The sequence below is a fragment of the Microbacterium sufflavum genome (genome assembly GCF_023101165.1).
Lineage (GTDB): Bacteria > Actinomycetota > Actinomycetes > Actinomycetales > Microbacteriaceae > Microbacterium > Microbacterium sufflavum.
The window spans coordinates 54694-110858 of record NZ_CP078076.1 but is presented as its reverse complement, the minus strand read 5'-3'; the positions used below and the strand labels follow the sequence as shown (position 1 = coordinate 110858).

57 protein-coding genes and 3 tRNA genes (2 of these 60 only partly in view) are annotated in these 56165 nt (G+C 70.6%); 35 read left to right on the top strand and 25 right to left on the bottom strand.

Annotation, left to right across the window (positions count from 1 at the left end; genetic code table 11):
• The 7 genes from KV394_RS00590 to KV394_RS00560 all read left to right on the top strand — a co-directional run.
• Positions 1-638 carry the 3' end of an aspartate kinase gene (locus KV394_RS00590; RefSeq protein WP_136032141.1) on the top strand. It extends 649 nt beyond the left edge of the window, so the window shows 638 of its 1287 coding nt (coding positions 650-1287); its start codon lies off the left edge, out of view; the stop codon is at positions 636-638.
• Between the two features lie 179 nt (positions 639-817).
• Entirely contained in the window at positions 818-1888 is a 1071-nt protein-coding gene (locus tag KV394_RS00585; RefSeq protein ID WP_136036897.1) for an aspartate-semialdehyde dehydrogenase, read from the top strand.
• 319 nt (positions 1889-2207) lie between these two features.
• On the top strand, positions 2208-5135 hold the full coding sequence (locus KV394_RS00580; protein WP_247982043.1) for a fibrinogen-like YCDxxxxGGGW domain-containing protein: 2928 nt from the start codon (positions 2208-2210) through the stop codon (positions 5133-5135).
• 153 nt (positions 5136-5288) lie between these two features.
• Positions 5289-6719, top strand: a complete 1431-nt coding sequence (gene mqo, locus KV394_RS00575; RefSeq protein WP_240745413.1) for a malate dehydrogenase (quinone) — start codon at positions 5289-5291, stop codon at positions 6717-6719.
• Positions 6720-6728: 9 nt separating this feature from the next.
• Positions 6729-7382: a thymidine kinase gene (locus KV394_RS00570; protein ID WP_136032149.1), complete on the top strand. Its 654-nt coding sequence runs from the start codon at positions 6729-6731 to the stop codon at positions 7380-7382.
• Positions 7383-7480: 98 nt separating this feature from the next.
• Complete coding sequence (locus KV394_RS00565; RefSeq protein WP_136032151.1) at positions 7481-8203, top strand: FadR/GntR family transcriptional regulator; 723 nt, start codon at positions 7481-7483, stop codon at positions 8201-8203.
• A gap of 10 nt (positions 8204-8213) precedes the next feature.
• On the top strand, positions 8214-9473 hold the full coding sequence (locus KV394_RS00560; RefSeq protein WP_247982042.1) for an alpha-hydroxy acid oxidase: 1260 nt from the start codon (positions 8214-8216) through the stop codon (positions 9471-9473).
• A 20-nt stretch (positions 9474-9493) separates the two neighbouring features.
• On the opposite strand, the gene KV394_RS00555 is transcribed toward KV394_RS00560, so the two are convergent.
• The 6 genes from KV394_RS00555 to KV394_RS00530 all read right to left on the bottom strand — a co-directional run bounded on the left by KV394_RS00555 (position 9494) and on the right by KV394_RS00530 (position 15334).
• Positions 9494-10336, bottom strand: coding sequence for a DUF1295 domain-containing protein (locus KV394_RS00555; protein ID WP_136045429.1), 843 nt, complete (start codon positions 10334-10336; stop codon positions 9494-9496).
• A 51-nt stretch (positions 10337-10387) separates the two neighbouring features.
• Positions 10388-11155, bottom strand: a complete 768-nt coding sequence (locus KV394_RS00550; RefSeq protein WP_136032156.1) for an HAD-IIB family hydrolase — start codon at positions 11153-11155, stop codon at positions 10388-10390.
• Positions 11152-11628 (bottom strand): VanZ family protein, encoded by a 477-nt coding sequence (locus tag KV394_RS00545; protein ID WP_136045428.1) that lies wholly within the window; start codon positions 11626-11628, stop codon positions 11152-11154. The genes KV394_RS00550 and KV394_RS00545 overlap by 4 nt, the downstream gene beginning before the upstream one ends.
• 67 nt (positions 11629-11695) lie before the next feature.
• A tRNA-Pro gene (locus KV394_RS00540) sits at positions 11696-11772 on the bottom strand.
• Between the two features lie 56 nt (positions 11773-11828).
• The gene (locus KV394_RS00535; RefSeq protein ID WP_136045427.1) at positions 11829-12770 is read right to left on the bottom strand and encodes a metallophosphoesterase; all 942 of its coding nucleotides are present in this window, start codon (positions 12768-12770) and stop codon (positions 11829-11831) included.
• Positions 12761-15334 carry a transglycosylase domain-containing protein gene (locus KV394_RS00530; protein ID WP_240753190.1) on the bottom strand — a complete coding sequence of 858 codons (2574 nt, stop codon included), beginning with the start codon at positions 15332-15334 and terminating at the stop codon, positions 12761-12763. Before KV394_RS00530 ends, KV394_RS00535 begins: the two co-directional genes overlap by 10 nt.
• Positions 15335-15421: 87 nt before the next feature.
• Here KV394_RS00530 and KV394_RS00525 point away from each other — a divergent pair, with 87 nt between their 5' ends.
• Both KV394_RS00525 and KV394_RS00520 read left to right on the top strand, forming a co-directional pair.
• The gene (locus KV394_RS00525; RefSeq protein WP_136032162.1) at positions 15422-15646 is read left to right on the top strand and encodes a hypothetical protein; all 225 of its coding nucleotides are present in this window, start codon (positions 15422-15424) and stop codon (positions 15644-15646) included.
• On the top strand, positions 15643-16101 hold the full coding sequence (locus tag KV394_RS00520) for a RidA family protein (protein ID WP_136036890.1): 459 nt from the start codon (positions 15643-15645) through the stop codon (positions 16099-16101). The genes KV394_RS00525 and KV394_RS00520 overlap by 4 nt, the downstream gene beginning before the upstream one ends.
• A 53-nt stretch (positions 16102-16154) precedes the next feature.
• Here KV394_RS00520 and acs read toward each other — a convergent pair whose 3' ends face one another.
• A complete protein-coding gene (gene acs, locus KV394_RS00515) occupies positions 16155-18122 on the bottom strand; it encodes an acetate--CoA ligase (protein WP_136032166.1) in 1968 nt (655 codons plus the stop codon).
• A gap of 530 nt (positions 18123-18652) precedes the next feature.
• Between acs and KV394_RS00510 the strand changes: the two genes are divergently transcribed.
• The 10 genes from KV394_RS00510 to KV394_RS00465 all read left to right on the top strand — a co-directional run bounded on the left by KV394_RS00510 (position 18653) and on the right by KV394_RS00465 (position 27856).
• Positions 18653-19546, top strand: coding sequence for a TadA family conjugal transfer-associated ATPase (locus KV394_RS00510; RefSeq protein WP_323131761.1), 894 nt, complete (start codon positions 18653-18655; stop codon positions 19544-19546).
• A complete protein-coding gene (locus KV394_RS00505) occupies positions 19540-20439 on the top strand; it encodes a type II secretion system F family protein (RefSeq protein ID WP_136045425.1) in 900 nt (299 codons plus the stop codon). The genes KV394_RS00510 and KV394_RS00505 overlap by 7 nt, the downstream gene beginning before the upstream one ends.
• A 39-nt stretch (positions 20440-20478) precedes the next feature.
• Entirely contained in the window at positions 20479-20676 is a 198-nt protein-coding gene (locus KV394_RS00500) for a DUF4244 domain-containing protein (protein WP_136032173.1), read from the top strand.
• Entirely contained in the window at positions 20673-21014 is a 342-nt protein-coding gene (locus KV394_RS00495) for a TadE family type IV pilus minor pilin (protein WP_247982041.1), read from the top strand. The genes KV394_RS00500 and KV394_RS00495 overlap by 4 nt, the downstream gene beginning before the upstream one ends.
• The gene (locus KV394_RS00490; RefSeq protein ID WP_136032176.1) at positions 21014-21343 is read left to right on the top strand and encodes an Rv3654c family TadE-like protein; all 330 of its coding nucleotides are present in this window, start codon (positions 21014-21016) and stop codon (positions 21341-21343) included. The genes KV394_RS00495 and KV394_RS00490 overlap by 1 nt, the downstream gene beginning before the upstream one ends.
• Positions 21344-21421: 78 nt before the next feature.
• A complete protein-coding gene (gene topA, locus KV394_RS00485) occupies positions 21422-24292 on the top strand; it encodes a type I DNA topoisomerase (protein WP_247982040.1) in 2871 nt (956 codons plus the stop codon).
• A complete protein-coding gene (gene tmk, locus KV394_RS00480; protein ID WP_247982039.1) occupies positions 24289-24918 on the top strand; it encodes a dTMP kinase in 630 nt (209 codons plus the stop codon). The genes topA and tmk overlap by 4 nt, the downstream gene beginning before the upstream one ends.
• Positions 24919-25005: 87 nt before the next feature.
• Entirely contained in the window at positions 25006-26163 is a 1158-nt protein-coding gene (locus KV394_RS00475) for a DNA polymerase III subunit delta' (RefSeq protein ID WP_247982038.1), read from the top strand.
• Positions 26160-27713, top strand: coding sequence for an alpha/beta hydrolase (locus KV394_RS00470; RefSeq protein WP_247982037.1), 1554 nt, complete (start codon positions 26160-26162; stop codon positions 27711-27713). The genes KV394_RS00475 and KV394_RS00470 overlap by 4 nt, the downstream gene beginning before the upstream one ends.
• Before the next feature lie 70 nt (positions 27714-27783).
• Positions 27784-27856 (top strand) — tRNA-Thr (locus KV394_RS00465).
• 84 nt (positions 27857-27940) lie between these two features.
• Here KV394_RS00465 and KV394_RS00460 read toward each other — a convergent pair.
• Positions 27941-28930: a MerR family DNA-binding transcriptional regulator gene (locus tag KV394_RS00460; protein ID WP_247982036.1), complete on the bottom strand. Its 990-nt coding sequence runs from the start codon at positions 28928-28930 to the stop codon at positions 27941-27943.
• Positions 28931-28933: 3 nt separating this feature from the next.
• Positions 28934-29608, bottom strand: a complete 675-nt coding sequence (locus KV394_RS00455; RefSeq protein ID WP_247982035.1) for a HEAT repeat domain-containing protein — start codon at positions 29606-29608, stop codon at positions 28934-28936.
• Positions 29609-29699: 91 nt separating this feature from the next.
• Between KV394_RS00455 and KV394_RS00450 the strand changes: the two genes are divergently transcribed.
• Together KV394_RS00450 and KV394_RS00445 are read left to right on the top strand one after the other, a co-directional pair.
• The gene (locus KV394_RS00450; RefSeq protein ID WP_247982034.1) at positions 29700-30281 is read left to right on the top strand and encodes an isochorismatase family protein; all 582 of its coding nucleotides are present in this window, start codon (positions 29700-29702) and stop codon (positions 30279-30281) included.
• Complete coding sequence (locus tag KV394_RS00445; protein ID WP_136031447.1) at positions 30278-30811, top strand: DUF1697 domain-containing protein; 534 nt, start codon at positions 30278-30280, stop codon at positions 30809-30811. Before KV394_RS00450 ends, KV394_RS00445 begins: the two co-directional genes overlap by 4 nt.
• Positions 30812-30832: 21 nt before the next feature.
• Here KV394_RS00445 and KV394_RS00440 read toward each other — a convergent pair whose 3' ends face one another.
• Positions 30833-31075 (bottom strand): hypothetical protein, encoded by a 243-nt coding sequence (locus tag KV394_RS00440; RefSeq protein ID WP_136031449.1) that lies wholly within the window; start codon positions 31073-31075, stop codon positions 30833-30835.
• A 25-nt stretch (positions 31076-31100) separates the two neighbouring features.
• On the opposite strand from KV394_RS00440, the gene KV394_RS00435 reads away from it, so the two are divergent.
• Positions 31101-31619 carry a CGNR zinc finger domain-containing protein gene (locus tag KV394_RS00435; protein WP_247982033.1) on the top strand — a complete coding sequence of 173 codons (519 nt, stop codon included), beginning with the start codon at positions 31101-31103 and terminating at the stop codon, positions 31617-31619.
• Positions 31620-31622: 3 nt separating this feature from the next.
• Here KV394_RS00435 and KV394_RS00430 read toward each other — a convergent pair whose 3' ends face one another.
• From KV394_RS00430 to KV394_RS00420, 3 genes are all read right to left on the bottom strand, one after another.
• The gene (locus KV394_RS00430; protein ID WP_136031454.1) at positions 31623-32168 is read right to left on the bottom strand and encodes a type 1 glutamine amidotransferase domain-containing protein; all 546 of its coding nucleotides are present in this window, start codon (positions 32166-32168) and stop codon (positions 31623-31625) included.
• A gap of 118 nt (positions 32169-32286) precedes the next feature.
• Positions 32287-33081, bottom strand: coding sequence for an ABC transporter permease (locus KV394_RS00425; protein WP_247982032.1), 795 nt, complete (start codon positions 33079-33081; stop codon positions 32287-32289).
• Complete coding sequence (locus KV394_RS00420; protein ID WP_247982031.1) at positions 33078-33812, bottom strand: ABC transporter ATP-binding protein; 735 nt, start codon at positions 33810-33812, stop codon at positions 33078-33080. Before KV394_RS00420 ends, KV394_RS00425 begins: the two co-directional genes overlap by 4 nt.
• A gap of 70 nt (positions 33813-33882) precedes the next feature.
• Here KV394_RS00420 and KV394_RS00415 point away from each other — a divergent pair, with 70 nt between their 5' ends.
• Positions 33883-34434: a helix-turn-helix domain-containing protein gene (locus KV394_RS00415; protein ID WP_247982030.1), complete on the top strand. Its 552-nt coding sequence runs from the start codon at positions 33883-33885 to the stop codon at positions 34432-34434.
• Positions 34435-34437: 3 nt separating this feature from the next.
• Here KV394_RS00415 and KV394_RS00410 read toward each other — a convergent pair.
• Both KV394_RS00410 and KV394_RS00405 read right to left on the bottom strand, forming a co-directional pair.
• Positions 34438-34510: transfer RNA gene (locus tag KV394_RS00410), tRNA-Lys, on the bottom strand.
• A 131-nt stretch (positions 34511-34641) separates the two neighbouring features.
• Positions 34642-35301, bottom strand: coding sequence for a fasciclin domain-containing protein (locus KV394_RS00405; protein WP_136031456.1), 660 nt, complete (start codon positions 35299-35301; stop codon positions 34642-34644).
• Between the two features lie 177 nt (positions 35302-35478).
• Between KV394_RS00405 and KV394_RS00400 the strand changes: the two genes are divergently transcribed.
• The 5 genes from KV394_RS00400 (at position 35479) to KV394_RS00380 (ending at position 40319) form a co-directional block, all read left to right on the top strand.
• Positions 35479-37191 carry a cytochrome c biogenesis protein DipZ gene (locus tag KV394_RS00400; protein ID WP_247982029.1) on the top strand — a complete coding sequence of 571 codons (1713 nt, stop codon included), beginning with the start codon at positions 35479-35481 and terminating at the stop codon, positions 37189-37191.
• 31 nt (positions 37192-37222) lie between these two features.
• Complete coding sequence (gene sigK / locus KV394_RS00395) at positions 37223-37825, top strand: ECF RNA polymerase sigma factor SigK (protein ID WP_247982028.1); 603 nt, start codon at positions 37223-37225, stop codon at positions 37823-37825.
• Positions 37822-38610, top strand: a complete 789-nt coding sequence (locus tag KV394_RS00390) for an anti-sigma factor (RefSeq protein WP_247982027.1) — start codon at positions 37822-37824, stop codon at positions 38608-38610. Before sigK ends, KV394_RS00390 begins: the two co-directional genes overlap by 4 nt.
• A 28-nt stretch (positions 38611-38638) precedes the next feature.
• Entirely contained in the window at positions 38639-39268 is a 630-nt protein-coding gene (locus tag KV394_RS00385) for a DNA-directed RNA polymerase subunit beta (RefSeq protein ID WP_247982026.1), read from the top strand.
• A 166-nt stretch (positions 39269-39434) separates the two neighbouring features.
• Complete coding sequence (locus KV394_RS00380) at positions 39435-40319, top strand: aminodeoxychorismate lyase (protein ID WP_136035811.1); 885 nt, start codon at positions 39435-39437, stop codon at positions 40317-40319.
• Between the two features lie 60 nt (positions 40320-40379).
• Here KV394_RS00380 and pstB read toward each other — a convergent pair whose 3' ends face one another.
• The 7 genes from pstB to KV394_RS00345 form a co-directional block, all read right to left on the bottom strand.
• Positions 40380-41159: a phosphate ABC transporter ATP-binding protein PstB gene (pstB, locus tag KV394_RS00375; protein WP_136031466.1), complete on the bottom strand. Its 780-nt coding sequence runs from the start codon at positions 41157-41159 to the stop codon at positions 40380-40382.
• Between the two features lie 26 nt (positions 41160-41185).
• Positions 41186-42280, bottom strand: a complete 1095-nt coding sequence (pstA, locus tag KV394_RS00370) for a phosphate ABC transporter permease PstA (protein WP_247982025.1) — start codon at positions 42278-42280, stop codon at positions 41186-41188.
• 1 nt (position 42281) lies between these two features.
• Entirely contained in the window at positions 42282-43265 is a 984-nt protein-coding gene (pstC, locus tag KV394_RS00365; RefSeq protein WP_136031470.1) for a phosphate ABC transporter permease subunit PstC, read from the bottom strand.
• Between the two features lie 105 nt (positions 43266-43370).
• Positions 43371-44474, bottom strand: a complete 1104-nt coding sequence (locus KV394_RS00360) for a phosphate ABC transporter substrate-binding protein PstS (protein WP_247982024.1) — start codon at positions 44472-44474, stop codon at positions 43371-43373.
• Positions 44475-44655: 181 nt separating this feature from the next.
• On the bottom strand, positions 44656-45642 hold the full coding sequence (locus tag KV394_RS00355; protein WP_136035809.1) for an NUDIX hydrolase: 987 nt from the start codon (positions 45640-45642) through the stop codon (positions 44656-44658).
• Positions 45639-47804 carry an RNA degradosome polyphosphate kinase gene (locus tag KV394_RS00350; RefSeq protein WP_136031477.1) on the bottom strand — a complete coding sequence of 722 codons (2166 nt, stop codon included), beginning with the start codon at positions 47802-47804 and terminating at the stop codon, positions 45639-45641. Before KV394_RS00350 ends, KV394_RS00355 begins: the two co-directional genes overlap by 4 nt.
• Before the next feature lie 45 nt (positions 47805-47849).
• Entirely contained in the window at positions 47850-48533 is a 684-nt protein-coding gene (locus KV394_RS00345) for a winged helix-turn-helix transcriptional regulator (protein ID WP_136031479.1), read from the bottom strand.
• Between the two features lie 74 nt (positions 48534-48607).
• On the opposite strand from KV394_RS00345, the gene KV394_RS00340 reads away from it, so the two are divergent.
• The 3 genes from KV394_RS00340 (at position 48608) to ygfZ (ending at position 50786) form a co-directional block, all read left to right on the top strand.
• On the top strand, positions 48608-48898 hold the full coding sequence (locus KV394_RS00340; RefSeq protein ID WP_168387152.1) for a hypothetical protein: 291 nt from the start codon (positions 48608-48610) through the stop codon (positions 48896-48898).
• Positions 48899-49047: 149 nt separating this feature from the next.
• Positions 49048-49650 (top strand): nitrobindin family protein, encoded by a 603-nt coding sequence (locus tag KV394_RS00335; RefSeq protein WP_136031483.1) that lies wholly within the window; start codon positions 49048-49050, stop codon positions 49648-49650.
• Positions 49651-49670: 20 nt separating this feature from the next.
• Entirely contained in the window at positions 49671-50786 is a 1116-nt protein-coding gene (gene ygfZ / locus KV394_RS00330) for a CAF17-like 4Fe-4S cluster assembly/insertion protein YgfZ (RefSeq protein WP_247982023.1), read from the top strand.
• Positions 50787-50801: 15 nt separating this feature from the next.
• On the opposite strand, the gene KV394_RS00325 is transcribed toward ygfZ, so the two are convergent.
• On the bottom strand, positions 50802-51629 hold the full coding sequence (locus tag KV394_RS00325; RefSeq protein WP_247982022.1) for a methyltransferase domain-containing protein: 828 nt from the start codon (positions 51627-51629) through the stop codon (positions 50802-50804).
• Positions 51630-51689: 60 nt separating this feature from the next.
• Here KV394_RS00325 and KV394_RS00320 point away from each other — a divergent pair, with 60 nt between their 5' ends.
• Positions 51690-52439 carry a phosphoglyceromutase gene (locus KV394_RS00320; RefSeq protein WP_136045551.1) on the top strand — a complete coding sequence of 250 codons (750 nt, stop codon included), beginning with the start codon at positions 51690-51692 and terminating at the stop codon, positions 52437-52439.
• A 75-nt stretch (positions 52440-52514) separates the two neighbouring features.
• On the opposite strand, the gene phoU is transcribed toward KV394_RS00320, so the two are convergent.
• Positions 52515-53210, bottom strand: coding sequence for a phosphate signaling complex protein PhoU (gene phoU, locus KV394_RS00315; RefSeq protein ID WP_136031489.1), 696 nt, complete (start codon positions 53208-53210; stop codon positions 52515-52517).
• A gap of 211 nt (positions 53211-53421) precedes the next feature.
• Here phoU and KV394_RS00310 point away from each other — a divergent pair, with 211 nt between their 5' ends.
• Positions 53422-54639 carry a sensor histidine kinase gene (locus KV394_RS00310; protein WP_247982021.1) on the top strand — a complete coding sequence of 406 codons (1218 nt, stop codon included), beginning with the start codon at positions 53422-53424 and terminating at the stop codon, positions 54637-54639.
• The gene (locus KV394_RS00305; protein WP_136031492.1) at positions 54636-55319 is read left to right on the top strand and encodes a response regulator transcription factor; all 684 of its coding nucleotides are present in this window, start codon (positions 54636-54638) and stop codon (positions 55317-55319) included. Before KV394_RS00310 ends, KV394_RS00305 begins: the two co-directional genes overlap by 4 nt.
• Positions 55320-55379: 60 nt before the next feature.
• Here KV394_RS00305 and KV394_RS00300 read toward each other — a convergent pair whose 3' ends face one another.
• Entirely contained in the window at positions 55380-55853 is a 474-nt protein-coding gene (locus KV394_RS00300; protein WP_136031494.1) for a DNA modification methylase, read from the bottom strand.
• 134 nt (positions 55854-55987) lie between these two features.
• Between KV394_RS00300 and KV394_RS00295 the strand changes: the two genes are divergently transcribed.
• Positions 55988-56165: the 5' portion of a CarD family transcriptional regulator gene (locus KV394_RS00295; protein WP_136031496.1), read on the top strand. Its footprint extends 305 nt past the window's final position; only the first 178 of its 483 coding nucleotides appear in the window; it begins with the start codon at positions 55988-55990; the stop codon falls past the right edge of the window.

The window sequence follows — 56165 nt, the reverse complement described above, 5'->3', positions numbered from 1 at the left end:
TCGAGTACGCACGCCGTCACGGCGTCCTGATCCACGCCCGGTCGACCTTCTCGTCGGCCGAGGGCACGTACGTTCTGGGCGAGGGCATGAAGAACCCTCGCGAAGCCGAGGGAGCAGCCATGGAAGAGCCCATCGTCGCCGGAGTCGCCACGGACTTCAGCCAGGCCAAGATCACGGTCGCGGGCGTGCCCGACGTTCCTGGCAAGGCCGCCGACATCTTCAAGATCGTCGCGAAGTCGGGCGCGAACGTCGACATGATCGTGCAGAACGTGTCGGCCGCGTCCACCGGACGCACCGACATCTCGTTCACGGTGCCGAAGGCGGATGCCACCGCAGCCCTGAAGGCCCTCGCGGGTGAGCAGGCCGAGGTCGGCTTCCTGAACCTGGTGCACGACGACCAGATCGGCAAGCTCTCGGTCGTCGGTGCGGGCATGCGCACGCACTCGGGTGTGTCGGCGACGCTGTTCGAGGCGCTGTCGGAGGGCGGCATCAACATCGAGATGATCTCCACGTCGGAGATCCGCATCTCGGTGGTCCTGCGCGCCGACGACCTGGCCGAGGCGGCCCGCACCGTGCACACCGCCTACGGGCTGGACGGCGAGGCCGAGGCGACGGTCCACGCCGGCACCGGTCGCTGATCCTGCCATCGGCCGTCCGGATCCTGCCGACGTCGTCACGGCGCCGTCACGCGGGCGGTCGGCCGCTGTCGGCACGGTAGACTCACCGAAACCCTGACACCGGCGCCAGGCGTGGCCTCCGCATCCCGTCGCCGCGCCCGAAGCCTCGTACGCCGTACCGCACGAAGCCAAGGAACCTCATGACCCGCATCTCCGATTCAGGACTCTCCGTCGCCATCGTCGGCGCCACCGGCCAGGTGGGCACCGTGATGCGCGAGATTCTCGCGGAGCGGTCGTTCCCGATCCGCGAGCTGCGCCTGTTCTCGTCGTCGCGATCCGCGGGCACCGCGATCGAGTTCGGCGGCGCGACCGTGATCGTGGAAGACGTGGAGACGGCAGACCCCGCGGGCATCGACATCGCCCTGTTCTCCGCCGGCGCGACCGCGAGCCGTGCCTACGCGCCGCGGTTCGCCGAGGCGGGCGCGGTCGTGGTCGACAACTCGAGCGCGTGGCGGATGGACCCCGAGGTCCCGCTCGTGGTGAGCGAGGTCAACCCGCACGCGATCGACGCCCGTCCGAAGGGCATCATCGCCAACCCGAACTGCACCACGATGGCGGCCATGCCGGTGCTCAAGGCGCTCGACGCCGAGGCCGGGCTCGAACGGCTCATCGTCTCGACGTATCAGGCGGTCTCCGGCTCCGGTCTCGCCGGCGCCCAGGAGCTGCTGGGCCAGGTCGAGGGCGTGCTGGCTCAGGGCAACACCCTGGAGCTGGTGCACGACGGTTCTGCCGTCGACTTCCCGGAGCCCGAGAAGTACGTGGCACCGATCGCGTTCGACGTCATCCCGTTCGCGGGCAACCTCGTCGACGACGGTGACAACGAGACCGACGAGGAGAAGAAGCTCCGCAACGAGAGCCGCAAGATCCTCGAGCTCCCGGGTCTGCGCGTGGCGGGGACGTGCGTGCGGGTGCCGGTGTTCACGGGTCACTCCCTCTCGATCAACGTCGAGTTCGCGCGGGACATCACGCCCGAGCGCGCGCGCGAGGTCCTGAGTGCGGCCCCCGGGGTCGTGCTCGATGAGGTGCCGACGCCCCTGCAGGCCGCGGGCAAGGACCCGAGTTTCGTCGGTCGCATCCGCGCCGACCAGTCCGCGCCGGAGGGCAAGGGGCTCGTGCTGTTCCTCAGCAACGACAACCTCCGCAAGGGAGCCGCGCTGAACGCGGTGCAGATCGCCGAGGTGCTCGCGGAGCGCCTCGCCCCCGTGCGCTGACCCGGGGCGCGGGACCGTCCCGCCCACGGGGACAGCGGGACCTGACGTCATCGCATATCGGCATGCTCAAGGATCGAACCGCTCGGCAGGTAACGTGTTAGCCGGCCGGGGTCGCCGCTCCGCGCATCCGCGGGTCCCGACGGAGACCTCCTAGCCGGGCCGTCCCGATCGGGGCGGCTCCTGGTCGTCCCTCCGCGGGGGCGCAGGCGCCGCGGCGCGTGCGCGCGGAGGGGCGTGGATTCTGGGGGTAGGACGAATGGGTCTCGATCGGAGATCACGGGGGGCACGATTCCGTCGTGCCCTGGCGACGGCGGCCGCGGTGACGGCGACCATCGCGGGCTCGCTGGTGGTCGGGGGTGCGCCGGCGTCTGCGGCGGCGGCTCCCGATGGCCTGACGCGGGAGACGGCCGCAGCGTCGTGCTGGGAGGTGAAGCAGAACGATCCGACCGCGCCGGACGGCGTGTACTGGCTGGTGACTCCGCGGCTCGTGGCGCCACAGCAGTTCTATTGCGATCAGACCACCGGCGGAGGCGGATGGGTGCTCATCGGCCGCGGCCGCGAGGGGTGGAAGGAGGGCTACAACGGTGTGGGAACACCCGAGCAGGTCCGCGACACCCCGGCGGGCACTGCGGCGTTCGCGCCCGCGCAGCTGTCGTCGAAGACGATCGACGGGTTGCTCGACGGCGGTCGCGTCGACGCGCTGCAGGAGGGCGTGCGTGTCCGTCGCGCGCTCGACACGGCGGGTTCGGCGTGGCAGGAGGTGCGCTTCTCCTTCGCCAACCGCGACCGCTGGGTGTGGACGATGGGCGGCGGGCACGTCCTCACGTCGTTCTCCTTCAAGAACCCGGGGGAGCGGTCGAAGGCCACCGGCAGCGGCGGGACGTCGGCCGTGTTCGGCGTCGACACCGGCACCAAGCGCGTCCGCTTCGAGGAGGGCGATCTGCCGTACCGCTTCCGCAACGGCTGGTCGTTCGGGGCGCAGGTGTCGGGGAACGAAGACCCGTCGTCGTACCTGTGGGCTCCGGCGGGCACGAGGGGCAAGGCGCGCCCCTTCGCCCAGGTGTTCCTTCAGCCGAAGCTCATGACCAGAGACCTCGACTACGGCACGATCGGGTCCCAGGGTGCTCCGGCCGTCACGCAGTCCGCGATTCCCAACAGCAACGCCATGACCACCACGTGGGGTGTCGCCGGGCTCGCCAACGGGCTGTCCGGGGAGGCGAACACCGAGGTGGCGTCCTTCGGCGAGGCGGGCGGCAACGTGTTCGTCGGCGGGAACTTCGCCACGGTCCAGCAGTCGGAGGCGGGCGCCGGTCAGGTGGCGCAGCCCTACCTCGCCGCGTTCGCCCTCGGCACGGGCGCGTGGGTCTCGTCGTTCCGGCCCGTCCTGAACGGGCAGGTGAAGGCGATCGCCGGTCTTCCCGACGGGCGGGTCGCCATCGGCGGCCAGTTCTCGACGGTGAACGGCGTTCCGCAGGCCGCGATCGCCTTCCTCGACCCGGCGACCGGGCAGCTGTCCGGTCCGCAGGTCGTCGCCGAGCATCGGGCGGCGGGGGCGGTGCCGTACGTGCGGGACTTCGACGTGCAGGGGGACTACCTGTATGTCGCCGGTTCGTTCACCCACCTTCGAGCGGCCTCGTCGACCGTCAGCGCGAGCGCGTGGGACGGGGGCCGGATCGACCTCACGACCGGACGGCCGGACACGGCCTGGAATGCCAACCTCAACGGCACGAGCATGTCCGTGGACGCGTCGGCGGCCGGCGATCGTGCGTACTTCGCCGGCTACTTCACCATGCAGGGGGCGATCACGACCACCAGCGCTGCGGCCCTGCAGACCACGGCGGGTGCCGCCGGTGTCACGCCGCACTGGACGCCGACGTTCAGCAGGCCGATGTACGACGCCGCGGGGAACCCCACGGGGTGGGTCTATCAGAACGCGGTGACCGAGACGGGCGGTCGACTGTGGCTCGGCGGATCCCAGCACTCCCTGTTCTCCTACGACCGCACCGACTTCCGCCTGATCAGTGGAAACGTCACGCTGAAGGGTGGCGACTTCCAGACGATCGCCCAGAACGCGGACTCGACCCTCATCGCCGCCGGGTGTCACTGCGGTGATTGGGTGTATGAAGACGCCTACACGAACCCGGAGACGCCGACGACTGCCTCGGAGATCGACGACATGTCGTTGATCGGCGTCTGGGACGCGGTGACGGGTCGACACGTGTACGAGTTCGCGCCCGATCTTCAGGCGCGCGAGGGGCACGGTGCCTGGGCCTCGTTCTTCGACAGCACGGGTGTGCTGTGGGCGGGTGGCGACATCACCCGCTCGGTCCGTGCGGGTGGTTCCCGGCAATGGTCCGGTGGTTTCGTGCGGTTCGCTCCGAGGGACTCCGTCGCCCCCGCCGTGCCGACGGGCCTCACGGTCACCCCGGCCGGCGGGGCGACGACGTTGACGTGGAACCGCATCTCGGATTCGAGCTCGGTCACCTACGAGGTGCTGCGCGGCAACCGCGTGATCGCGTCGACGACGGCGGCGAGCTACACGGCGCCGGCGTCGTCGGAGGCTGCGACGTACTACGTCCGGGCGCGGGATGCGGCGGGCAACCGCTCCGCGACCACGGCGGGTGTCGCCGCGGCTGCCGACGCCGCTGCTCCGGCCCCCGCTCCCGCTCCGGTCGCGCCCGACGAGGCCGTCACCCCGGACGCAGCCGTGCAGCCCGGGCAGCCGTCGACGGACACGTTCATCGCCAACGGTGCGACGTGGTCGTGGCGGTACTCCGCCGATCCGCTCCCCGCGGACTGGAACACGGTGGAGTTCGACGCGTCCGCCTGGCACACGGGCCCCGCGGTGCTGGCGCGTGGGGTCGCCGGTGCGGCGACGGACATCGACCCGGACGACCTCGCGGTCAAACCGCAGAGCGCGCATTTCCGGACCGCCTTCACGGTCGACGACCTGACGGGTCTGCACGACGGAACCGTGTCGGTGATCGCGGATGACGGGGTGGCCGTCTACCTCAACGGCGTGGAGATCGGGCGGTCGAATCTTCCGGCCGATGCGACCCTCCGCCAGACGACGTTCGCGTCGTCCTCGGTGGCACCCGGCAAGGCGGCGGCCAGTCGCGTGTCCTTCACGGTGCCGGTGTCGCTGCTCCGGCCGGGCGTCAACGTCATGTCGGCGGAGGTGCACGAGAACAATCCGGGCAGCGCCAACATGAGCTTCGACCTGACGTACACCGCTCCGCGCAACTGAGAACGGACGACGCCGAGCCCGCTCCCGCCGCACGGGGGAGCGGGCTCCGGCGTGCCCGAGCGGGGTCGCCCGGCGGACGATCGGCCCCGAGCCACGCCCTAGACTGGTCGGGTGACTGAAAACGTCGATGTCGTGCTGATCGGTGGTGGCATCATGAGCGCCACCCTGGGTACTCTGCTGCACGAGCTGCAGCCGGAGTGGAAGATCGTCGCCTTCGAGCGGCTGTCCGACGTGGCGCAGGAGAGCTCCAATCCCTGGAACAACGCGGGCACCGGGCACGCCGCGCTCTGCGAGCTCAACTACATGCCGCAGCAGGGCGATGCTCCGCTCGACCCCGCGAAGGCCGTGTCGATCAACGAGCAGTTCCAGCAGAGCCGGCAGTTCTGGTCGTCGCTCGTCGAGAAGGGTGTGCTGGACGCGCCGTCGACGTTCATCAACGCGACCCCGCACATGACGTTCGTGCGCGGGGAGAAAGACGTGGCGTACCTCAGGAACCGCTACGAGGTGCTCAAGGAGCAGCCGCTGTTCGCGGGCATCGAGTACAGCGAGGACTCCCGCGTCATCAACACCTGGGCGCCGCTGCTGATGCAGAAGCGACGCAAGGGCGAGCCCTTCGCCGCCACCCGGGTGCCCGCGGGCACCGACGTCGACTTCGGTGCCCTGACGCACCAGCTGTTCGATCACCTCCGCGAGTCCGGCGTCTCGGTGCGCACGAACCACGAGGTGAAGTCTCTCAAGCGCCAGAAGGACGGCACCTGGCTCCTCAACTACCGCACCACGGTGGGGCGCACGCCCAACCAGATCAAGGCGAAGTTCGTGTTCGTCGGGGCGGGCGGCTGGGCGCTCAAGCTGCTCCAGCGGTCGGGCATCCCGGAGATCAAGGGCTACGGTGTCTTCCCGATCGGTGGGCAGTTCCTCAAGACCACGAACCCGAAGATCGTCGCTCAGCACAAGGCGAAGGTGTACTCGCAGGCGTCCGTCGGTGCGCCGCCGATGTCGGTGCCGCACCTCGACACCCGCGTGGTCGACGGCGAGGCGTCGCTGATGTTCGGCCCGTTCGCGACCTTCAGCCCGAAGTTCCTCAAGAACGGCTCCATGCTCGACATCGTGACGCAGGTGCGCGCGCACAACCTGTGGCCGATGCTGCGGGTGGCGTTCGCGAACCCCGATCTGATCACCTACCTGATCAGCGAGCTGATGAAGAACCACCGCAAGAAGGTCGACAGCCTGCGCACGTTCATGCCCACCGCGAAGGACGAGGACTGGACGCTCATCAACGCCGGTCAGCGCGCGCAGGTCATGAAGAAGGATGCGAAGAAGGGCGGCGTGCTGCAGTTCGGCACCGAGGTGGTCGCCGCCGGCGACGGCTCGATCGCGGGGCTGCTCGGCGCCTCTCCGGGGGCTTCCACGGCCGTGCCGATCATGCTCGATCTGCTCAAGAAGTGCTTCCCGGGCGAGTTCCCCGCGTGGGAGCCGCGGCTGCGCGAGCTGATCCCGACCTTCGGCCAGAAGCTCAACGCCGATCCGGCGCTCGCGGAGGAGTCCACGGCGGCGACCGCCGCCGCCCTCGGCATCAACGCCTGAGACCCGACCGTGGCGAAGCTCTACTTCCGCTACGGCGCGATGAACTCGGGCAAGTCGACCGCCCTGCTGCAGGCTGCCTACAACTATGAGGAGCGGGGCCAGCACGTGCTGCTCGCCAAGCCCGCGATCGACACCAAGGGCGCGGCGGAGATCGAGAGCCGCCTCGGTGTCACGCGGCAGGTGGACTTCCTGATCGGGCCGGAGGACGACGCGCGGGCGCTGTTCGCGGAGCATCGTACGCGCATGCGGCGCTCGACCGAGGAGGAGCTGCTGCCGACGGCCCCGATCGACGTGGCGTGCCTGCTGGTGGACGAGGCGCAGTTCCTCACGGCCTCCCAGATCGACGACCTGTTCCGGGTCGCGGTGGAAGACGGCATCCCCGTGATGGCCTACGGCATCCGCAACGACTTCCTCACCCACGCGTTCCCCGGCTCCGCGCGGCTGCTGGCGATCGCGCACTCGCTGGAGGAGCTCAAGACCATCTGCCGCTGCGGGCGCAAGGCGGTGTTCAACGGCCGCGTCGTCGGCGGACGCTTCGTGTTCGACGGAGATCAGGTCGCGATCGACGAGGGCGCGGACGGCTCCGCGTCGCCCGAGCTCACCACCTACGAGTCGCTGTGCGGCACCTGCTACCTGGAGGAGTCGGGCGGGCGCCTGGGGTGACCTGATCGCTCTCGCTGCCGCCCGTCTCCTCGCGAGGCGGGCGGCTTTGCGTGGTCTGACCACACGGGGTACGCTGTGGTCAGACCACAGGAGGCGGGATGGCGGAGCAGCCGGCGCGAGCATGGCGACTCGTGCTCGAGCACATCGAGCGCGACCTCCTCGACGGACGCCTCGGCCCCGGCGACCGGCTGCCGTCGGAGCGCGACCTGGCGAGCGACCTGGGTGTCGGACGCTCCAGCGTGCGCGAAGCCTTCCGCGTGCTCGAGGTGCTCGGCCTCATCCGCACCGCGACCGGATCGGGCCCGCAGGCGGGAGCGATCGTGATCGCGACGCCGACCGGGGGCATGTCCGCGCTGCTGCGGCTGCAGGTCGCGGCGCAGGGCTTCCCGCTCGACGATGTGGTGCGCACCCGCCTGGTGCTGGAGGACGCGGTCGTCGCGGCCCTGGCGTCCGGAGGCGGCGGCGACACCGCGAAGGCCCACGAGCTGCTGCACGCGATGGACGCCGCGGGCTTGACCCCGTCCGAGTTCCTCGCCCTGGACGCCCAGCTGCACCTGTCGCTCGCCGAGGGCAGTGGCAACACCGTCATCGCCGCGATGATGGCGGGGCTGCGGTCGTCGATCGAGTCGTATGTGCGCGCCGGAGCTGCCGCGATCCCCGACTGGGACACGATGGCGACACGGCTGCGCGCCGAGCACCACGCCCTCGTCGCCGCGATCGACGCGGGCGATGCCGAGGCCGCCCGCGCGCTGGTCCGCGCCCACATCACCGGCTACTACACGTCCGCGGGGCTCACCCGCGACATCCACCCCCACGACTGAGAGGCACGCCATGGTCCAGCGCCAGCTCCCCAACCCCGCCGAGCTGTTGGAGCTCATGAAGTTCAAGAAGCCCGAGCTCGACGGCCGCAAGCGCCGGCTCGACGCGGCTCTCACGATCGACGACCTCCGTACGATCGCGAAGCGCCGCACGCCCAAGGCGGCGTTCGACTACACCGATGGCGCGGCGGAGGGCGAGCTGTCGCTGAGCCGCGCCCGCCAGGCGTTCCAGGACGTGGAGTTCCACCCCGGCATCCTCAAGCCCGCGCCGGATGTCGACACGACGGTCGAGATCCTCGGCGGGCCGTCCGCGCTGCCGTTCGGCATCGCCCCGACCGGGTTCACGCGGCTCATGCAGACCGAGGGGGAGGTCGCCGGTGCCGGCGCTGCGGCCGCGGCGGGCATCCCGTTCACGCTGTCCACGCTCGGTACGACCTCGATCGAGGGGGTCAAGGCCGCGAACCCGCACGGGCGCAACTGGTTCCAGCTCTACGTCATGCGCGACCGCGAGATCTCGTACGAGCTGGCACGCCGTGCCGCCGCCGCGGGCTTCGACACGCTGCAGTTCACGGTGGACACGCCGGTCGCCGGTGCCCGGCTGCGCGACAAGCGCAACGGCTTCAGCATCCCGCCGCAGCTCACGCTCGGCACGATCGTCAACGCGATCCCGCGGCCCTGGTGGTGGTTCGACTTCCTGACCACGCCCAAGCTGGAGTTCGCGTCGCTGAGCTCCACCGGCGGCACGGTCGGCGAGCTGCTCGACGCCGCGATGGACCCCACGATCAGCTATGACGATCTCGCGGTGATCCGTGACATCTGGCCCGGTCGCATCGTGATCAAGGGCGTGCAGAACGTCGAGGACTCCGTGCGACTGCGCGACGCCGGTGTCGACGGCATCCTGCTGTCGAACCACGGCGGTCGTCAGCTCGACCGCGCGCCGATCCCGTTCCACCTGCTGCCCCAGGTGCGCCGGGCCGTGGGCGACGACTTCACCGTCATGATCGACACCGGCATCATGAACGGCGCCGACATCGTGGCCTCGGTCGCGCTCGGGGCGGACTTCACGCTGATCGGTCGCGCGTACCTCTACGGCCTGATGGCGGGCGGTCGCCAGGGCGTCGACCGGACGATCGCGATCCTGCGCAGTGAGATCGAGCGGACCATGCGTCTCCTCGGCGTCGCGTCGCTGGCGGAGCTCGAGCCGGCCCACGTCACGCAGCTGACGCGTCTGGTGCCTGTCGCGCGCGACGCCGCGGGGGCCGTCGTCCGCTGACGTCGCCGTGCCGGGTTCCGCTACGACTGCGGGGCCACGGCGCGGCGCCGCGGTGGCCACGGCACGAGCATCGACGTGGTCTGCCGGTAGTCGGCGTATGCGGGGTACTTCGACGCGGTGATCGACTCCGTGAAAATCGTCGAGCCGAGGAACAGCACCGTCAGGAGCGCGGCGCCGACGATCGTGGGGTTCAGCACGCCCCCGAGCACCCCGGCCCCCGCGGTGGCGGCCGCGGTCGCGCCCAGCGCGTAGAACGCCCACCACTGCGCCTGTTCGAAGAAGAAGTTGGGGTGTCGGCTGTAGCGGAACAGCCCGGTCGTCGCGAAGCCGGGCGCGAGGTCACCGCCAGCCTGCTTCTTGCGCTGGTGGAAGTTCCACTGCTGCTGGTCGGCGACCGTCTCGCCGACCAGGAACCCGAGGAACGCGATCGTGAACAACGCGTCCCACCCGGTCAACGCGGTGGGGTGCTGGGCGGCCAGCCATGCCGGAAGGGTGATCAACACGAGCAGGGTCATCTGGTACCCGATGATGAACAGCAGGTTGAACACCTGGAACTGCCACGGGCGCATCCGCTTCCGCAGGATCGCCCAGCGGTAGTCCTCCATGCCGGTGTAGCCGCCCTTGCGGGCGAAGTTGAACGTGAGCCGCGCGCCCCAGGCCGTCGCCAGGATCCCCATCAGCACGATGCGCGCTGATCCGGCGTCGGCGGTGAAGGCGCCGACCACGAAGATCCAGACGTAGACAACGGGGACGATCGACCACGCGCGGTCGACCCACGACGTGTCACGGGTGATCAGCGACAGGATCCAGCACACGAGGCTGGCCAGCGCTGCGACGAGGACGACGATCTGCAGGGCATCCATGACGCCATGCTAGAGCCAAGCCAGGCCGGGCGTCCGGCACCGGCCGCCGCCTCAGACGCGCGACGTGAGGGTGGGCAGCAGGGCTTCGAGGCGGGTGGCGGTGTCCTCCCAGCCCTCGACGGCGATCGACGGGACCCCGATCGCGAGGACCGGGTAGTCGTTGCCGCCCTCGTCGAGCCGGTCGCCGTAGAACAGCATCGCGTCCAACGGGATGCCCGTGTGCGCGGAGAGCTGCCTCATGCCGAACGCCTTGTCGATCCCGGCGCGGGTGATGTCGATCGAGGTGGAGCCCCCCGAGCGCACCTCGAGCCCGGGGAGTCGAGCGGCGACCGCGTCGCGCAGGGCCGCGCGCTTGCTGCCGGACGGATCCCACGCGTGCTTGGCCTCCCGCGGAGCCCGCTGCCCGAGCGCGGAGAACGTGATCTGCGAGCCGCGGTCCTCCAGGATGTCGCCCCAGGGGTCGGTCTCCCACAGGCCGAGCCGCTCCGCCTCCTCGCGGAGGGCCGTGAGAGCAGACGCCTTCTCGTCGTCGCTCAGGTCGTGCGCGTACACCGGCGCGAAGTCGGCGCCGTCGTGGCGCAGGTAGCGGGTGCCGCAGGTCGGCAGCAGGTGCAGCCGGGCGAGAGCTGCGGCGTCGGCATCGGCGAGCTGGGCGATCACCTGCGTGCGGAACTGCGGCTCGTTGCCCCCGGAGATGATGGCGACGTCGACGCTGCGGAGAAGTTCGCGCAGGAGGCCGGAGATCCGCGGGTCGATCGGGCCCTTGGAGGGGGCGAGGGTGTCATCGAGGTCGAAGGCGACGAGTGCGGGCGAGGTCATGATGCCTCCAGCCTAGGAGGTCGCAGCCGTGAAGAGCGTGGAGCTGCGAGCAGCGTGCACAGGAGGGCGAGGGCCACGCCCAGGGTGGCCCCGGTGGAGTTGGCCAGCACGTCGTTCATCGTCGCATCGCGGTGGGGCAAAGCGAGGTGCTGCGCGGTCTCGATCGCGAGAGAAAGTGCCGGTCCGACCAGCAGCGACAGCGGCCACACACGGCGGGGGAGGAGCAGGAACGCGAGGACGCCGAGGGGCACGAAGACCGCGATGTTCAACAGGACCTCCAGCCGCGTGAACGTCAGTGCGGTCCAGCCGAGCCGGTGGGTGAGCGACACGATCACGTCGAGCAGATTCGGGACCGCATGCTCGACCCGGGACGGCGTGAGCGTGAGCAGGGCGAGCCCCGCGAGGAACGGGACGCCGAGGGCGAGCGCCCAGATGCGGGTGGCGCGACGCGGCGGAGGCAGGAGCGTCCCCATGCGGTCCCCTTTCGCACGCTCTCCGATACAGAGAAGGCCGCCCGTGGGGGCGGCCTTCCGGTGTCACTGGTCGGGGTGACAGGATTTGAACCTGCGACCTCTTCGTCCCGAACGAAGCGCGCTACCAAGCTGCGCCACACCCCGTTTGCAACCCTCCGAGTCTACAGGGAAATCCCCTGAGCGCCCAATCGGGGCGGTGATCACGCGTGGGGGATCAGCGTGAGCAGCGTCGCCTCCGGGCGGCACGCGAAACGCACGGGCGCGTAGATCGAGTGCCCGCAGCCGGCGCTCACGTTCAGTGGGACGCTGCGGCCGTCGTGCGTCCAGGTGCTGAGTCCCTTGGCCTGCTTCAGCGGGATGTCGCAGTTCGCCACGAGCGCGCCGTAGCCGGGGAGGCAGACCTGCCCACCGTGCGTGTGACCGCCGAGGATGGCGTCGGCGCCGAGGTCGACGAAACCGTTGAGCACGCGCTGATACGGCGCGTGCGTGACGCCCAGCACCGCCGTTCCGGGCTCGCGCGGGCCCAGGCCCTCGATGGCCGAGGGGAGCGCGTCGAGGCGGTCCCAGTCGCGGTGTGCGTCGTCCACGCCGAACAGGTCGACGGTGGTGCCACGCAGGGTCAGTCGCGCCGCGCGATTGTTGAGGTCGGTCCAGCCGAGCTCGTCCGTGAAGAAGCGGTCCATCGACCCCGTGTCGAGCACGGTCGGCTCGCGGTGGCGCCGCGAGGGGCCGGAGAAGTAGCGCAGCGGATTGCGCGGCGCGGGGCCGTTCACGTCGTTCGAGCCGTGCACGAAGACCCCGGGGATGCCGGCGAACGGGGCGAACGCGCGGCGGATCCCCTCGAGCCCGCGCTCGTGACCCAGGTTGTCGCCGGTGTTGACGATCAGGTCGGGCCGCAGCTGAGCGAGCGACGCGAGCCAGTCCTGCTTGCGGTGCTGCCACGGTGCCATGTGCGCATCGGACACGTGCAGGATGCGCAGGGGAGGGGTGCCGGGGGCGAACGCCGAGGCGGACACCTCGCGCACGGTGAAGAGGTAGCGTTCGATGCCCACGCCCCACACCGCGGCGGCGGCGCCCACGGCCCCCACCGCGCCGAGCGCGACGAGGGCCGGATGAGCCGAGCGCGACGAACCTACTGGCACGTCACGACCACGGTGGTGCTGCTGTTGACAGGAGTGCCCGGTGCCGGATTGGTCACCGCGACCGCAGACCCCGGCGGATTGCACGAATTGTCGAACTCGTAGGACGCGACTCGAGCCGCCTTGAGTGCGGCGTCCGCCTGGTCTCGCGACATCCCGACGATGTTCGACGGCACCACGGCACCACGGCCGTTGCTGATCGAGAGGGTCACGGTGGCAGCCGTCGCAGCCTCGCCCGTCGGGTCCTGTGCCGCGACGAGGCCGGCCGCGAGGTCGCTGTCCACCTCTCCGCCGATCGCCACCTGGAAGCCCGCGTTCTCGAGGGTCGAGCGCGCCTGATCCTGCGACATGCCGACCACGCTCGGAACGGCCTTGAGCTCCTGACGGATCAGGTTGTTGTCCGGCTGGGGGAAGCGGTCGCCGCCGTAGGCCTCGTTCGCGGCCGCTTGCGCGGCGCGGGCCAGCGGGTAGCGCATGTCGTTGAGGTTCCATCGACCGTAGCTCTTCCGGTAGATGTTCTCCTGGCCCTGCCAGCGTCCCGCCCACACGGCCGTCGCGACCTTCGTGCTCGACTCGATCATCATGGTCGACCACGTGTTGTGCGTTCCGGTCTTGCCGATCAGCGGGGTGCCGTCGCCCGGGTTCGCCCGCGAGCCGGTGCCGCCGCCGCCCATGACGGTCTGCAGCGCGTAGGCGGCCGTGGCTGCGACCTCGGGAGAGATCACGCCGGGAGTGCACGACGACGCGGGCAGCTCACGGTCCTTGCCGTCCGGACCGATCACGCGGTCGATCGCCCGCGGCGTGCAGTAGGTGCCGCCGCTCGCGACCGTGGCATAGGCGTTGGCCATCGCGATGGGCGAGATGTTCTTCGCGCCGAGCACGTCGTACGGCACGTTCTCATCGGTGGTCTTGCCGCCGTTGGCCAGCGTGACGCCCAGGCGGTCGGCCACCTTGTTGATGTCGCAGAGGTCGAGCTTGGAGGCCATCGCGAAGTACCCGCTGTTGAGCGAGTTCTTCGTGAAGTTCAGCACGGTGTCGGTCGAGCCGCCGCCGCCGCCGAAGTTGCCGATCTCCTTGGTGTTCGCGGTCATGGTGCCCCCGCCGCACGAGGCTGCGGTGAACTTCATGTTGGTCTGCACGCGGCCGTTCAGGGTCTCGCGCACCGAATGACCCTTCTCGAGCCAGTCGATCAGCGTGAACAGCTTGTAGGTCGAGCCCACCTGGAAGCCGTTGGAGTCTCCGTGCTTGCGGTCGCCCGCGAACACGAGAGAGGTGTAGGCGGGATCGGTGGTCGGGGTCTCGGTGAACATCGTGTTCTGGGTCATCGAGAGGATCCGGCCGGTGCCCACCTCGATGGACACACCCGCGGCACCGAAGTGCATGCCGTCGTAGTTGGCCGGGACGATGTCGGCCATCTCCTGCGCCGCCGGGTTCTGGATGCGGTAGTCCAGCGACGTGAAGATCTTCAGACCGCCGCGGCGCAGCAGGTCGCGCCGCTCCTGCGGCGTGGCGCCGAACGCCTCGTCGTTCAGGACGATCGAGCGCACGTACTGGCAGAAGTAGGCGTTCGTGCCGGCGGCCGCACAGCCCTGCGTCGGCGGGTTGATCGCAGGAACGATCGGGGAGGCCTTCGCCTCGTCGTACTGGGCCTGGGTGATCTTGCCGTCGTCGAGCATGCGGTAGAGCACGTAGTCGCGGCGCTTGAGGGTGTCCGCGTAGCCGTCGGCGGCGTTGTTGTGTCCGACCTGCGCATCGTCGGTGTACGTGCCCTCCACCGGCTTGTCGATCCGGTACGTGTTGGGGTTCTGCACGATGCCGGCGAGCGTCGCGGCCTGCGCGACCGTCAGGTTCATCGCCGTCGTGGAGAAGTAGTACCGGGCGGCGGCCTCGATGCCGTAGACCGTGCCACCGAAGTTCGCGATGTTCAGGTAGCCCAGCAGGATGTCGTTCTTCGAGAAGTCCTTCTCGATCTGGATCGCGTAGCGCATCTCCTGCAGCTTGCGCTCGATGCCCTTGCTGCCGACCGCGTTCGTCGCGTCCAGCCAGCACTGCTGGAGCTCCTCGGAGTACGTGTCCGACGTGGTGTCCACGTCCTGCTCGCACTGCTGGATCAGCACGTTCTTCACGAACTGCTGGCTGATGGTCGAGGCGCCGCGGCTGGATGTGCCGCGGACGTTGTCGATCAGCGCCTTCATGGTGGCGCCCAGATTCACTCCGCCGTGGCTGTAGAAGCTCTTGTCCTCACTGGAGAGGATCGCGTCGTAAAGCACCGGGCTGATCTGCTCGTACGTGACGGGGACGCGGTTCTGCTCATAGAACGACGCGAGGGCGACCGGCGTGCCGTCGGGCTGGGTGGCGTAGATCGTCGACTGCTCCATCGGCGTGCCGGGGCTGAGGTTCTCGGGGAGCTTGTCGAAGAGCGTCAGTGCCGTGGTGCCGGCGACTCCCGTCATCGCGAGGACGGGGGTGACGCTGGCGGTGACGAGCAGACCGGCGACGGCGCTCAGTCCGACGAGCCCGACGAGACCGCCGAGCACGCCCTTCACCGTGCGATTCTTGTGGGGCATACGCTTGATCGTAGGGGAGTTCCCTGAATACACCCTCTGACGAACACGCCCGCTCGGCCTGTTCGCGTCCCGATCGACAGGAGAGCCATGACCACGTGGGAGTACCTGACCACGCCGCTGCTGATCCACAACACCGCCGCTATCCTCAACAACTGGGGCAAGCAGGGCTGGGAGCTCGTCCAGGTGGTGCAGGGACCGGAAGGCGGCCTCGTGGCGTACTTCAAGCGCCCGGTGACCACCGACGGCTCCGCGAACGCGGGCCTCGCCGCCGCCGCCGAAGCCGCGCGTCAGTTCGAGGGGGGTCAGGCATGAGCGTCTCCACGCGCCTCGCCGAGCTCGGCATCGAGCTCCCCGCCGTCGCCGCTCCCGTCGCCGCCTATGTCCCGGCGGTCGCCCACGGCGGGCTCATCTACACATCCGGCCAGCTCCCGTTCGTCGACGGCGCCCTGCCCGCGGTGGGCAAGGTCGGCGCCGAGGTCTCCGCGGAGGACGCCAAGGCCTTCGCGCGGACGTGTGCCCTCAACGCGCTGGCCGCGGCCGCCGACGTCGCGGGCGGGGTCGACCGCATCGCCGGTGTCGTGCGGGTGGGCGGCTTCGTCGGTTCAGCCGAGGGCTTCACCGGCCAGCCCGGCGTCATCAACGGCGCGAGCGAGGTGCTCGGTGAGATCTTCGGTGACGAGGGCCGCCACGCGCGCGCGGCAGTCGGCGTCGCCGAGCTCCCGCTCGGCAGCCCGGTCGAGGTCGAGGTGACGTTCCGCCTCGCCTGACCCCGACACGCGAACGCCCCCTCCCGCGGGAGGGGGCGTTCGTCGTCTGCGGGCTACTTCACCTGCGCGGAGATGATGCTCATGACCGCGGTGTCGGCCAGGGTCGTCGTGTCGCCGACCTCGCGGCCCTCGGCCACATCGCGCAACAGACGCCGCATGATCTTGCCCGAGCGGGTCTTGGGCAGCTCCCCGACGATGTACACGTCTCGAGGGCGCGCGATGGCACCGATCTGTTCGCCGACCCAGAGCCGGAGCTGCTGCGCGAGTCCCGCCGGGTCGTGGGCGGCGAGATAGCTCTCCTTGATGATGACGAACGCCACCACCGCCTGGCCCGTGGTCTCGTCGGACGCCCCGACCACCGCGGCCTCCGCTGTGGCCTCGTGCGCCACGAGCGAGGACTCGATCTCCGCCGTCGACAGCCGGTGGCCCGACACGTTCATGACGTCGTCGACACGGCCGAGCAGCCAGAGGTCGCCGTCCTCGTCGAGCCGTGCACCGTCACCCGCGAAGTAGTAGCCCTGCTTCTCGAACTTCTCCCAGTACGTCTCGCGGAAGCGTTCCGGGTCGCCCCAGATGCCGCGCAGCATGCTCGGCCACGGCTCGGTGATCACGAGCAGTCCGCCGTTGCCGTTGCCGACCTCGACGCCCTGTTCGTCCACCACGTCGAGGGTGATCCCGGGGAGGGGGACCTGCGCCGAGCCGGGCTTCGTGGCGGTGACGCCGGGGAGCGCCGACACCATGATGGCGCCCGTCTCGGTCTGCCACCACGTGTCGACGATCGGGGTCTTGCCCGCGCCGATGACCTCGCGGTACCACATCCACGCCTCGGGGTTGATGGGTTCGCCGACCGATCCGAGCACTCGCAGCGACGACAGGTCGAACTTCTGCGGGACGCTGCGGCCGACCTTCATGAACGACCGGATCGCCGTCGGGGCCGTGTAGAAGATGGAGACCTTGTACTTCTCGATGATCTCCCACCAGCGTCCGGGGTGCGGCGTGTCGGGCGTGCCTTCGTACAGCACCTGGGTGGCACCGTTGGCCAGCGGGCCGTACGTCACATAGCTGTGGCCCGTGATCCACCCGATGTCGGCGGTGCACCAGTACACGTCGGTCTCGGGCTTGAGGTCGAACACGTACTTGTGGGAGTACGCGGCCTGCGTGAGGTAGCCACCGGAGGTGTGCAGGATGCCCTTCGGCTTCCCCGTGGTGCCGGAGGTGTAGAGGATGAAGAGCGGGTTCTCGGCGGGGAAGGCCTGAGCCGTGTGCTCGGCGGAGGCCGCCGGGACGACGTCGTGCCACCAGATGTCGCGCCCGTCCGTCCAGTCCACCTCGTTCTCGCCACGACGAACGACGAGGACGTGCTCGACCGTCTGCTGCTCGCCGTCGCCGCGGTCGGCCAGAGCCTGGTCCACGGCGGGCTTGAGCGCCGAGACGCGGCCCTTGCGGTAGCCGCCGTCGGCCGTGATGACGAGCTTGGCTCCGGCGTCGTCGATGCGGGAGCGGAGGCTGTCGGCACTGAATCCGCCGAACACGACGGAGTGGATGGCGCCGACACGTGCGACCGCGAGCATCGCGGCGATCGCCTCGGGGATCATCGGCAGGTAGATGGCGACGCGATCGCCATGACCGACGCCGAGTCCCTCCAGCACGTTCGCGACGCGCTTGACCTCCTCGGTCAGCTCGGCGTACGTGATGCGACGACTGTCGCCGGGCTCGCCCTCCCAGTGCAGGGCGACGCGGTCGCCGTTGCCGGCCTCGACATGACGGTCCAGGCAGTTGTAGGCGACGTTGAGCTCGCCGTCGTCGAACCACTTGGCGAAGGGCGGGTTGTTCCAGTCGAGGACCTGGGTGAACGGCGTGTGCCAGTGGATGAGATCGCGCGACTGCTCGGCCCAGAAGCCTTCGCGATCCGCCGCGGCGCGCTCGTACAGTTCCTGTGACGCGACGGACTGCGCCGCGAACTCCTCCGATGGCGGGAATCTCCGGGTCTCGTCGAGAAGGTGGTCGATCTGGCTGCTCATCGGCAGGCGCTCCTTTGCGGCATACGGGTCATGCAGGCGTGGTCGCACGGGGGGAGGCGCGACCAGGTCAGGGCGAATCTATCGGCGTGCCACGCCCTCGAGTACTGCCGAAAGTCGGTAGTGGCGCTGGTTTTGTCAGGACGGTCGCCTTGCGTACACTCGACGACAGCCGAAATCTCATTCCGGCCTTGGCGCGCCCGATTCCCCCGATCGCGCGGCGCCGTGGGCGGCATCTCATTCCCCCCGTGAGATGCCGCCCATCTCTTTGGGAGCGCTCCCTCTGCCCGGGTCCTCTCCGTTGCCGGCCCGCGGCCCCGAGTTCTCCACGGGCAGCCGGGCTGAGGCCTTGTGCACAGACGCCGATGCCGGAGTCGCCCTGCGGCGGCACGCCTCGCCCGCCGTGCCTACTCTCGCCGCATGCCTGAACGATTCGTCATCCGGTCGAAAGACGCGGCAGCGGGGAATGCGGTCACCGCCCCTCCCCATGCCGTGCTCCTCGCGGAACCCGCATTCGCGCCGCTGGCCCCCATGTGGACGACACCGTCACCGACGTCTTCGTCAACGGGGCAGACGGACTCTTCCTCGACCGCGGCAGCGGCGCGCAGCCCGTTCCGTCGTGGCGAGCGACCGAGCGGGAGGTACGCGACCTCGCGGTCGCGCTCGTCGCGCTCGGCGGCCGGCACCTCGACGACCAGGCGCCGTGCGTGGACGTGCGCCTCGGCTCGGGCGTGCGGGTGCACGCCGTGCTCGCCCCCGTCTCCACGACCGGCACGGCGCTGTCCATCCGGATCCCGCGGGTCCATGCGGCCGACCTCGACGCCCTCGCCACACTGGGCACGATCGATGCGCAGCAGCACGTCTGGCTCGACAAGCTCGTCGCGGAACGGGCGAACCTCTTGATCACGGGCGGGACGGGTACGGGGAAGACGACGCTGCTGTCGGCGCTGCTGTCGTCGGTACCGCCGGGTGAGCGCATCGTGACGATCGAAGACGTGGCGGAGCTGCGGCCACGGCACCCGCACCACGTCGCCCTCGAGGTGCGCCAGGCGAACCTCGAGGGCGCGGGCGGCATCGGACTCGCCCGGCTCGTCCGCGAGTCGTTGCGCATGCGCCCCGATCGGCTGGTGGTCGGCGAGTGCCGCGGCGAGGAGGTACGGGAACTCCTCACCGCCCTCAACACCGGCCACGATGGTGGCGCCGGCACGATGCACGCGAGCGGTGTCGCGGACGTGCCCGCGCGGCTCGAGGCGCTCGGCGCGCTTGCCGGAATGGACCCCGTGGCGCTCGCTCGTCAGGCCGTGAGCGCGTTCACCGTCGTCCTCCACCTGCACCGGGGGTCCGACGGAACGCGGCGCATCGCCCACGTCGGGCGACTCGTGCTGGAGAGCGATCGGCTGGGCATCGAGGAGGTCCGACCATGGTGAACAGGAGGCGTCGCGCGACGCAGTCCGCGCCCGAGGTCGACCTGGCGCACTCCGTGCAGACGCTGGCCGTGCTGCTGCAGGCAGGTGCAGCGCCGCTCGTGGCGTGGCGCCATCTCGCCGGGACGGGCGACCCGAATGCGATCGCGGTCCTCGCGCGCGTCGACGACGGAACACCGCTCGTCACTGCGATCGATGCGGCCGGCGGTCGCTGGCGGGAGCTGGCCGCGGCCTGGGAGATCGCCACCGTCGTGGGCGCGCCCCTCGCGGAGGTCCTCCGCACGATCGCCGGGTCGTTGCGCGACGCGGCCGCCGCCGCCGACGATGTCCGCGTCGCGCTGGCTGAGCCCGCCGGAACGGCGCGACTGCTGCTGTGGATGCCCCTCGCGGGACTGCTCCTCGGCGTCGGCCTCGGCTTCGACACGATCGGGGTGCTCCTCGGCACACCCGCCGGGGCGACCTGCGCCGTCGCCGGGCTGCTGCTGGTCGGAGCGGCTCGCATGTGGACGCGACGGCTGCTCCGCCGTGCGCAGCCCGCGTCGGGGACGCCGGGGATCGCCGCCGAGCTCGTCGCGGTCGCCCTTCGCGGGGGCGCCCCGATCGACCGTGCACTCCGGCTCGTGGCAGATGCGGCGGTCGTGGACCGAGGAGGGGAGGAGAGCGTGCGCCGGGTCCTGGAGCTGTCCCGGACGGCGGGCGTTCCCGCCGTCGAGCTGCTGCGTGCCTCCGCGGCGCAGGACCGACATGCAGCGCGCGTGCAGGGGCGCCTCCGCGCGGCAGTGCTCTCGACGCGACTCCTCGTGCCGCTCGGCGTCTGCACTCTGCCGGCGTTCCTCCTGCTGGGGGTGGCTCCGCTGATGCTCAGCGTGCTCGCCTCCACGTCCATTCCTGCGTGAGTCGCTCGAACCACCCAATAAAGAGGAAGAAGGAAGAATATGAACACCATTCCCCGACTCGACCGCCGTCGTGCAGCCGCCCTGTTCGGCGACGACACGGGAGCGGCGACGGCCGAGTACGCCATCACCACCATGGCCGCGGTCGCGTTCGCAGGATTGCTCGTCGTCATCATGAGGTCGGACGAGGTGCGCGGCATCCTCACCGATCTCGTGCGGCGCGCGCTCACGGTGTCATGAGCAGGCCGCTGGGCGAGCGCGGCGCGGTGGCGGCGGAACTGGCGCTCGCCCTGCCGGCCGTCGTGCTCGTGCTTCTTCTCGGCGTCGGGGCGCTCGCCGCATCGTCACGACAGGTCGCGCTCCAAGATGCGACGGCGGACGCCGCCCGTCTGCTGGGGCGGGGCGAGGGCGACGCCGCGGCCGCGGCTGTGGTGCGGCGGGCGCTTCCCGACGCCAGGGTGACGTTCGCCGCCGTCAACGATCTCGTCTGTGCGACGGCGACGCTCGACCTCACCGTGGGACCGCTGATGCGCCTCCCGCTACGCGCCGCGAGCTGCGCTCTCGACGGGGGTCGGTGATGGCGGGGACGGTGCTGGCCGCCGGCGTGCTCGTCGTCGGCGCGACGCTCTCCGTCGGGCTCGCCGCCGTCGGCGGGGCGGCCGTGACCGCACAGCGTGCAGCGGACGCAGCGGACGCCGCGGCGCTCGCCGCCGCCGATGCGCGCAGCGGTGCGATTCCCACGGCTCGCACGCCGTGCGACCTGGCCGCGCACGTCGCCCAGGCCGGAGGGGCACGCCTGATCGCGTGTTCGCTGGCCGGGGACGTGGCGACCGTGACGGTGTCGGCGGCGTACGCTGGACTCGCAGCCGTCTCCCGCGCCCGTGCCGGGCAACCCGAGGAACCGTGACGGCGGCGCGACCCTCGCTCGCTGTGAAGTACCCCGCACAGCGGTGTGTATGGTGTGCTTCGAAGAAAGGACGCACCCTTGGCTGAAGGCAAGAAGCTCGTCATCGTCGAGTCCCCGACGAAGATGCGGTCTATTCAGGGATACCTCGGCGACGGCTACGAGGTGCTCAGCTCCGTCGGCCACATCCGCGACCTCGCCGACAAGAAGGACATCCCCGCCGACGACAAGAAGGCGTACGGGAAGTACTCGATCGACATCGACAACGGGTTCGACCCGTACTACGTCGTCTCCGACCGCAAGACCAAGACGGTCGCCGAGCTGAAGCGTGCGCTGAAGAGCGCCGACGAACTCCTGCTCGCCACCGATGAGGACCGCGAGGGTGAGGCCATCGCCTGGCACCTGCTCGAGACCCTCAAGCCCAAGGTGCCCGTCAAGCGCATGGTGTTCCACGAGATCACCAAGGATGCGATCCAGGCCGCCGTGGGGAACACGCGCGAGCTGGATCATGCCCTGGTCGATGCGCAGGAGACCCGCCGTATCCTCGATCGTCTGTACGGGTGGGACGTCTCGCCGGTGCTCTGGTACAAGGTCAAGACCGGGATCTCCGCCGGGCGGGTGCAGTCCGCGGCGACGCGTCTGATCGTCGACCGCGAGCGCGAGCGCATGGCCTTCGTGTCGGCTGAGTACTGGGACGTCGACGCCGACGCGGCCGCGACCGGTACCTCGTTCCGCATCCGCCTCGTGCGGGTTGACGGGGGCCAGCTTGCCCGCGGCACCGACTTCGACGACACCGGAAAGCTCAAGAAGGCCGTCGTCGTGCTCGACGAGGCACGCGCTGCTGCCCTGGCCAGAGCCGTCGACGCCACCGGAGCCGGAACGGTCACCAAGGTCGAGGCGAAGCCCGGCACCCGGAGCCCGTACGCCCCCTTCACGACGTCCACCATGCAGCAGGAGGCCGGTCGCAAGCTCTCGATGAGCGCCAAGCAGGCGATGAGCGTCGCCCAGCGCCTGTACGAGAAGGGGTACATCACCTATATGCGTACCGACTCCACGGCGCTGAGCACCCAGGCGGTGCAGGCGGCGCGGAGCCAGGCCGTCGCCCTCTACGGCGACAGCGCGGTGCCGCTCAAGCCCCGTGTCTACAAGTCGAAGAGCAAGAACGCTCAGGAGGCCCACGAGGCCATCCGTCCCTCCGGCGAGAACTTCCGCACGCCGTCGTCGCTGTCCTCCGAGCTCGACCGCGAGGAGCAGCGTCTCTACGACCTGATCTGGAAGCGCACGGTCGCGAGCCAGATGGCGGACGCCAAGTACGAGACGACGACCGTCACGATCGCCGTGGATGCCGATGGCCAGACGGCCGAGTTCACCGCATCCGGCACCGTCTACACCTTCAAGGGCTTCCTGGAGGCCTACGAGGAGGGTCGCGACGAGAAGCGCGGCGACGCGGACGCCGCCGAGAACCAGTCGCTCCCGGCCGTCGCCGTCGGGGATGAGCTCGCCGTCTCCCACGCCGAGGCCAAGGGCCACCGCACGACCCCGAAGCCGCGCTACACCGAGGCGTCGCTGGTCAAGGTGCTGGAGGAGAAGGGCATCGGTCGTCCGTCGACCTTCGCCACGATCCCGGAGACCATCCTCGACCGTGGCTACGCGGTCAAGCGCGGACAGGCGCTCGTGCCCACGTGGCTGGCGTTCAGCGTGGTGCGGTTGCTCGAGGAGCACTTCGCCGAGCTGGTCGACTACGACTTCACCGCGGCGCTGGAGGACGACCTCGACACGATCGCCCGGGGCGAGCAGAACCGCGTGGAATGGCTCAAGTCGTTCTACTTCGGCTCGGAGTCGCACGTGGGACTGCGGCAGGTCGTCGACAACCTCGGTGAGATCGACGCGCGGGCCCTGAACTCCACGCGCATCACCGACACCGCGACGCTGCGCTTCGGCAAGTACGGCCCCTACCTGGAGGTCACGGATCCGGAGAACCCGGACGCGAAGCCGCGCATCGTGAACGTGCCGGAGGACCTGGCGCCCGACGAGCTGACGGCGGAGAAGGCGCAGGAGCTGATCGACGCCCCGGTGGCGGGGGACCGCGTGCTCGGCACGAATCCGGAGAACGGCAAGATCGTCGTCGTCAAGGACGGCCGGTTCGGGCCGTACGTGCAGGAGAACGACCCGGTCTCGGATGACGCCGCGGTCGACGAGGCGACCGGTGAGGTCATCGAGGCTCCCAAGCCCAAGCGCGGTGCGAAGAAGGAGACGGCGCCCAAACCGCGGACCGCCTCGCTGTTCCGCTCGATGTCGGTGGACACGCTCGACCTCGACACGGCCCTCCAGTTGCTGAGCCTCCCGCGGGTGGTCGGCGTCGACCCGGAGTCCGGCGACGAGATCACCGCGCAGAACGGCCGGTTCGGCCCGTACCTGAAGAAGGGCACCGATTCGCGGTCGCTCGAGAGCGAGTCGCAGATCTTCGACGTGACGCTCGACCAGGCCCTCGAGATCTACGCCCAGCCGAAGTACGGTGCAGGTCGTCGCGCCTCGAGCGCGCTGGCCGAGTTCGACGCCGACCCCGTGAGCGGGAAGCCCATCCGCGTGCGCGACGGTCGCTTCGGTCCCTACGTGACCGACGGTGAGACGAACGTCACGATCCCGCGCGGCCAGAAGCCCGAGGACATCACGTTCGAGATCGCCGTGCAGATGCTGGCCGACAAGCGCGCGAAGGGCCCTGCGCCCAAGCGCGGCTCGCGTACCGCCGCGAAGAAGGCTCCGGCGAAGAAGGCTCCGGCGAAGAAGGCGAGCGCCGACGGAAAGGCCACGACGGCGAAGGCGGCGGCGGCGAAGAAGACCGGGAAATCCGCGGGCTCCACGTCGGCGGCGCGCTCGGCCGCGGCGAAGAAGGCGGCGGCGACGCGCGCGGCGAACGCGGCGGCGAAGGCGGCGGAGAAGGCCGGCTCGTGACCGCGAGCCGCGGCGCCTGGATCACTCTCGAAGGCGGGGACGGCTCGGGCAAGACCACTCAGGCGAACGTTCTCGCCGACTGGCTGGAGCAGAGCGGGCGCACCGTGGTGCGCACCAGGGAGCCGGGGGGATCCGAGGTCGGCACGCTGATCCGCGAGATCGTGTTGCACCATCGCGGGGACATCGCGCCGCGCGCCGAGGCCCTCCTGTACGCCGCCGATCGGGCGCATCACGTCGAGACGGTCGTGCGCCCGGCGCTCGCGCGCGGTGAGGTCGTGCTGCAGGACCGCTACCTCGACTCGTCCGTCGCCTACCAGGGTGCCGGTCGGGTGCTCGACCCGGCCGAGGTGCGGGACCTGTCGCTGTGGGCGGCCGAGGGCGCACTTCCCGATCTCACGGTGCTGCTCGACCTCGACCCCGCCGCGGCGCGCACCCGACTCGACTCGGCCGACAAGCCCTTCGACCGCCTTGAGGCCGAGCAGGCCGAGTTCCACGAGCGCGTGCGCGAGGCCTACCTCGACCTGGCCGCCGCGGAGCCGGAGCGCTTCCTCGTGCTCGATGCCGCACAGCAGCCCGAGGCGATCGCGGAACGGATCCGAGCTCGCGTCGCTGAGCTCCTGGACTGATCCTCCACAGGTCGCACCAAGACGGCTGCGACCACGGATGACGGGAGACGTCCCCGCGGCGTCGGCGGTCCCGATTAGGCTGAGGACATGCCCCCGACTCTCGCCCCCGCATTCCCCTGGGCGGACGTCTGGGGCCAGGACGCGGCGGTCGACACGCTGCGCGCGGCCGCAGCCGATCCGTCGGCCCTGTCCCACGCCTGGCTGATCACCGGCCCGCCGGGGTCGGGGCGGTCGACGCTCGCGTACGCGTTCGCCGCGGCGCTGATCGCCGAGGGTCCCGATGACGAGGCCACCATGCGCCAGGTCCTCGCCGGCACCCATCCCGACGTCACGGCTCTGCGCACCGACAAAGTCATCATCACGATCGCGGAGGCGCGATCCCTGGTCGAACGTTCGTACTTCGCCCCGTCCGCCGGGCGCTACCGCGTCATCGTCGTCGAAGACGCCGATCGCATGGTGGAGCGCACGTCCAACGTGCTGCTCAAGGCTCTGGAGGAGCCCCCGGAGCAGACGGTCTGGATCCTCTGCGCGCCGAGTGAGGCGGATCTGCTTCCCACCATCCGTTCACGCGTGCGGTCGCTGCGGCTGCGGGAACCCGACGTCGCCGATGTGGCACGACTCATCAGCCTCCGCACGGGGGTCGATGAGGCGGTCGCCGAGCAGGCGGCGCGTCACGCGCAGCGACACATCGGGATGGCCCAGCGGCTCGCCACCGATGACGCCGCACGACGTCGTCGTGAAGAGACGCTGCGCGCCGTCATCGGTGTCCGCGGTGTGAACGACGCGGTCGATGTCGCCGGGCGCATCATCCAGGCGGCGACCGAAGACGCCAAGGCGCTCACGTCCGAGCGCGACGCGAACGAACGGGCCGCGCTGTTGCGCACCGTGGGCGTGGCGGAGGGGCAGGCCGTGCCGCCGGCGCTCCGCCCGCAGGTGTCCGCGCTGGAGGACGAGCAGAAGAAGCGGGCCACGCGGAGTCTGCGCGACGGCATCGACCGCGTGCTCACGGACATGCAGTCGCTGTTCCGTGATGTGGTGATGCTCCAGTTCGGGCGCAGTGACGACCTCATCAACAGCGAACTGCGCCCCGAACTCGTCGATCTCGCGGCGGCATGGCCCGTCGCCCGGACCCTGGTCGTCCTCGACCACCTTGCCGAGACCCGGCAGTCGCTGGAGCGCAACGTCGCTCCGCTGCTCGCCCTGGAGAGCTTGCTCGTGACGGTCACGAGCGGGAGGAAACCGTGAACACTCGCCCCCTGTCGCGCCTGCGTCGCGCGGCCGCGCTCATCGCCGGACTGGCCGTCGCCTCGGTCGCCCTCTCGGGCTGCCTCTACGCGATGATCCCCGAGCAGTCGGCACGCCCGGCGGGCGAGAAGGAGCCGGACACCGAGGGTGTCGCGGCCGACCTGCTGCCCTACTACTCCCAGAAGCTGGACTGGACGGAGTGCGGCACCGGCTTCGAGTGCACCGACGTCACGGCGCCTCTCGACTGGGAGAACCCCGGCTCCGGCGAGATCCAGCTCGCGGTGGTGCGGCATCGCGCGGAGGGCACCGCGGTCGGCTCGCTCCTCACGAACCCCGGCGGGCCCGGCGCGAGCGGGGTCGACCTGGTACTCAGCAGCCTCGGCTATGCGGTCGGCCCCGCACTGGTCGAGAACTACGACGTGATCGGCTTCGACCCTCGCGGGGTGGGCGGGTCGACGGCCGTCACCTGCTACGACGACGCCGAGATGGACGACTACCTCTACGGCATCCCCGAGGCCCAGCGGGGGAGCGCCGAGTGGGAGCAGGAGCTGCTCGACGGGCATCGCGCCTTCGCTGAGGCGTGCGACGCCAACAGCGATGGCATCCTGCCGTACATCACCACGGTCAACGCGGCCCGCGACATGGACCTGATCCGCGCGGTGCTGGGAGACAAGCAGCTCAACTACCTCGGCTACTCGTACGGCACGTTCCTCGGTGCCACCTACGCCCAGCTCTACCCCGAGAAGGCCGGACGCCTCGTGCTCGACGGGGCGATCGACCCCGCCGTCCCGGGACTCGAGGTCGGGGCCACGCAGGCGCTGGGATTCGAGTCGGCGCTGCGGGCGTACATGCAGAACTGCCTCGATTCGGGCAACTGCCCGTTCAGCGGCTCGGTCGACGAGGCGATGGCCGACCTCGGAGCGCTCCTGGCCAGCGCCGACCGCACGCCCCTCGAGAACGGGGACGGACGGCTGATGGGCGCCGATGCGCTGATGACCGCGATCATCGCCGCGCTGTACTCGCAGGACAGCTGGGACTACCTCACCCAGGCCCTGGAGGAGGCGCTGCAGGGCGACCCCACGACCGCGTTCGTGCTCGCCGACTTCTACAACGGTCGGGAGAACGGCACCTACATCGACAACTCCAGCGAGGCCTTCCGCGCGTACAACTGCATGGACTATCCGGTGGAGGACGACCCGGCGGCCGAGGCGGCGATCACCGCGAAGATCGCGGAGGGGGCACCCACGATCGCGCCCTACTGGACCGGCCCGGACCCCTGCGAGGTGTGGCCCTATCCGCCGACGGGGACACGCGGGGAGATCGCGGCGGAGGGCGCCGGTCCCATCGTCGTCGTCGGTACCACCAATGACCCGGCGACGCCGTACGAGTGGTCCGAGTCGCTCGCGAACCAGCTGGAGGAGGGCGTGCTGATCACCCGTGTGGGCGAAGGGCACACCGGCTACAACAAGGGCAACACCTGCGTCGACGACGCGGTCGAGGGATTCCTGCTCGACGACGTGGTGCCCGAGGACGGCCTGCGCTGCGAGTGAGGGCGGGCTCGATTCGCGAGCGAGGCCGAGACAGGGTAATATCGGTGATCGCGCCGCTCACGCGTCGCACGCCGCTTTAGCTCAGTCGGCAGAGCATTTCACTCGTAATGAAAAGGTCGTCAGTTCGATTCTGACAAGCGGCTCAGTGAAACCCCCGGGATCCTCGAGATCCCGGGGGTTTCTGCGTGTGCGGAGCTGCGCCATCGGGCGTGGCGCGGCACCGACGCCTAGGTGCGCCGTGCCAGGAGTGCCGACGCCGTGAGCGCCACCCCGCGATCCTCATCCCGTGCGAATCCGCCCAGGGCCTCGTCCGCGCTCAGGCCACGAACCCCCGCCAGTGCGGCGGCGAGCCGGCGACGCGCGACGACCGAGGCGCCGTCGGCGGCACGCTGCACGTGCTCGGCCACGGTCCGCGCGGCTGCGGGGTCCTCCGCGAGTCGTTCGAGCACCTCCGCGGCGGCGACGTCGTCGACCCCGGCTGCCACGTCCGTCACCAGCCGGGGAATCACAGCCGTGTCCCCGTCGCGGCCCCGCGCTCGGGCGGCCGCGGCCGCGATCTCCCGGTCGGGGTGCTCGATCGGCGCGCCGAGGGCGGCCCGCGCCCGTGGTGTGTCGAGCTTCTCCAGCGCGCGCATCGCGCGGTGACGACGCGCGGCCTCGGCGTCGTGCAGTCCTCGCTCCAGCGTCGGCACGGCGTCGTCCCCGGCCCGCGCGACCGCCCACAGCAGGGCCCCGGCGGTGTTGAGGTCATCCTCCCGCAGCAGCGCCGCGACGAGGACGGTTGTGGACGCGTGGTCGGCGTCCGCGGTGAGGGCGAGCGTCTGCCGCGCGGACGCGTCCGGCACCTCCAGGCCCCGCAGGAGCTCCACCATGCGCAGGGCGTCGGACCAGTCCCGCGGTTCGCCCGACCGCACCTGTTCGAGGCGCTCCGCCAGCTCGGTGAGCACCGCGAGCCGCGCGCGCGTGCGATGCAGGAGCCGCTCGATCGTGTCGGACGGCGCGCGGGCGTCGTCCGCGATAGCCGCGGGGATGTCCGCGAGCGGGAGGCCGAGCGAGCGCAGGTTCTCGATGTGGAACAGCCGGCGAAGATCCGCGTCTGAATAGTCCCGGTACCCGCCCGCGGTGCGTTCGCTGGGCGACAGCAGGCCGATGCGGTCGTAGTGCCGCAGCATGCGCGCGCTGATGCCCGAGCGCGCCGCGACCTCGCCGATCAGCACGCCTCAGCCCTCCGCGGGAGCGGGAGACGCCTGCAGCGCCACGATCCGCTGCGCCTCTCGGATCGCCGCGCCGAAGTCGTCGTCGGGGTCGTCGATCAGCCGCGCGGTCGCCAGGGCATGCGCGCGCACGGCGGGGTCGGCGTCGTGTGCGGCAGCGGCGGCCACGGCGGCCCCCGCGTCGTCGAGCATCGCGATGGCCCGACTGAGGCTGCGCTGCAGCTCCCGGTCGCCGCGCCCGAGCTGGGTCGCCAGCTCCCGGGCGAGCGCCGGCCGCTCCTCGTCCGGCACGAGCCCCGCCGCGGCGCGCCACGCCGCGCGTGCGACCTCGGGGTCGCCGTCGCGCAGCAGCTCGGGCGACACCGCGGGCCAGGCACGACGGTCGCCGATCTTCGACAGCGTGTGCAGGGCCTGGCTCCTGGCCTGCGCCACGGGTGACCGCAGCTCCGGCAGGAGGCGGTCCACGGTCGGCCCGGCGTCGTGTCGGGTGAGTGCCCACGTGAGCATGTCGCGCACGAAGAAGTCGGGCTCCACCGCGCTCTGCTCGACGAGCACGTCGATGTAGCAGGGGTTCGGCATGGTGCCGGCCGTGAGAGCGGCCTGCAGGCGCGCCGAGGACGCGGTCGACTGCAGGGCAGCGCGCAGTCTCGACGCCGGGTCGAGGGGATGCTGTTCGGTCATGGTTGCCTCCGCCGTCCATTCCACACCTTGTCACGATGACAGGGTCAAGCGCTGCCCGGTCGACGGCGCCCGCACGGCGTACCCTCGAGGCATGAGCAGAGCACTCCTCATCGTCGACGTCCAGAACGACTTCACGGAGGGCGGGGCGCTCGCGGTGGAGGGGGGAGACGCGGTCGCCGAGGCCGTCTCCGCCTTTCTCACCGTGCACGCGGCCGACTACGACGTGATCCTCGCCTCCCGCGACTGGCACGATGCGGACGGCGACAACGGCGGACACTTCTCCGGCTCGCCCGACTTCGTCGACACGTGGCCGGCCCATTGCGTCGCGGGCACGGCGGGCGCGGACTACGACCCGCTGCTCGACACGACCGCGGTCACCCACCACGTCCGCAAGGGGCAGGGTGTGCCCGCGTATTCGCTGTTCGAGGGCATCACCGACGACGGCGACACCGCCGGGGCCGTGCTCTCGGCCGCCGGAGTCGTGTCGGCCGATGTCGTCGGCATCGCGACGGACCACTGCGTGCGCGCCTCCGCGCTGGATGCCATCGCGCACGGCGTGCGGGTCCGCGTCCTCACCGACCTGATCGCCGGGGTGGCCGCCCGCTCGAGCGAGGCTGCGCTGGCCGAGCTCGTGCACGCCGGCGCGGTGCTGGCCGAGAGCGGCGACGCGTGAGTCGCAGCGTCCTGCTGCTGCGCGCGGTCAACGTGAGCGGGCGCAACAGCGTGCCGATGGCGCGACTGCGCGAGGTGCTGGAGGAGCGGACGGAGCTCGCCGCTGTGTCGACCTACATCGCCAGCGGCAACATCCTCTGCGCGACGCCCGACGACCCCGAGGCGGCCCGCGCGACGGTGCGCCGCCTGATCGCGGAGGAGTTCGGCGTCGACACGCCCGTCATCCACCGCACGCACGCGGAGCTCGTGGCGACGGAGGCCGCGCAGCCGTTCCCCGACGGCGAGGCGAGGTACGTGCACGCGATGTTCCTGGAGGGGCCGCCCGCGCCGGGTGCGGTCGCGGCGCTCGAGCAGCGACTCGTGCCAGGGGAGCGGATCGCGCTGGTGGGTCAGGACCTGTGGATCGATTACGCCGAGGGCGGCGTGCACTCCACGAAGCTCACCACGAGCGTGCTCAACCGTGCCCTGGGGGTGGCCGGAACCGCCCGCAACCTGCGCACCACGCAGAAGCTCATCGACCTCACGGCCTGAGCGGGGCGGGGCGCGGGGGCCTCATCGCTGGTCGGCGTCGGCGGCGTCGGAGCCGTCGGGAGCTGCGGCGAGGGGGCGGCTCAGCGCGCGCGGCGGGAGATGCGGATGCGCGGCGACGTCGACCCGGCGCGTGCCGCAGTCGAGGCAGCGCACGTAGAGCACGACGCCCTCGCTGGTGGGGTGCCGCGACTCCACGAGCCAGGCGTGCTCGTGGCGGTCGACGGGCGGGACGAGGGGGACGGGGAGGGTGTCGGCGGCGGTCATGGGACCAGCGTGATGTAATGGTCTTATGCATCTCAACCCTTACGGCGAATACGCCGTGCTGCTGGGCGCGTCACTGGCGAACGACTGGCCGGCCGACCGGCAGGGCATCGAGGAGCGCACGCTCGCCCTCGGGATGACGCAGACCTTCCCGCCCGCCGACGGCGACCACGCCGCGGTGCGGGCGGTGATCGACGACTGGCTCGCCATCGTCGATGCGCCCGACCCCGACGAGCGCGCCGCCCTGCTCAACGCGCAGCTCGCCGCCGCCGGCGCCTATCCGCGACTCGTCGACCACGATGACGAGGGGTGGCACCTGCACTACCGCGACGACGTGCGGTCGTTGCCGTTCGTGCTGCGCGCGACCATCAACCTCGGCACCGCGCTGCACCTGGTCACGCGCGGCATGAACCGGCTCGGACGCTGCGAGGCCGCACCCTGCCGCAACGTGGTCGCCGATGTGACGCGCAACGGCCGCCAGCGGTTCTGCTCCGTGAGGTGCGCGAACCGGGCGGCCGTGCGGCGCCATCGGGCGCGCGTCGGGTGAGGGTCAGGCGGTCTGTCCCGCGTGCTTGCCCTCGCCGATCTCCTCGACCAGCTTCGCGTTGAAGGCGGGGAGGTCGTCGGGGGTGCGGCTGGAGACCAGGCCCTCGTCGACCACGACCTCCTCGTCCACCCAGCTCGCGCCCGCGTTACGCAGGTCGGTCTTCAGGCTGGGGTAGCTCGTGAGGGTGCGGCCGTCGACCACGCCCGCCTCGATCAGGATCCAGGCGCCGTGGCAGATCACCCCGACCGGCTTGTGCTGCTCGAAGAAGGAGCGGGCGAGTGCGATGGACGCCTCGTCCATGCGCAGGTGGTCGGCGTTCACCACGCCGCCCGGGAGGACGAGCGCGTCGAACTGGTCGGCGGAGGCATCGGCCGCGGTCAGGTCGACCGCCTGCTCGTGACCGTTCTTGCCGGTGATGGCGGCGCCGTCGGGGGCGATCATGGTCGCACTCGCGCCCTCCGCGGTCACGGCCTCCCACGGGCTGGTCAGCTCGCTGTCCTCGAAGCCGTCGGTCGCCAGGAACGCCACGCGGTTTCCGCTGAGAGTCATCGTCTGTCCTTTCGCTGGGGGAGTCGCCCGGATCCGGGCGCACCATCACCCTCTCTCGGGGGCCAGGAGCGCGGACAGGGGGTGGCCAGGAGGCCGCGCGGATGATACGAGGGCGGGCTCACGCGAGGTCGCGCTGAAGCGGGACGAGCACGGCCGCGAGACTCCCGAGCAGCGCATAGGCGCCGAGCAGCGCGGCTCCGACCACGGGCGCCACGAGCACGGAGGCGGCGAGGGGCACCTGCTCCGCGAGGGTATCGGTGAGGAGCGTGAAGTCCATCAGCGCGGCCGTCGCACCCCCCGGGAGGTACGGGTACACGAGGTTCGCCCCCGGCACGAGCATGAGCACCGGTTCCAGGAGGTAGAAGTAGCCGACCACGATCCCGATGGCGAGCAGCTGGTGGCGCGCGAGCGCACCGATTGCGACTCCCAGGACCGTGTACACCGCTGCCGCGAGGGCGAGCTGGGTGAGCATGATCCCGAGGGTCCCCGCGGTCACGCCCAGCGTCGCTCCGCGCAGGGCCGCCGCGCCGAGCAGGGCGAGTCCGGCCGACAGCGCCATCGCGACCCCGTAGCCGAGCCCGAGCAGGACGAAGATCCCGAGCTTCGCGGCCAGCAAACGTCCTCGACGCGGTGCGGCGAGGAAGGTCGCTCCGATGGTCCGGTGGCGGAACTCGCTCGTGATCGCGATCGTGCCGATGAGTGCCGGCAGGAAGAGGGTCAGACCGCTCAGGCCGACCACGAAGCCCACGCCCTGGTCGGTGTCGATTCCCGGGAGCGGAGGCGTGGCGTTCTCGGGGCCGATCAGGGCGAGCAGCCCGGTCAGCCCCGCCCCGCTCGCGACCGCGGCGACCAGGGCCCACAGGGGGAGCCGGGTGGAGAGGAGGCGGACGGCCTCGCCACGGAGCAGGTTCATCGGACGATCCCTTCGTGGGTGTGGGCGAGGAACGCCTCTTCGAGCGTGCGACCGTCGGCGGTGAACTCCGCCGCGGCCCCGGTCCAGGCGACCTGGCCGCGGTCGATGACCACGAGGTCGTCGATGCTGTGCTGCACCTCGCTGAGCACGTGGCTGGAGAGCACGACGGTTCCGCCGCGGGACGCGAAGTCGCGGAGGAAGGCACGCAGCCAGGCGATGCCGGCCGGGTCGAGGCCGTTCGACGGCTCGTCGAGCAGCAGGGCGTGCGGCTCGCCGAGCTGCGCGGTGGCCAGGGCGAGCCGCTGGCGCATGCCGGTGGAGAAGCCGCTGACGCGGCGGTCGGCCGCCTCGTGCAGGCCGGTGAGGGCGAGCACCTCCGTGACGCGCTGCGCGCGGTGCCCGCCAAGGGCGGCATAGGTGCGCAGGTGGTCGCGGGCGGACGTCGCAGGGTGCGCCGCGGCGAGGTCGAGCACGGCCCCGACGGTGCCGCTCGGTCGGGCGAGGGCGCGATAGGTGACGCCGTCGAACCGTGCCGTGCCCGCGTCGGGACGGACGAGGCCGAGCATCATGCGCAGTGTCGTGGACTTGCCGGCGCCGTTGGGCCCGAGGAACCCGGTCACACGGCCGGGCTCGGCGCGGAAGGAGACGCCGTCGACCGCGGTGAGCTCGCCGTAGCGCTTCGTGAGAGCGGTGACCTCGATGGCGGGACCGCGCAGGGGTGGGTGCGTCATGGACGCTCCTCTCGACGTACGATGGGGTTGTCGTTGAGAACATTATCATCATGAGAACAATGGAGCGCACGTGACCCGATCCGCCCCGATCGCCGACGTCGTCCTGCACCCCGTCCGGCTGCGCATCGTGCAGCAGTTCGGCGGACGGGAACTCACCACGGCCGAGCTCCGCCAGGCCCTGCCCGACGTGACGCAGGCCACGCTGTACCGCCACGTGTCGGCGCTCGTCGACGCCGGCATCCTCGCGGTCGTGCAGGAGCGACGCATCCGCGGAGCGATCGAACGCACGCTCGCGCTCGGCGACCGTATGGCCCACGTGGACCAGGACGAGCTCGGCGCGATGGACGACGCACGGCTCCGCAGCGCGTTCCTGACGTTCCTGGGGGAGCTCGGGGCGGGCTTCGATCGCTTCCTTGCCGACCCCGACCCAGCAGCCCGGAGCTTCGTCGGCTTCGGTCAGACGCCCCTGCACGTCACCGAGGCCGACCTCGCGACGATCCAGAGCGGACTGACGGAGTTGCTCGCGCCCTACCGGGATGCCGACCGTCCCGGTGCCCGTCGCATCGACCTGGCCACGGTCGTGACGCCGCACGCACCCGCAGGGGTGGCGACGGAGGAATGACGGTGGGCCCCGTGGGGCTCGAACCCACGACCCGCGGATTAAAAGTCCGATGCTCTGCCAACTGAGCTAGAGGCCCGTGCTCCCAGTCTAGGGCGCACGACGAAGGGCCGTCGGCGCACAGCTCGCCGACGGCCCTTTCACCTTCCCTGACTCCTCCCGATCAGAGAAGGCCGTGTGCCGGTCGGGTCGCCCGGCACCTCCCCGCGCTTACTGCGCCGGGGGCATCAGGACCGAGTCGATCAGGTACACGGTCGCGTTCGCGGTCTGCACGCCGCCGCAGATGACGTTGGCGTCGTTGACCATCCACTGGTCACCGCTGCCGGTCACCTCGAGGTCCGCGCCCTGCACGGTCGTGTGCATGCCGGCGATGTCGGCCGGCTCGATCTGGCCGGGCACCACGTGGTAGGTGAGGATCGACGTCAGCGTCGCGCTGTCGGTCTTCAGGGCCTCGATCGTGGCGGGGTCGATCTTCGCGAACGCGTCGTCGACCGGCGCGAACACGGTGAACTCGTCACCGTTGAGCGTGTCGACCAGGTTCACGTCGGGGTTGAGCTGGCCGCTCACCGCGGCCACCAGCGTGGTCAGCATCGGGTTGTTCGACGCGGCGACCGCGACCGGGTCCTGCGACATGCCCTGGATGGAACCGGCGCCGTCCGGGACCTCTTCGGCGTAGGCCGCGCAGCCCGGGCCCACGAGGTTCGCGGCGGGGTCCATCTCCATCGGCGTCGACTCCGACGTCTCGGGGGCCTTGGGCTCCGACGACTCCTCCGTCGTGCTGCCGCTGCCCATGGAACACGCGGAGAGCAGGAATGCGCTCGCCAGACCCAGGGTGACTGCTGCGGTGACCTTCTTCTTGGTGCTGAACATGTCGAGCTCCTTCGAAACTCCGGCCACGGCCTCTCCGTGGCGTTGACCGGTGTTCGGAACCGTCTCGGGATCGGATGGGACGAATTCGGAAAAAGTTCGCGAATCCTCCCTCGCGGGGTCCGATCCAATCCATTGGGCGGCCCGGAGCGAACAGAGCCTGACAGAAGCGAGGACCTCATGGACCTGATCATCATCGGCCTGCTCGGCGGGCTCATCACCGGCATCTCGCCGTGCATCCTGCCCGTGCTCCCGGTGATCTTCCTCACCGGCGGCGCGCAGTCGGCGGCCTACGACGGAGAGGCGGTGCCCGCCCGGCGCAGCCGCCCGTACTTCGTGATCGCGGGCCTCGTGCTCAGCTTCACGCTGGTGACGCTCGTGGGTTCGCTGATCCTGGGTCTGCTGAACCTGCCGCAGGACATCATCCGCTGGGTGGGCATCGCGGTGCTGGTCGTGATCGGCGTCGGCCTGATCGTGCCGCGGTTCCAGCACCTCCTGGAGCGGCCGTTCCAGCGCTTCGGGCAGCGCGAGGTGAAGAACCGGGGCAACGGCTTCGGTGTCGGACTGGCCCTCGGCGCGGTGTTCGTGCCGTGCGCCGGACCGGTCCTCGCGGCGATCATCGTGGCGGGCTCGACCGGCCAGATCGGCGTGGGCACGGTGCTCCTCACGGTGTCGTTCGCGATCGGCGTGGCCGTCCCGCTGCTGGTGTTCGCGCTCGCGGGTCGCAGCGTGGTGGAGCGCATCCGCGCCTTCCGGTCGAAGGAGCGCGCACTGCGCATCGCCGCCGGCATCGCCATGATCGCACTCGCTGTGGGGCTCGTGTTCAACGTACCGCAGGCGCTGCAGCGGCTCCTTCCCGACTACACGGCTCCGCTGCAGGAGCAGATCGCCGACTCCGAGCAGGTGCAGGACGCGCTGGACCTCGGTGGCCTGGTCAACGACGAGAACAAGGACCTCGACCAGTGCACGAACGGTGCGACCGAGCTCGAGTCGTGCGGCACTGCCCCGTCGATCAAGGGCATCCAGCAGTGGCTGAACACGCCCGACGGCGAGGCGATCGACCTGAAGGACCTGCGGGGGCAGGTCGTGCTGATCGACTTCTGGGCGTACTCGTGCATCAACTGCCAGCGGTCGATCCCGCACGTGGTGGCCTGGGACGAGGCGTACCGCGACGCCGGACTGCAGGTCATCGGGATCCACTCGCCGGAGTATGCGTTCGAGAAGGATCCGGGCAACGTCGCCGCGGGCGTGCGCGACTTCGGCATCGCGTATCCCGTCGCGCTCGACAACACCCTGTCGACCTGGACGAACTACCGCAACCGTTACTGGCCGGCGCACTACCTGATCGACGCGGACGGCACCGTGCGCCACATCTCCTTCGGCGAGGGCAACTACGCGGCGACGGAGTCGATGATCCGGGAGCTGCTGCAAGACGCGGATCCGGACGTGCAGCTGCCGCCGGCGACGGACGTGAAGGACGAGACGCCGGAGCTCGGCTCGACGACACGGGAGACCTTCCTCGGCTCGTCGAAGGACGTGAACTACGGCGGCGGGGACGAGTACCGCCGCGGTGAGGGCAGCTTCTCGTTCCCGAAGGACCAGCCCGACGACAGCTTCGCGCTGGACGGCGACTGGACGGTCGAGACGCAGTACGTGACCCCGGCGAGCGACGACGGACGCATCCGCCTGGAGTATCGCGCGGGGGAGGTGCGGATGGTCGTGGCGGGCTCGGGTGAGGTCGTGGTGCGCGATCAGGACGGTGAGGAGCAGACCATCGCGATCGACGGGACGCCTCGCTCGTACGGCCTGGTCGAGCAGGGCGACATCGCGAAGGGAACGCTCACGCTCGAGGTCCCGGCCGGTGTCGAGGTCTATTCCTTCACATTCGGGTGACGTCTGCACGGGAACGGGGAGGAGATACGGCATGCTTATGGAGATGGTCATCGACGGGATGGACGTCCCGGAGGACGGGGCAGCGCCGCAGGATGCCGTCGCCGACCTCCTCGTCCGCGTCGCGTCCGGTGATCAGGCTGCCTTCGCCGAGCTGTACGACTCCCTGTCCCCGCGGGTCTTCGGCCTCATCCTCCGCGTGCTGGTCAACCGCGCGCAGAGCGAGGAGGTGCTCCAGGAGGTGTTCCTGGAGATCTGGCAATCCGCTTCGCGGTTCGCTCCGAACAGAGGACAGGGACGAACCTGGGTGATGACCATCGCCCATCGACGGGCCGTCGACCGGGTGCGGGCATCGCAGTCGAGCGCCGACCGCGATGTGCGAGCCGGCTTCAAAGACCTCGGTGTCGCGCACGACAGTGTCGCGGAGCGGGTGGAGCTGGGCATCGAGGGAGAGCGGGTCGTCGCGGCGCTGTCAGGGCTTCCTGACGCGCAGCGGGAGGCGCTCGTCCTGGCCTACTACGGCGGTTACAGTCAGAACGAGATTTCGGCGCTCGTGGGGGCGCCGCTGGGGACGATCAAGACACGGATGAGAGACGGACTGACCCGTCTCCGCACGGCGATGGGGGTGACGGCATGAACGAGAAGGACTTCGCGGAACTCGCGGCGGGTGCCGCGCTCCACGCGCTGTCCGCCGACGACGAGAACCGGTACCGCCGGGCGCTCGTGGAGCATCCGGAGTGGGCGGCCGTGGCAGACGTCGACGCGGACAGCGTCGCGCTGCTGGGTGAGGGCGTGACTCCGGTCGCCCCGCCGCCCGGCGTTCGTGCGGCTCTGCTCGCCCAGATCGCCCGGACGCCGCAGGGCGACACCGACCCACACGACACTGACGCGCACGACACCGCGGGGAGCACCCCCGGGGTCGCGTCCGCCGGTGGCCCCGAGGAGCCCGCCGTCCGCAGGCCGCGCCGCTGGACCCGCCTGGCCTTCGCGCTCGCCGCGTGCCTGGCGCTGCTGGTCGGCGTCGGCATCGGAGCGGTGGCGCTCAACGCACAGCTCACCCGTCCCGCCAGCGTCGTGGCGCTGCAGGAGATCGAGGCCGCGGGCGATGCGCAGCAGGCCACGGTCGAGCTCGACGGCGGGGCCACGGCCACCGCCCACTGGTCGGGCTCGGTCGGCAAGGCCGTGCTCGTGACGGACGGTCTGCCCGAGACCGACGCCGGCAAGACGTACGAGCTGTGGTTCGTGCGCGGCGAGGAGCCGATCGCGGCCGGTGTGTTCGACCCGGAGGACGGCGCGGCGACCGCGCTGCTCGAGGGCGAGATGCGGGCGGGTGACGCGATCGCGGTGACCGTGGAGCAGGAGGGCGGCTCGCCGTCCGGGCAGCCCACCACGGATCCGGTCATCGTCATCCCCACGGCCTGAGCCGCGGCGGCGGGCGTACCCTGGAGGGATGCCCGAGCAGCACCACCGGCCCGTGCGCCGCCCCTCCCACGCGTTCGACAACATCGTGGGGTCGAGCGACCCCGCGGAGGAGAGCAGGGTCGCGCACGCCACGGCCTCCGCGCTGCTGACGCGCGTGCGCGAGGACGAGACCGGCGCGAGCGTGGAACGGCTGATCGCGTTCACGCGCGAGCACGGCATCGACGAGATCGCGGAGCTGTGGTCCACCGCGCCGTCGCGCACGCTGCCGGGGTCGCTCTGGCGCCTGTACGTGCTGCAGCTGGCGATCCACGGCGACCCGCGCACCGCCGCGCTCCTGTACGACCGGGGGCGCGTCGAGCTGCCCTCCGCCGACGCCGTGGTGGCGGGTGCCCCGGTGCCGGCGAGCCCGGACGAGCTGGTCGCGCTGATCGACACGATCCTGCGCGGCGCCTTCCGGGGCGATTTCGCGGTGGCGCTCGACCGGGCGGCGGCGTTCTGCCGCGTGCAGTCCTCGGGCGCGACGCACACCGCGGACGACTACGAGGTGACGGAGCCGGAGCGCGCGAGCGAGCTGACCACGCGGGCGCTGCGGTTGAGCACGTACGCGCAGGACCTCTCGGCCTCGGCGGCGCTGTGGCGGATGGGCGCGCTGGCCTGACAGCGCCGCGGCCGGCGCCCGGACAGAGAAAGACCGGGCCGCAAGAACGCCTCTCGGCGGAAGGCCGCTCGCAGCGGCGAAAATTGGAGCCCGGGGTTATGCGGCCCGGCCACTCCAGTGTAACGCGAGCGCGCGACAGGTATTCCCGGCGTTCTAGGCTCGTGGCATGACCCGACGCTTCGCCCTCATGCTCGACCCCGTCGCCGCCGACGAGCAGCGCGACGACTACACCGGCACGTTCACGCAGGTCGACGCCACGGCTCCGGCCCTGAGTGTCGGCGAGCTGAGCACCCAGCGGGGGGACGGCGTGTTCGAGTCGATCGGCGTGGTCGACGGTCATGCGCAGGAGGTCGTGCCGCACCTGGAGCGACTGGCACACTCCGCGCGACTGTGCGACCTCCCCGAGCCGAACCTCGAGCAGTGGCGGCAGGCGGTGCAGCGGGCCGCGGCGCAGCTCGGCGCGGGGGAGTCGGTCATCAAGCTGATCCTCAGCCGCGGCGTGGAGCACGGACCCACACCCACCGCCTGGGTCACGGCCGCTCCCGCCGCGGACTTCTCCGCCGTGCGCCGCGACGGCGTGAAGGTGGTCACGCTCGACCGCGGGTACGACCTCGGTGCCGCCGAGCGGGCGCCGTGGCTGCTGCTGGGCGCCAAGACCCTGTCGTACGCGGTGAACATGGCGGCGCTGCGCGAGGCCAAGCGGCGCGGGGCCGACGACGCGGTGTTCCTCTCGAGCGACGGCTTCGTGCTGGAGGCGCCGACGGCCTCGCTCCTCCTGCGCTTCGGCGACCGGTTCACGACCCCGGCGCCGAACGGCGGGATCCTGCACGGCACCACACAGCTCAGCGTGTATGACCACCTCAGCGCGCGCGGCTTCGAGGTCGGCTACGACCGCATCCCCGCGGGCGACCTCACCCGGGCCGATGCGGCGTGGCTGGTGTCGAGCGTGCGTCTCGCGGCGGCCATCACCGCGGTCGACGGTGTGCCGCTGCCGGTGGATGCCGCGCTCACGGACGAGCTCAACGCGTACCTGCTCTCGCCGCGCGACTGAGGCCGCAGACGCGGAGGGGCCCGGGTGCCGTCGCACCCGGGCCCTTGTCGTACCGGCGGTTCAGCCGAAGCGGCCGGAGACGTAGTCCTCCGTCGCCTGCACCGACGGCGTGGTGAAGATCGACGTCGTGTCGTCGTACTCGATGAGCTTGCCGGGCTTGCCGGTGCCGGCGATGTTGAAGAACGCCGTCTTGTCCGAGACACGGCTCGCCTGCTGCATGTTGTGGGTCACGATCACGATCGTGAACTCGTTCTTGAGCTCGCCGATCAGCTCCTCGATCGCGTACGTCGAGATGGGGTCGAGCGCCGAGCACGGCTCGTCCATCAGCAGCACCTCGGGCGACACCGCGATCGCGCGGGCGATGCACAGACGCTGCTGCTGACCGCCGGAGAGGCCGGAGCCGGGGCGGTCGAGCCGGTCCTTGACCTCGTTCCAGAGGTTCGCGCCGGTGAGCGACTTCTCGACCAGGTCGTCCTGGTCGCTCTTGGACATGCGGCTGTTGTTGAGCTTGACGCCCGCGAGCACGTTCTCCTTGATCGACATCGTGGGGAACGGGTTGGGGCGCTGGAACACCATGCCCACCTGGCGGCGCACGAGCACCGGGTCGACGCCGGCGCCGTACAGGTCCTTGCCGTCGAGCAGCACCTCTCCTTCGACGCGGGCGCCGGGGATGACCTCGTGCATGCGGTTGAGTGTGCGCAGGAAGGTGGACTTGCCACAGCCGGAGGGGCCGATGAACGCCGTCACGCTGCGCGGCTGGATGTCGAGGGAGACGCCTTCGACGGCGAGGAAGTTGCCGTAGTAGACGTTGAGGTCGTTGACTTCGATGCTCTTGGACACGGGGTTTCCTGTTCTGAGGTTCGGGCTCAGCGGCCGGAGAGTTTCGGGGCGAACCACTTCGCGATCAGACGCGCGAGGAGGTTCAGCACCATGACGATGAGGATGAGGGTGAGGGCGGCGGCCCAGGCGCGCGCGACCGCGGCGTCGGGGTTGGTGCCCTGGTTCATGTACTGGTTGTAGGCGAACACCGGCAGGGTCATCATCTGACCGTCGAAGATGTTCGTGTTGAGGCTCTGCGTGAAGCCGGCGGTCAGCAGCAGCGGGGCGGTCTCACCGATCACGCGGGAGATCGCGAGCATGACCGAGGTCATGATGCCGGCGATGGAGGTGGGCAGCACGACCTTGAGGATCGTCAGCCACTTCGGCACGCCCAGCGCGTAGGAGGCCTCACGCAGTTCGTTCGGGACGATGCGCAGCAGTTCCTCGCTGCCGCGGACGACGACCGGGGTCATCAGCACGGCGAGGGCGAGCGCGCCCATGAAGCCCATCGAGATGCCCGGTCGCAGCAGCAGCGCGAACACGGCGTAGATGAACAGACCGGCGACGATCGACGGGATGCCCGTCATCACGTCGACGAAGAACGTGATGGCCTTCGCGATCTTCCCGCGCCCGTACTCGACCAGGTAGATCGAGGTCATGAGCCCGATCGGGACCGAGATGATCGTGGCCGTCAGGGTGATCAGCACGGTGCCCCAGATGGCGTGCACGATGCCGCCGCCGTCGCCGACCACGTTGCGCATGGAGTAGCTGAAGAACTCGGCGTCGAAGCGTTCGATGCCGTTCGCCACCACGGTCCACAGCAGCGACACGAGCGGCAGCAGCGCGATCAGGAAGGCGGTGGCGACGAGGGCCGTCATGAGCCGGTCCACGGCCTTGCGGCGGCTCTCGGCGATCGACGAGATCACCGTGATGATCACCATGTAGAGCAGGATGCCGACGATCACGGTGCCCGCGATGTTGAAGTCGGCGAGCGGCGTGTCCGACCCCGCCGCGGCGACGCCGAACACGGCCGCCGAGACCGCGAACGAGACGCCGAGCAGGGCCCACGGCGCCCACTTCGGGAGGCGGCCGGAGGTGAGGGAGGCGCTCGGCGCGGGGGGAGCGCTGGTGAGGACGGTCATGTCAGTTCGCTCCAGAGAACTCGGCGCGGCGGGCGACGATCCAGCGCGCCACGGCGTTGACCGCGAAGGTCACGACGAAGAGGATGAGGCCGGTCGCGATGAGCGTGTTGACGCCCGTGCCGTGCGCCTCGGGGAAGGCGAGGGCGATGTTCGCGGGGATCGGCGTGGGGTTCGTGGCGGTGAGCACCAGGAAGCTCACGACCGCCGAGGGGGAGAGCACCATGGTCACGGCCATGGTCTCGCCCAGGGCCCGCCCGAGCGCGAGCATCGCGGCGGAGACCATGCCGCCGCGGGCGAAGGGGAGCACGGCCATGCGCACCATCTCCCAGCGGGTGGCGCCGAGGGCCAGGGCGGCCTCCTCGTGCAGCTTCGGCGTCTGCAGGAAGACCTCGCGGCAGATGGCGGTCATGATCGGGATGCACATCACGGCGAGGACGAGGGCCGCGGTGAGGATGGTCTTGCCCGTGGCGGAGACCTGACCGCCGAAGAAGGGCACCCAGGAGGCGTTGTCGTTCAGCCAGACGTAGATCGGCTGGAGCAGCGGGGCGAGCACGAGTCCGCCCCACAGGCCGAAGACCACGGACGGCACGGCCGCGAGCAGGTCGATGATGTAGCCGAGTACGGCCGCGAGTCGGCGGTGCGCGTAGTGCGAGATGAACAGCGCGATGCCGATGGCGATGGGGGCCGCGATGATCAGGGCGATGAACGAGGCCCACAGCGTGCCGAAGACGAGCGGCCAGACATAGGCCCAGAAGGATTCGCCGCGCAGGATGTGGTTGTCGGTGGTGTCGAGCTGGAAGGCCGGGAGGCTCTGGATGATGAGGAACGCGGCGACGAGGGCGAGCACGACGAGGATGATGATCCCCGCTCCGAGTGCGGTGCCGGAGAACACCCGGTCGCCGAGTCGCTGCTTGGCCTTGATCGGTGCGGGCGGCGCCGGGGTCGGTGCCGGTGCCGTGGTGGGCTCCTGCGCGGTCGTGCTCATGATCTCCCTGTTTCGGGCCGGGTGGAGATGGATCGGGTGCTGACCCGGCGGAGCCCCCGCGTCCGTGTCGGGACGCGGGGGCACCGTGTCAGCGGATCGGCGGGATCAGCCGACCTGGATCAGGTCGATCGCGGCCTGGACCTGCTCGCGCAGGCCGTCCGAGATCGGGGCGCTGCCGGCGTTCTCCGCGGCGGCGTCCTGGCCCTCGGCGCTCGCGATGTACGTGAAGTAGGCCTTCACGAGCTCCGCGACGTTGCTGTCCTCGTACTGCTCGCAGCCGATGAGGTAGCTGACCAGGGCGATCGGGTAGGCGCCGTCCGCGGCGGAGGCCGGGTCGACGTCGAAGACGAGGTCGCCCTCGCCGCGGCCCTCGGCGAGCGGCGAGGCCTCGACGAGCTTCGCTGCGGCCTCGGCCGAGTAGGGCACGAACTCCTCGCCGACGCCCACGGCGACCTGGCCGAGGCCGTCCGCCTGCGAGGCGTCGAGGAAGCCGATGGCGCCGTTGCCGGCGGTGATGGCCTGCTTCACGCCCGAGGTGCCCTGAGCGGCCTCGCCGCCCTGGATCGGCCACTCGTCCGAGACCTCGTAGGTCCACACGTCGGGAGCGGTCGCGCTGAGGTACTTCGCGAAGGTCTCCTGCGTGCCGGACGGGTCGGAGCGGTGCACGGGCGAGATCGCCAGGTCGGGCAGCTCGACGCCCTCGTTGAGAGCGGCGATCGCGGCGTCGTTCCAGTTGGTGATGGTGCCGGCGAAGATGCCCGCGATGGTCGCGGCGTCGAGGTTCAGGGTGTCGATGCCCTCGAGGTTGAACGCGACCGCGACGGGCGAGATGTAGAGCGGGACCTCGACGATGTCGTCGGTCGTGCAGGCGCCGAAGCCGCCGGCGGCGATCTCCTCGTCGTTGAATGCGCGGTCGGAGCCGATGAAGTTGCTGCCGCCCTCGAGGAAGTTCTCGCGGCCCGTGCCGGAGCCGGTGGGCTCGTAGTTGACGGTCACGTCGGGGTTGGCGGTCTGGAACGCGGCGACCCAGGCCTCCTGGGCTGCGGTCTGGGAGGACGCGCCGGTCGCGTCGATCGTGCCGGAGAGCGTGGACTCGCTGGACTCGTCGGTGGAGCCGCCGGTGCCGCCTTCGTTCGCGGCACAGCCGGCGAGTGCGAGAGCGGCGACGGCGCCGATGGCGCCGATTCGTGCGATTCGGGAGATCTTCACTGTGGATCCTTCGATCGTGGAGGGTTGGGGCCCGGTGCAGGGCACACAGTGACGCTAGGGGCGACGGTTAACGAGACTCTCCCTCGCAGGTGAACGGCAGGTGAACGACCGGAGACGCTCTGGGGGCGATCCCAGGCGCCGCGCGGGCTCGAGCGCCCTCGTTCGCGGGTCCGCCGACGTGTCAGACCTTCGGCGCGTGCGTCTCGATCGAGATGATCCCGGAGCCGGGATTCGTGGCGGACACGTGCACGACGGAGAACGCGCCGGTCTCCAGATCGGCGGCGCTGGTCACGTACGAGCCGCGCACGGTGCCGGTGGCGAGGGCGATCTCGGCGAGCAGGGCGGGCAGCACGGGGCCGTGGCTGCACAGCACGGCGGGCTTGCCGGAGCGGATGCGGCGTCCGACGACCGAGCGGAGGTCTGCGGTGCCGTCCTCCCACGCGTCCTGGCTGATCTTCTCCGTCTTCACCGGCTTGCGGTCCAGGGCCTTCGCCAGCGGGGCGACCGTCTGCACGCAGCGCACCGCATCGCTCGTGATGAGCTTGCGCACGCCGAACGCGCGGAGCGGACCCACGATCGCCTTGGCCTGGCGTCGGCCGCGTTCGGTGAGCGGCCGCGCGGAGTCCGCGCCGTCCCACTCCGAGCGGGGGAGGGCCTTCGCGTGCCGGAGCGCGATCACCGGGAAGGTGCGCAGGACGCCGTCGTCGACGAGGGCCGCGAACGCGTCGAGGATCTCGTGGTCGACCGGGTAGCTGAGCGCGGCGCGGGCCTTCTTGACGCTGACCCACTCGAGCGCGGCGATCTCCCGGTTGGGCACGAACGTCGACGCCCGGATGGCCTCGTCGGTCGCCTCGGCCGCCCAGTAGTGCACGACCTTCTGCTTGCGTGAGGCGAGCAGGTAGCGGCTCACCCCCACGGGGACGCCGAGGGCGACGCGGATGCCCGTCTCCTCGTGCACCTCGCGCACGGCCGTCTCCGCGAGCATCTCACCGGGGTCGACCTTGCCCTTGGGGAGCGTGACGTCGCGGTACTTCGTGCGGTGGATCAGCAGGATGCGCAGCTTGCCGTCGACCAGGCGCCACACCACGGCACCCGCGGCGTACACGGCCTTGTCCGCCCACTTGGAGCGGGCGATGTCCTCGGGGAGCTGGAGCTGCCGCGCCGTCATCGGACCGCCCGCGCCCGCCGGCGCCGCTGGATCATGCCCATGGTCTTGTCCTGCAGGTCGACCAGCGGCCTGCCGTCCGCGTTCACGGCGTGGCGCTCCCAGACGCCGTCGGCGCCGAGGTGCCACGACGACGTTCCGTCGTCCATCGCGAGGTCGAAGAACGCCGTGAGCTCCTTGAGGTGCGCGGGGTCGGTCACGCGCACGAGCGCCTCGACGCGACGGTCGAGGTTGCGGTGCATCATGTCGGCGCTGCCGATGTAGACCTGCGGGTCGCCGCCGTTCTCGAACGCGAAGATGCGCGAGTGCTCCAGGTAGCGGCCGAGGATGCTGCGGACGGTGATGTTGTCGCTGATGCCCTCGAGGTCGGTGCGCAGGCTGCAGATGCCCCGCACCCACACGTCGACCTTCACGCCTGCGGCGCTGGCGCGGTACAGGGCGTCGATGATCTCCTCGTCCACCATCGAGTTCACCTTGATGCGGATGTGTGCGGGCACGCCAGCCTCGGCGTTGCGGCGCTCGGCGTCGATCAGGCGGATGAGGCCCTTGCGCAGGTGCAGCGGTGCGACCAGGAGGCGCTTGAACTTCTTCTCGATCGCGTAGCCGCTGAGCTCGTTGAACAGCCGGGTCAGGTCCTTGCCGACCTGGGCGTCGGCGGTGAACAGGCCGAAGTCCTCGTAGATGCGGCTGGTCTTGGGGTTGTAGTTGCCCGTGCCGACGTGGGAGTAGTGCCGCAGCAGGCCGTCCTCCTCGCGGATCACGAGCGCGAGCTTGCAGTGCGTCTTGAGGCCGACCAGCCCGTAGACCACGTGCACGCCGGCCTTCTCCAGCTTGCGTGCCCACACGATGTTGTTCGCCTCGTCGAACCGCGCCTTCACCTCGACCAGGGCGAGCACCTGCTTGCCGGCCTCGGCGGCGTCGATGAGTGCCTGCACGACGGGGCTGTCGCCCGAGGTGCGGTACAGCGTCTGCTTGATCGCCAGCACGTGCGGGTCTCGCGCCGCCTGCTCCAGGAACGCCTGCACGCTGGTCGTGAACGACTCGTAGGGGTGGTGCACGAGCACGTCGGACTTGCGGATGGCCTTGAAGATGTCGGCCCGGTTGCTCGATCCCGCCGGCTGGAACGCCACCGCAGTCGTGGGCAGGTGCGGCGGGTAGCGCAGGTCGGGACGGTCGATGCGTGACAGGTCGAACAGGCCCCGCAGGTCGAGCGGTCCGGGAAGGCGGTAGACCTCCAGATCGGTGATGTCGAGCTCGCGCACGAGCAGGTCCATCGTGACGTCGTCCATGTCGTCGGTGATCTCGAGGCGGATGGGCGGGCCGAACCGGCGGCGCAGCAGCTCCGCCTCCAGCGCCTGGATGAGATTCTCGCTCTCGTCCTCCTCGATCTCCACGTCCTCGTTGCGGGTGAGGCGGAACGCGTGGTGGTCGAGCACCTCCATCCCGGGGAACAGGTCGCCGAGGTGGTTGGCGATCAGCTCTTCCAGGCGCAGGAAGCGCTTGATCTCCCCGGTGGACGGCACCTCGACGAAGCGCGGCAGCATCGGCGGCACCTTGAGACGGGCGAACTCCTGACGGCCCGTGCGGGCGTTGCGGATGCGGATCGCGAGGTTCAGCGACAGCCCGGAGATGTAGGGGAACGGGTGAGCGGGGTCGACCGCCAGCGGCATGAGCACGGGGAAGACCTGCGCGCCGAAGTAGTCGGACAGCGCGCTGCGCTCCTCGTCGGTGAGGTCGGACCACTCGGTGATCTCGATGCCGGAGTCGGCGAGAGCGGGACGCACCAGGTTGGTCCACGCGGCCGCGTGCCGCAGCTGCAGCGCGTGTGCTTCGCGCGAGATGTCGGCCAGGGCGTCGACGGGGGAGCGGCCGATGTTGGTCGGCACCGCGAGGCCGGTCATGATGCGGCGCTTGAGGCCGGCGACGCGCACCATGAAGAACTCGTCGAGGTTGCTCGCGAAGATCGCCAGGAAGTTCGCGCGCTCCAGCTCGGGCAGCGTCGGATCCTCGGCGAGCTCGAGCACACGCTGGTTGAACGCGAGCCAGCTCAGCTCGCGGTCCAGGTACCGGTGGTCGGGCAGTTGCGAGTCCGGGGACTCCACGGCATCGAAGTCGTCGTCTTCGGCGTCACCGAGGCCGGCGTCGGCGAGTGCGGGATCGATCATGGGGTACATCTAAGCACCGGGAGGTGTCGGGCGTGTGAACGCCGGTCACCCCGTGCCGACGAGGCTCTCGTCGTCGTACACGTTGAAGCGGTACCCGACGTTGCGGACCGTGCCGATGATCTGCTCCTGGTCGCCGAGCTTCGCCCTGAGCCGTCGCACGTGCACGTCGACCGTGCGGGTGCCGCCGAAGTAGTCGTAGCCCCATACCTCGCTGAGCAGCTGCTCGCGCGTGAACACCCGCGACGGGTGCGTGGCCAGGAAGTGCAGGAGCTGGAACTCCTTGTAGGTGAGGTCGAGGGGCTTGCCGTGCAGCTTGGCCGAGTACGACTGCTCGTCGATCGTGACGCCGGAGGCCTGCACGCGCGCGGGCTCGGACACCTCGTCGCGGCGGGCGATGGCGAGCCGGACGCGGGCGTCGATCTCGGCGGGGCCGGCCGTCGCGAGCAGCACGTCGTCGATGCCCCAGTCGCCGGAGAGCGCGCTCATGCCGCCCTCCGTGACGACGAGGAGGAGCGGGGCCTGCTGGCCGGTGGCGCGCAGCAGCCGGCACAGCGACTTCGCTCCGACCAGGTCGTGGCGGCCGTCGACCACCGCCACGTCGTACTCCGGAGCGTTCACGAGCTGCGCCGGTTCGGCCGGGATCTGGCGGGTGCGATGGCTGAGCAGCTCCAGCGCGGGAAGCACCTGCTCCGAGAGGGGAGCGTTGGTCAGAACCAGCACCAGGGCCACGCGCACTCCTCACCGGCGGGGGGTTCGACGCCGTGCCGCCATGATAGCGGCCGTGGATGCGCAAGAATGGAGACATGTCAGAACCCGCCCTCGCTCCGCGCAACGCCTTCACCGGCGTGATCGTGGTGTGGGCGGTGGCCTTCGTCGGCACGATCCTGATCGGCATCTTCGCTGCGGAGGAGTGGCGCATCCCCTGGATGCTCGTCGGGTTCGGCGCCGTCGTCCTGATCTCCTTCGCGGTGCAGCTCTGGTACGGCCGCACGCAGGGGTTCATCTTCCGCGTGGCGAGCAGCGTCACCGGCGCCCTGCTGCTGATGGGGGTCATCTCGGTCGGGTTCGGGCTGGCGGCGCTCATCCCGTCCTGACGCCGATCCGGCGCGGTATGGTGGATCCATGGACATCATGGCGCTCGAAATCTTCTTCATCGGCCTCCTGGGCCTCGCGAGCCTGGCGATCGTCTTCGTGTCGGCCGTGGTGCTGCGCAACCTCTTCCGCGGTCAGCGCTGACGAGATCGTGATCGAGCTCCCGACCGACCTTCCCGCCGATCTCGTTCCGCTCTCGTGGCTGATCGGGGTGTGGGAGGGCACCGGCGTGATCGAGTACCCGGTCGGCGAGGAGCGTCTGCAGGGCGAGTTCACCCACCGCGTCAGCTTCAGCCATGACGGTGGCCCCTTCCTCAACTACGCCGCGACCGCCACATTCACCGGCGAAGACCAGTCGGCGTCGATTCCCCTGACCGCCGAGTCCGGCTTCTGGCGCCTGGCGCGCCCGGCTGCCGCATCCGATGCGGGCCCCGCGCTGCTGCCGCCGACCGTCGCGCCGGTCGTCCGCACGGTCGACGACGTGGAGGAGCTCCGCGGACCGAACGGCGCGTTCCCGCTCGAGGTCTCGATCGCCCGCTCCGACGGCATGCTCGAGTTCTACCTCGGCGAGATCAACGGCCCGCGCGTCGACCTGGCGTCCGACGCGATCGTGCGCGGAGCGGGGACCAAGGAGTACGGCTCGGCCTCGCGCATGTACGGCCTGGTCGACGGCCACCTGCTGTGGGCCTGGGACATCGCCGCGCTCGGCACACCGCTGCGCGCGCACGCCTCGGCCCGCCTCGCGCGGGTGTGAACGGAGAGGGGCGAGCAGGCATGGGCGGGTTCGACGAGCGGAACGGGGCCGTCCTCGGCGACGGGGGCGTGGCGCACTTCGGTGATCCCTTCCGTGAGCAGCGCTGGCTGGCGGCGGGCGAGGCGCTGGTCCCGCTGGACGACCGCGCCGTCATCGAAGTGGCGGGCCCCGAGCGTCTCGGCTGGCTCGACTCCATCACGTCGCAGGCCGTCGGGCGACTCGCGCCGGGCGAGAGCACCGAGCTGCTGGTGCTCGATCCCCAGGGGCGGGTGGAGCACGCCGCCGGTGTCGTCGACGACGGCTCCGCGACCTGGCTCATCGTCGATGCGGCCGACGCGGAGGCACTGGCGGGCTGGCTCACCCGCATGAAGTTCCGCACCCAGGCCACGGTCGAGGTGCGCGACGATGTGGCGCTGCTGGGCTTCGTCGACGCCGGCGCGGCGTCCGAGCGGATCCGCACCATCGACGGCGCCCTCGTGTGGGCGGACCCCTGGCAGCGCGTCAGCGCAGGCGGGTATCAGTACGCCGCGACCGCCGAGCACCCCGGGGTCGACCTGGCCTGGCGCATCGCCATCGTCCCGAGCGGCAGCGTGCCCGCGCTCGCCGCGACCCTCGACGACGGCGAGGTCGCCGGACTGCTGGCCGCGGAGGCTCTGCGCATCGCCGCGTGGCGACCGCGGTGGGCGTCCGAGGTCGATGAGCGGTCGCTGCCGCACGAGTCCGACTGGCTGCGCAGCGCGGTGCACCTCGACAAGGGCTGCTACCGCGGGCAGGAGACCGTGTCGAAGGTGCACAACCTCGGTCATCCGCCTCGGCGGCTCGCCGCGCTGCACCTCGACGGCAGCGACGCAGTGCTCCCCGAGCCCGGCGCTCCGGTCTTCGCGGGCGACGACGAGGTGGGGCACATCACCTCGGTCGCGCGACACCACGAGGAGGGCCCCATCGCGCTCGCGATCCTGTCGCGCCGCGCCCCGGTCGGGGATCTGGTCGTGCGGTCCGAGGGCGTCGACATCGCGGCGTCGCAGCAGGTCATCGTCCCCGCAGACGCGGGCGCCACGGCGGAGGTGCCCCGCCTGACGCGGCTGTCGCGCCGCCCGACCGCGCCGGACCCGCGCCGCACCTCGCCGTCCGCCTGAGCGGGCGTCCCGGCGTCAGGCCGGGCGCGGGGCGACCGCGTCCCACGGCAGCGTGAGCTCTCCGAGACGCCAGCGCGTGCGGCCGCCCTGCACGGGCCACCCCTGGTCGCGCAGCGCGGACACGGCCGCGAGGAACCGCTGCGTGGCGCCGAAGGTCGACAGGGGAGCCGCGCGGTCCCACTCCCGGTCGAGCTCGGTGAGCAGCGCGTGGATGCGCTCGCCGGGGACGTTGCGATGGATCAGCGCCTTCGGCAGCCGCTCCGCCACGATGCTCGGACGCTCGAGTCCCTCCAGTCGCAGCGAGATCGTGAGGCGCAGCGCCGATCCATCCCGGTCCACGTCGACCCAGCTGGCGATGCGGCCGATCTCGTCGCACGTCCCCTCCACGAGCAGGCCGCCGGGGGCGAGGCGCGCCGCCATCGTGCGCCAGGCCGCGGGGACCTCGGGCTCGTCGTACTGCCGGAGCACGTTCATGGCGCGGATCACGGCGGCACGGCGGTCGCCCGGCAGCGGCACCTCGAAGCCCCCACGCGCGAACGACACCCGCAGATCAGGAGGGAATCCCGTCCGACCCGCCCGGACCTCGGCGAGCTGTCGCGTCGCCGTGGCGACGCGCGCCGGATCGATCTCCAGGCCGAGCACCTCCGCGTCGGGACGGACCCGGCGCAGGCGCGCGGCGAGCTCGAGCGCCGTGACCCCGCTGGCGCCATAGCCGAGGTCGACCACGAGCGGATCCTCCGCGCGACGCAACGCGGTGCTCGCGGCGATCCAGCGGTCGTTGCGGCGCAGCCGGTTGGTCCCGGTCGTGCCACGGGTCGGCTGGCCGAGCGGAGATGACGCCATGCGTCCATCCTCTCCCGTGCCCGGCGCAGTCCGATCCACGGCCGCGGATAAACTGGCCGCATGACTGCGAAGCGCACCCTGATCCTGCTCCGCCACGGCCAGAGCGAGTGGAACGAACTGAACCTCTTCACCGGCTGGGTGGACGTCCGCCTGACCGAGCAGGGCAAGGGCGAGGCCCGTCGCGGCGGTGAGCTGCTCGCCGAGTCCGGCATCCTCCCCGACGTGCTGCACACCTCGCTGCTGAGCCGAGCGATCCAGACCGCCGACATCGCGCTGGACGCGGCCGACCGGCTGTGGATCCCGGTCACGCGCTCGTGGCGACTCAACGAGCGGCACTACGGCGCGCTGCAGGGCAAGGACAAGGCGCAGACGCTGGAGGAGTTCGGTCCAGAGCAGTTCCAGCTGTGGCGCCGTTCGTTCGACGTGCCGCCGCCCCCGCTCGACGACGCGAGCGAGTTCAGCCAGGTGAACGACCCCCGGTACGCGCACATCGACGGTGAGGTGCCGCGTACGGAGTCGCTCAAGCTCGTGATCGACCGTCTGCTGCCGTACTGGGAGACCGCGATCGTGCCCGACCTCGAGGCCGGCAAGACGGTGCTGGTCACCGCGCACGGGAACTCGCTGCGCGGGCTCGTGAAGCACCTCGAGGGCATCAGCGACGACGACATCGCCGGACTCAACATCCCCACCGGCATCCCGCTGGTCTACGAGCTCGACGAGAACAACGCGCCCACCGGCCCCGGCCGCTACCTCGACCCCGAGGCCGCCGCCGCCGGTGCCGCCGCCGTGGCCGCGCAGGGCAAGAAGTAACGCGCACGCCCCGACGCGAGAGACCCCCTGCCGCCGGTCGGCGCAGGGGGTCTCTCGCGTACGACGGGCGACGCGTCAGGCGTGTCCGAGCTCCTGCTGCTCCACGGCGAGGGCGATGTCCTCCTCCTCGACGTGCCAGTCGCCCGTCGCCAGGTACACGACCTTCTTCGCGACGGCGACCGCGTGGTCGGCGAAGCGCTCGTGGTAGCGGCTGGCCAGCGTGGCGTCGACGGTGGCGACCGCCTCGCCCTTCCAGTTGTCGCTGAGCACCTTCTCGAACACGCTGGCGTGCAGCTCGTCCACGTCGTCGTCGGCGTTGCGGATCTGGTCGGCGAACTTCAGGTCCTGGGTGCGAAGCAGCTCGGCGAGCGTGCGCGAGATCTCGACGTCGAGCTCGCCCATCCGCACGAAGGTGCCCTTGAGTCCCTTCGGGATGGCGCGCTCGGGGAAGCGCAGCCGGGCGAGCTGTGCGATGTGCTCGGACATGTCGCCCATGCGCTCCAGGGAGGCGCTCACGCGCAGCGCGGTGACGACGATGCGCAGGTCGCGCGCGACCGGCTGCTGGCGGGCGAGGATCTCGATGGCCTGCTCGTCGAGCGCGACGGCCAGCTCGTCGATCTTCGCGTCGTCGGCGATGACCTCCTCGGCCAGGGCGACGTCGCTGGTGGCGAACGCGCGCGTCGCCTTGTCGATCGAGACGGTGACGAGGTCGGCGATCTCGACGAGGCGGGACTGCAGGTCCTCGAGGGACTGGTGGAAGACTTCGCGCATGGGGGCGCAACCTTTCGTTCGGATCTCTGCTGAGTCGTCAGCGCGAGGCGGCGGGGCGTCCGCACGAGTTCGGGCCTGTGCGCAGGCCTGAAGCGATTGTCTGCTCCGAAGGTTAACGAACGGTGCCCAGCGAGTGAATAGTACGTCTCGCCTCCCCGTCACGGCGCGGAAACCCGCCGGACGGGCGGTGAACGCGCTCTACGCTGGAGTCATGACCCTGCCGCAGCTCGCGCTGTCCTCCCTTGCCATCGGGCTGGTGATCGGCGTCGGGATGTCGCTTCTGGTCGTCTGGGCCTACCGGGCGAGGGCGCGTGCGGAGGAGGAGACGTCGACGTCGATCCCGCAGGGGATCACGGATGTGCTCGGCAGCATGGACGACGCGGCCTGCGTCGTCGACGCCTCGGGACTCGTGCTCGCGACCTCGCGGGCGGCGGCGCGGTTCGGCATCGAGGTCGGTTCCACGCTGGAGAACCCGGAGCTGCGGCAGCTGGTGCGCGGCGTCCGTGCGTCGGGCGACACGGCGATGGAGTCGCTGCGCATCACTCGCGGAGGGCTCAGCCTCGATCCGCGCCTGGTGTCGGCACGGGCGAGTGCGATCGGGGCGCGCCTGGTGCTGCTGATCGTGCGGGATGTCACCGAGCAGGAGCGCCTGGACCAGATGCGTCGGGACTTCGTGGCGAACACGAGTCATGAGCTCAAGACCCCGGTGGGGGCGGTGAGCCTGCTCGCGGAGGCGATCGAGTCCGCCGCCGACGATCCCGCACAGGTGCGCGTCTTCGCGTCGCGCATCTCGGCGGAGGCCAACCGCCTCGGACAGCTCACCGGCCGCATCATGAGCCTGTCCCGCCTGCAGGCGGAGGACGGCCTGACGGAGGTCGGACCCGTCTCGATCGATGAGGTCATCGCCTCGTCCATCGAGGCGCACGTCGTGCAGGCCGATTCGGCGGGGGTGGAGCTCGCACGCGGGGGTGACCGCGGCGTGTGGGTGCGCGGCGACGCGCAGATCCTCATCGAGGCGGTGGGCAACCTGATCGCCAACGCGATCGTGTACTCCCCGCGCGGCTCGCGCGTGGGTGTGGGGGTGCGGGCCGACGACGACGTGGTCGAGATCGCCGTGTCCGATCAGGGCATCGGGATCGCGGAGGCCGACAGGGAGCGGATCTTCGAGCGCTTCTATCGTGCGGACGAGGCGCGCTCGCGCCGCACCGGCGGCACAGGGCTCGGACTGTCGATCGTGAAGCACGCCACGCAGCGCCACGGCGGCGAGGTGCGCCTGTGGTCCCGGCCGGGCCGTGGCTCCACCTTCACGATCCGTCTTCCGCAGATCGCCGCTCCGGCGAACGCCGATCGTGACAAGAAGAACAAGAAGCGTGCGCGGAAAGCGGCCAGGTCGGCCGGCTCGCGCGTCCGAAACGGAGAGACCGCATGACCCGCATCCTTCTCGTCGAAGACGAGCCCGACCTCGCTGATCCCCTCGCGTATCTGCTGCGCCGCGAGGGGTACGAGGTGGAGATCGCCGAGGACGGTCCCGGTGCGATGGCGGCGTTCCGGGAGCGCGGTGCCGACATCGTGCTGCTGGACCTGATGCTGCCGGGGATGCCCGGCACCGAGGTGTGTCGTCAGATCCGGTCGACGTCGGCCATCCCGATCATCATGCTGACCGCGAAGGACTCCGAGGTCGACATCGTGGTGGGGCTCGAACTGGGCGCCGACGACTACATCACCAAGCCGTACTCGTCGCGGGAGCTGCTGGCCAGGATGCGGGCCGTTCTGCGTCGGGTCGTCCAGGCCGAGGGCGAGCTCGACGAGAGGGTGCTCGAGGGCGGACGCGTGTCGCTCGACATCGATCGCCACACGGTGTCGGTCGCGGGGGAGCAGATCAATATGCCGCTGAAGGAGTTCGAGCTCCTCGAGGTCCTGATGCGCAACTCCGGGCGCGTGCTCACGCGGGGGCAGCTGATCGACCGGGTGTGGGGGAGCGACTACTTCGGTGACACGAAGACGCTCGACGTGCACATCAAGCGGATCCGGTCCCGCATCGAGGAGAACCCGAGCGAGCCCGTGATGCTCGTGACCGTGCGCGGTCTGGGCTACCGCTTCGAGGGCTGACGACCGAGGACGCGAAGAGGCCGGCACCCGTGGGTGCCGGCCTCGTGCGTTCGTGCGGTGTCAGTCGCCCTCGGGGGCGAGGTCCGAGTAGTAGGGGAGGGTGCCGTCGAGCACGGGCACCGCGGTCGTGACGCCGGCCGAGTCGCCGGACTGGAAGTGGATGTCGACCGTGGCGCCGGGCTTCGTGTCGAGCCCGACGATGCGCAGCGGCTCCTCGTCGGAGCCGAGGCTGATGGTCTGGCCGGCGGAGACGGTGACCGTGAACGGGTCGACGCCCTCCAGGGTGATGGTGAGGGTGGCGCGGTCCTGCGTCGGGTTGACGATCGCGCCGACGAAGTTGCCGACGGAGCCGTCTTCGTTCGCGATGACCAGGGCGTTCCGCACGTCGATCGGGCCGTCCTTGTCGGAGACGTTCACGCCGTCGGAGGCCGCGTACTCGATCTTGGTCGACTGCGGCGTGATGAACGTGCACCCGGTCGCGCCGAGCAGAACGAGGGCGCTGATGGCGGCAGACGCGACAAGGCGCGATTTCACGGGTCCTCCTGAGGTCCGGCGGGATATCCGTACCCATTCTATGGGTATGTGTCAGCGGGGCGTGGACGAGGAAGCGCGAACCTTAGCGCATATCCCCTGTGGTATCCTTGAGGTTGCCGAAAGGACATGTTTTTATGCTTTTTGAGGTTGGCGAGACCGTCGTCTATCCGCACCATGGCGCTGCGACCATCATCGAGGTCAAGGAACGCGTCATCAAGGGCGAGACGAAGAAGTACCTGAAGCTCAACGTCACGCAGGGCGATCTCATCATCGAGGTCCCGGCCGAGAATGTCGACCTGGTCGGCGTTCGCG

Coding starts and splice junctions, on each gene's coding strand:
- KV394_RS00585 (WP_136036897.1), top strand. CDS start 818: ATGACCCGCATCTCCGATTCAGGACTCTCCGTCGCCATCGTCGGCGCC.
- mqo (WP_240745413.1), top strand. CDS start 5,289: ATGAGCGCCACCCTGGGTACTCTGCTGCACGAGCTGCAGCCGGAGTGG.
- KV394_RS00565 (WP_136032151.1), top strand. CDS start 7,481: ATGGCGGAGCAGCCGGCGCGAGCATGGCGACTCGTGCTCGAGCACATC.
- KV394_RS00560 (WP_247982042.1), top strand. CDS start 8,214: ATGGTCCAGCGCCAGCTCCCCAACCCCGCCGAGCTGTTGGAGCTCATG.
- KV394_RS00555 (WP_136045429.1), bottom strand. CDS start 10,336: ATGGATGCCCTGCAGATCGTCGTCCTCGTCGCAGCGCTGGCCAGCCTC.
- KV394_RS00550 (WP_136032156.1), bottom strand. CDS start 11,155: ATGACCTCGCCCGCACTCGTCGCCTTCGACCTCGATGACACCCTCGCC.
- KV394_RS00545 (WP_136045428.1), bottom strand. CDS start 11,628: ATGGGGACGCTCCTGCCTCCGCCGCGTCGCGCCACCCGCATCTGGGCG.
- KV394_RS00530 (WP_240753190.1), bottom strand. CDS start 15,334: ATGCCCCACAAGAATCGCACGGTGAAGGGCGTGCTCGGCGGTCTCGTC.
- KV394_RS00525 (WP_136032162.1), top strand. CDS start 15,422: ATGACCACGTGGGAGTACCTGACCACGCCGCTGCTGATCCACAACACC.
- KV394_RS00520 (WP_136036890.1), top strand. CDS start 15,643: ATGAGCGTCTCCACGCGCCTCGCCGAGCTCGGCATCGAGCTCCCCGCC.
- acs (WP_136032166.1), bottom strand. CDS start 18,122: ATGAGCAGCCAGATCGACCACCTTCTCGACGAGACCCGGAGATTCCCG.
- KV394_RS00505 (WP_136045425.1), top strand. CDS start 19,540: ATGGTGAACAGGAGGCGTCGCGCGACGCAGTCCGCGCCCGAGGTCGAC.
- KV394_RS00500 (WP_136032173.1), top strand. CDS start 20,479: ATGAACACCATTCCCCGACTCGACCGCCGTCGTGCAGCCGCCCTGTTC.
- KV394_RS00495 (WP_247982041.1), top strand. CDS start 20,673: ATGAGCAGGCCGCTGGGCGAGCGCGGCGCGGTGGCGGCGGAACTGGCG.
- KV394_RS00490 (WP_136032176.1), top strand. CDS start 21,014: ATGGCGGGGACGGTGCTGGCCGCCGGCGTGCTCGTCGTCGGCGCGACG.
- KV394_RS00475 (WP_247982038.1), top strand. CDS start 25,006: ATGCCCCCGACTCTCGCCCCCGCATTCCCCTGGGCGGACGTCTGGGGC.
- KV394_RS00455 (WP_247982035.1), bottom strand. CDS start 29,608: ATGACCGAACAGCATCCCCTCGACCCGGCGTCGAGACTGCGCGCTGCC.
- KV394_RS00450 (WP_247982034.1), top strand. CDS start 29,700: ATGAGCAGAGCACTCCTCATCGTCGACGTCCAGAACGACTTCACGGAG.
- KV394_RS00440 (WP_136031449.1), bottom strand. CDS start 31,075: ATGACCGCCGCCGACACCCTCCCCGTCCCCCTCGTCCCGCCCGTCGAC.
- KV394_RS00435 (WP_247982033.1), top strand. CDS start 31,101: ATGCATCTCAACCCTTACGGCGAATACGCCGTGCTGCTGGGCGCGTCA.
- KV394_RS00430 (WP_136031454.1), bottom strand. CDS start 32,168: ATGACTCTCAGCGGAAACCGCGTGGCGTTCCTGGCGACCGACGGCTTC.
- KV394_RS00425 (WP_247982032.1), bottom strand. CDS start 33,081: ATGAACCTGCTCCGTGGCGAGGCCGTCCGCCTCCTCTCCACCCGGCTC.
- KV394_RS00420 (WP_247982031.1), bottom strand. CDS start 33,812: ATGACGCACCCACCCCTGCGCGGTCCCGCCATCGAGGTCACCGCTCTC.
- KV394_RS00405 (WP_136031456.1), bottom strand. CDS start 35,301: ATGTTCAGCACCAAGAAGAAGGTCACCGCAGCAGTCACCCTGGGTCTG.
- KV394_RS00400 (WP_247982029.1), top strand. CDS start 35,479: ATGGACCTGATCATCATCGGCCTGCTCGGCGGGCTCATCACCGGCATC.
- sigK (WP_247982028.1), top strand. CDS start 37,223: ATGCTTATGGAGATGGTCATCGACGGGATGGACGTCCCGGAGGACGGG.
- KV394_RS00390 (WP_247982027.1), top strand. CDS start 37,822: ATGAACGAGAAGGACTTCGCGGAACTCGCGGCGGGTGCCGCGCTCCAC.
- KV394_RS00385 (WP_247982026.1), top strand. CDS start 38,639: ATGCCCGAGCAGCACCACCGGCCCGTGCGCCGCCCCTCCCACGCGTTC.
- KV394_RS00380 (WP_136035811.1), top strand. CDS start 39,435: ATGACCCGACGCTTCGCCCTCATGCTCGACCCCGTCGCCGCCGACGAG.
- pstA (WP_247982025.1), bottom strand. CDS start 42,280: ATGACCGTCCTCACCAGCGCTCCCCCCGCGCCGAGCGCCTCCCTCACC.
- pstC (WP_136031470.1), bottom strand. CDS start 43,265: ATGAGCACGACCGCGCAGGAGCCCACCACGGCACCGGCACCGACCCCG.
- KV394_RS00355 (WP_136035809.1), bottom strand. CDS start 45,642: ATGACGGCGCGGCAGCTCCAGCTCCCCGAGGACATCGCCCGCTCCAAG.
- KV394_RS00350 (WP_136031477.1), bottom strand. CDS start 47,804: ATGATCGATCCCGCACTCGCCGACGCCGGCCTCGGTGACGCCGAAGAC.
- KV394_RS00340 (WP_168387152.1), top strand. CDS start 48,608: ATGTCAGAACCCGCCCTCGCTCCGCGCAACGCCTTCACCGGCGTGATC.
- ygfZ (WP_247982023.1), top strand. CDS start 49,671: ATGGGCGGGTTCGACGAGCGGAACGGGGCCGTCCTCGGCGACGGGGGC.
- KV394_RS00325 (WP_247982022.1), bottom strand. CDS start 51,629: ATGGCGTCATCTCCGCTCGGCCAGCCGACCCGTGGCACGACCGGGACC.
- KV394_RS00320 (WP_136045551.1), top strand. CDS start 51,690: ATGACTGCGAAGCGCACCCTGATCCTGCTCCGCCACGGCCAGAGCGAG.
- phoU (WP_136031489.1), bottom strand. CDS start 53,210: ATGCGCGAAGTCTTCCACCAGTCCCTCGAGGACCTGCAGTCCCGCCTC.
- KV394_RS00310 (WP_247982021.1), top strand. CDS start 53,422: ATGACCCTGCCGCAGCTCGCGCTGTCCTCCCTTGCCATCGGGCTGGTG.
- KV394_RS00305 (WP_136031492.1), top strand. CDS start 54,636: ATGACCCGCATCCTTCTCGTCGAAGACGAGCCCGACCTCGCTGATCCC.